This window comes from Nonomuraea sp. NPDC050451 (assembly GCF_044458585.1).
Genome location: NZ_JBITHZ010000009.1, coordinates 338,051 through 391,875, shown reverse-complemented (window position 1 = coordinate 391,875; position 53,825 = coordinate 338,051). Strand labels below are relative to the sequence as shown.

Genomic DNA, 53,825 nt, shown 5'->3' with positions numbered 1-53,825 from the left:
TCCAAGCAATTTCCGTCAATAATGACGGGGATATGCATGTATCTCATGCACTGGCTTTTAACACACTGTTGAGTTCTCAAGAAACGGACGCGTACTTCCTTACTCGAGACCGTTCCGGTCTTTCGCTCGGAGGCGTTCATTTCGTTGTGTCTTTATTCTTTCAGCCGTTCAAGTCCCTGTCAAATTGACCCGACTTGCTCGACTTGCGGAAATTAAGACCTGCCCCGTTTCCGGGACAACCCCTCTAACTTACCAGCCCATCCGAACCGATGCGAATCCGCCGGAGGACGACCCTCGAAGTAAGTGGGATTTGCCGGGCATCTCCGGGAGTCTCTGTGACCCCCTCGGCCGCCCTGCGAGAAGCAACTCTAGCAGCCCGACGCACCCACTTCGCGCCACTCAGGTAATCACGTGGTTGTTCCCTCACCACGCAACGCCCAAACCTCACCAAGGACACCCAGGTCGGCACCCCAGCCGTCAAGCCGACGGCAAGTCATCCGCAATCGCTGCCAGGTACGAAGTACCTACGAGCAGACTGCGCTCTCGGAGGTGTCCGCTATGACCCGCTCGGAGTTCGACGACATCCGTGCCTTCCTCGCCGACGAGGCGACCCATGCCGGAGACCTGCTGAGAATCGCCAGGACCCTGATCGACGATCTCGAACACGCGCGAATGCGCGAGGCCGTGCTCCGTACCCACTACCTGCGTCTGCTCACGGCGGCGCGGGCGACGGTGGCGGCCGACATCGCGGACGCGCCGGACCCCATGGCGTTCCTCAAGCACGAGCTGTCCGAGCGTGGCCAGATGCCGGAGGACGGCGAGGCCGTCCAGCGCATCCTGGCGGACGCCCGTACGGCGGCTCTGCTGCTCGCCTGTCTGGAGGAGTCCGTGCCCCAGCGCCCGCGCGGGATGCGCCTGCGCCGGTGCGTCGGCATGAGGCGCACCCTGCCGCGTTAGCCGCTGACCCGATGAGCACTTGGCCCATACCCGGCCTTGGCTGACCGGCTGTAAGACTTCGCATATGTGGCAGCGGGGCTTGAACTGGGCAGCAGTCGCACTAGTTGGGATATTTGGCCTGATGTGGGTTGGCGTCGTGATCTATGCGGATCAGAGCTCTTCCCCCTGGATGCGGGTCGTGCAGGTGGCCTTCGGGATCCTGCTCCTCGGCTGGGCCGTGCAGAGAGCGGTCGTGCTGCTCGTCAAGCCGTCAGGCCACTGTTACTCGGAGGAAGCCGACGGCTGGAACCGGTAGCCCATCCCCGACTCGGTCAGCAGATGCACCGGACGGGCGGGATCCCGTTCGAGCTTGCGCCGGAGCTGGGCCATGTACTGGCGCAGGTAGTGCGTCTCCTTTAGGTAGGAGTCTCCCCATACCTCCCGCAGCAGCTGGCGCTGGCTGATCAGCTTGCCGGGGTTCCGCAGCAGGATCTCCAGGAAGTGCCACTCCGTGGGCGTCAGCCGTACCCCTCCCGAGATCGTCTTGCTGGAGAGGTCGATCACGTGATCGCCCAGCCGCACCGTGGCGGCCTCCTCCTCGTGCTGGCCCGTGCGGCGGGTCACCGCGCGGACGCGGGCGAGCAGCTCGTCGATGCTGAATGGCTTCGTCACGTAGTCGTCGGCGCCCGCGTCGAGCGCATCCACCTTGTCGGTGCTGTCCGCGCGCCCCGAGAGGACGATGATCGGCACGGCGGTCCAGCCGCGCAGGCCCTCGATGACCTCAACGCCGTCCAGATCGGGCAGCCCAAGATCGAGGATGACCAGGTCGGGGTGCCACTCGGCCGCCTGGCGCAGCGCCGAGCCGCCGTCGGCCGCGACCGCCACCTCGTACTGCCGGGCGGCCAGGTTGACGCGCAGAGCACGCAGGATCTGCGGCTCGTCGTCCACCACCAGCACGCGGGTCACGTGTGCCTCCGCAGCGAGACGGTCATGGTCAGTCCCCCTCCAGGCGTGTCCTCCAGCACGAGCGTGCCGCCCATCGCCTCGGTGAGGCCGCGCGAGAGCGCCAGGCCGAGCCCCACGCCCGTGTGGCTGTCGCGGTCGCCGAGCCGCTGGAACGGCATGAACACCCTTTCATGCGCTTCCGGCGGAATTCCGGGGCCCCGGTCGATGATGCGGATCTCCACGTTCTCGCCGTGCCAGCTGGCGTTGACGAGCACGGGTTCGCCGTCGGGGCTGTAGCGGACGGCGTTCGACATGAGGTTGACGAGCACGCGCTCCAGCAGGGCGGGGTCGGCCATGATCTCGGGGACGATGGGCGGGAGGTCGCTGCGGATCTGGTCGCTCAGCGGGCCGAGGTCGTCGATGGCGTGTGGCAGCACGTCCTCGATCGCCACAGGCTCCAGGTTCACGCCCAGCACGCCTGCCTGGAGGCGGCTCATGTCGAGGAGGTTCGCGACGAGCCGGTCCAGCTTGATCAGCGACTCGTCGGCAGTAGCCAAAAGCTCGCCGCGGTCCTCCTCCGACCAGGTCACATCGGTGCTGCGCAGACTCTCGACCGCCGCCTTGGCCGAGGCGAGCGGCGTACGCAGGTCGTGGCTGACGGCGGCCAGCAGAGCGGTGCGCATCCTGTCGGCCTCGGCCAGCGGCTCGGCCTGCTCGGCCGCCTCGCGCAGCCGCTGCTCGCGCAGGGCGACCGCCGCCTCCGCCGCGAACGCCTCCAGGACCCGCCGGTCGCTCGCGTCCAGCAGCCGCCCCCGGGCGGCGAGCACGAGCCGCTCGTCGATCACGACGTCGGTGTCGGCCGTGCCCGGGCTCGTGCACGGCACGCCGCCCGAGGTGGCGACGATGTGCCAGTCGTCCGTACGCTCCAGCAGGGTCACCGAGCTGAGCCCGAACGTCTCCCGCGTCCTGGCCAGCAGCGACGGCAGCGCCGCATCGCCTCTCAGCACGTGACCCGCCAGCGTGGACAGCACCTCGGCGTCCGCCCGCGAGCGCGCCGCTTCCCTGCTGCGCCTGGCCGCCAGGTCGACGACCGTGCTGACCATGACCGCCACCAGCACGAACGTGGTCAGCGCGAGCACGTTCTGCGGCTCGGCGATCGTCAACGTGTGCAGCGGCGGCGTGAAGAACCAGTTGAGCAGCCCGAACCCGAGCACCGCCGCCGTCAACGCCGGCCACATGCCGCCCACCAGGGCCACCCCGACGACCAGCAGCAGGAAGAGCGGGATCTCACTGGGCAGCGACAGGCCCAGCGGCCGGAGCCCGGCCGTGAGCAGCGGCGGCGAGAGCAGCGCCAGCCCCCAGCCGGACAGTCGCCGCCTGCGGGTCAGCGCGGCGCTCGACCGCGCCCGCTCGCGACCCGTCCTGGTCGCCTCGTGCGTCACCATGTGCACGTCGATCGACCCGGACAGCGCCGTCGTCGTCACACCCACGCCCCGCGTGACGATCTGCGCGAGCCGTCCCCTTCGCGACGCGCCGAGTACGAGCTGGGTGGCGTTCACGCCACGGGCGAACTCCAGCAGCGCATGCGGAATGTCGTCGCCGACCACCTGGTGGTAGGACCCGCCGAGGGCCTCGACGAGAGCCCGCTGGCGCACCAGGTTCGCGGGATCTCCGCCGGAGGTCAGCCCGTCGGCGCTCGTGACGTGCACGGCCAGCAGATCGGCCCCCTTGCTCCTGGCCGCGATGCGCGCGGCCCGGCGGATGAGCGTGTCCCCTTCCGGGCCCCCGGTGAGGGCGACCACCACGCGCTCGCGGGCCTCCCAGGTGCCCGCTATGGCATGGTCGGCGCGGTACTGGTCGAGTTGCTCGTCCACCTTGTCCGCCAGCCAGATCAGGGCGAGCTCCCGCAAGGCGGTCAGGTTGCCGACGCGGAAGTAGTTGGCCAGCGCGGCGTCGACCCGGTCGGGCGGGTAGACGTTCCCGTGCGCCATCCGCCGGCGCAGCGCCTCGGGTGACATGTCGACGAGCTCGATCTGGTCAGCGCGCCGCACCACCTCGTCGGGCACGGTCTCCCGCTGCGACACGCCGGTGATCTGCTCGACCACGTCGTTCAGGGATTCGAGGTGCTGGATGTTGAGGGTGGAGACGACGTCGATGCCGGCGTCGAGCACCTCGTCGATGTCCTGCCAGCGCTTGACGTTGCGGGAGCCGGGAACGTTCGTGTGAGCGAGCTCGTCGATCAGCGCCACGGTGGGGGCTCTGGCGATGACGGCATCCACGTCCAGCTCGGTGAACGTCGCGCCCCGGTAGGTCATCGTCCGCCTCGGCAGGACCTCCAGTCCGTCGAGCAGGTGGGCGGTCCTGGCGCGGCCGTGGGTCTCCACGAAGCCCACGACCACGTCCTTGCCACGTTCGCGGGCGCGGTGCGCCTCGCTCAGCATGTCGTACGTCTTGCCCACACCGGGAGCCGCACCCAGGTGAACGCGCAGCCTCCCGCGGGACGTGCTCCCCATTCCTCCAGGTTACGGCTGGTACGGCGGCGCGACCCCCCAACCCCAGTGGGGCACGGGAGCCTCGAGCGGTGGCGTGGCGTCGGGCTGGGAGTTGTGCCTGGCCAGTCTGGTGCCCCATTCGACGTAGCCGGCGAACGCCGCCCTGAACTCGGGGTCGTCAGGCAGTCCCACTTCGTCGGCCGCGTCCATGAGGAGATTCACCCATCTGCGGCGCTGGGGCTCGGTGATGGCCTTGCCGAGGTGGTGGCGGAGCATGTTCGGGTAGCCGCCGCGCTCCTTGGTGTACCGGTCGGGGCCGCCGAAGACCTCGCTGAGCCACATCGCCACGTATTTGGGGTGGTCGGGGTCCATGTGCGCGAACAGCGGGCCGATCAGGTCGTCCTTGACGACCGTGCGGTAGAACGCCTCGGTCAGACGCTCGAACGCCTCGGTGCCGCCGGCCCAGTCGTACAGCGAAGGTACTGATTCTTCACTCATGTAATGATGTAATCATCGGCGGGGTGGGGCGGGCAAGGCCGGGAAAACGACAGAGTCCCTGGTCTCCGGATCTCTCCGGTGACCAGGGACTCTGGCTTTTGTAGCGGGGACAGGATTTGAACCTGCGACCTCTGGGTTATGAGCCCAGCGAGCTACCGAACTGCTCCACCCCGCGTCGGTGTGTCTGCAATAACTATACAGGGCCCGCGGAGTGCATTGACCACGCCGACCCCCAAGCGCCCGCCGCGGGTGGTGACGGCCCCTTGGGGAAGGGGGCGCGGGGCCCGCGGAGTGCATTGACCACGCCGACCCCGAAGCGCCCGCCGCGGGTGGTGACGGCCCCTTGGGGAAGGGGGCGCGGGGCCGGCGGAAAGGCCGCCCGTCCATAGGCGTGCCCGCCCCTTGACCACCCATCCCACCGCCGCCACCCGGCATTGCGGCCCTCCGACGAAGCATTGCGGCTCTGCGACGAAGACGACGGCCAGACGACCCGCGCAGCACCGCCCTAAGCAACCGTCGCCCGAGCGCGGCCGTCCCCTGGGGCGCCGCTGAAACCGCATCACCGACCGGCGTGACGGCCCTCCGACGCCACGACGGCCGGACAGCCCGCACGCCGCCGCCCGACGCAACTATCCCCCGGCCAGACAACCCGGGCGGCCGCCTCCCGGAGGCACTGCTGAGACGGCCGGCACCGCCGATGGGAGTGGGAACGCCTCGGGCGACGGCCGGAGGCCCGGCGCGCCACCGCCCGGCGCGACCATCCCACCGCACCGCCGACGGAGTGGCGCCAGCGTGCCCGGAGCCGCGCCGCCGCGTCATTCAGCGCCGAGGCCGCCAGGCCCCCGGCTCGCGCTGGACTCCCCGCAATCGCCGGCGGCGGCTCTGGGGTCCCGGCGCGAACGTCGGGCGGCCCGCTGGCGCGGGTGGCGTGCGCGCGGCGGAGGTACGCGCAGCGCCGGGCCGCCGTCGAACGCGCAGTGCGCCGATCACGCGCCCGCACCACGCGGCCGTGCGAGAACGCATCGGCAGTCGATTCGGACGTGCCTCTCCCCCAGAAAACCATCGCCGACGGGAGTGGCGGCGTCTCGGGCTACGGCCGGATGGCCCCGCACCGCGGACGGAATGGCGGCGGCAGGGTGGGGAGCGCGTCGCCGGCCGATCCGCCGCACCCCTACCCGCTGAGGCCGTCGCCGTCGGAATAGCAAAAGCCCGGACTCCGTAAGGAGTCCGGGCTTTTGGATTGGTAGCGGGGGCAGGATTTGAACCTGCGACCTCTGGGTTATGAGCCCAGCGAGCTACCGAACTGCTCCACCCCGCGTCGCGTTGTTGTCTAAAGACTAGTGGGCGGCGAGGGGTGGGCGCAAACTGATTGAGCTAGGACGTGCCCGCCGCTTGCGATCCCGTGGGGGATGGCGAGACGGAAGGCGTGGCCGACGGCGAGACCGATGGGGTGGCCGACGGGGTCGCCGAGGGCTTGGGTTGCTGGGCGTTGGCCCCTTCCAGCGCCTTCAGCGCCTCCTCCAGCCTCTTCTGGGCCTCACCGTAGGCGTCCCAGTTGGGCGGGCTGGACTGCAGGGCCTTCTGCGCGTCCTCGTACGCCTTCTTGGCGTTGGCGATCGCCGAGTTGAGCGCCGTGTTGGCCTGGTTGGGGACGTTCTGCTCGGTGGGGGTGTTCGGCTGCTGTTGCTGGCCGCCGAAGACCTCCGCGAGCGCTTTCTCCAGGTCCGGCCCGACGCCGATCTTGTTGCCGTACGACACCAGGACCCGCTGCAGGATCGGGTACGGCTCCTGGCCTCCGCCCGCGGCCACCTGGACGTACACCGGCTCCACGTAGAGCAGGCCGCCCGCGTACGGCAGCGTCAGCAGGTTGCCGTACCGGAGTGACGAGCTACCCACGCCCATCACGTTGAGCTGGCCGGCGAGGCGGCTCTGGAAGGCGTTCTGCACCTGCCCTGGGCCCGGGATGGGCGTGTTGGACGGCATGCGCAGGATGCGCAGCCGGCCGTAGGCGGAGTCGGCCGACGAGTCGACCGCCATGAACGCCGACAGGTTGGCGCTCCCCTGCCGCGGCACGAACGTCGTCGTCAGCGAGAACGTCGGCTTGCCGCCCGGCATCGTGGTGGTCAGGTAGTAGGGCGGCTGCTTGATGTTCTTGTCGTTCTGCGTGGGGTCGCCCGGGACGTTCCAGAAGTCCTGGCCGCTGTAGAAGGCGGCGGGGTTGGTGATGTGGTAGCGCGACAGCGTGTAGCGCTGCACCTTGAACAGGTCTTCGGGGTAGCGGACGTGGTTGCGCAGGTCGGGGCTCATCTCCGAGGCCGGGCGGATGACCCCCGGGAACGCCTTGCTCCAGGTCCTCAGCAGCGGGTCGTTGGTGTCCCAGCCGTAGAGCGTGACCGTGCCGTCGTAGGCGTCGACCGTGGCCTTGACGGAGTTGCGGATGTAGTTGATCTTGTCGCTCGGCTGCTGGGCGATCACGCGGCGGTCCGTGGACGCGTCACGCGTCATGTCGCCGAGGCTCTCGCTCTGCGAGTACGGGTAGTCGTTGGACGTCGTGTAGCCGTCGATGATCCAGGTGATGCGCCCGTTGACGATCGCCGGGTAGGGGTTGCCGTCCAGCGCGAGGAAGGGCGCGACCTTCTGGACCCTTTCGCGCGGGTTGCGCACGTACAGGATCTGGGAGTTGTCGTTGATGTCGCCCGACAGCAGGATGTTCGCCTCGCCGTACTTGGCGGCGTAGACGAGCCTGTTGAGGAACGAGCCGACGCGGACGCCGCCCTTGCCGTCATAGATGTTGTCCGCCTGGCCCGTGCCGCCCGTCTGCGGGTAGTCGAGCTCCTTCGTCTTCGGGTTGCCGCCCGCGATGACGTACTCCTCGGCGGCCGGCTCCTCACCGAAGTAGATGCGCGGCTGGCGCAGCCCGGTGGTGGTCGCCAGGGGGCCGGTGACCGGCATGTCCTTGGCGTCGTAGTTGGGCAGGCCGCCGCCGTCGACCTGGTTGCCCGGCGCGGCGACGAAACCGTAGCCGTGGGTGTAGACCAGGGCCCGGTTGATCCAGTTGTTCTGGCCCTCGGGCGGGCCGGTCATCTCGCGGACGCCGACGACGTGGTCGACCAGCTTGCCGGTGCTGTCGGGGTAGCGGTCGACGTCGAGCGTGTCGCCGAAGTTGTAGAAACCGCGGATGCGCTGCGTCTGCTCGTACGTCGAGGACAAAAGCGCCGGGTCGAGCAGCCGGACGCCGGTGACGGAGGCGTCGCCGCCCTTCTGGACCTTGGACGGGTCGGACTCGGCGTTGTAGTTTTCGACCTCGGTCTTGTCGACGTTGTACGCCTCGCGCGTGGCGTTGATGTTGCGCTGGATGTAGTCCGCTTCCTTGCCCTGCTGGTTGGGCTTGACCTGGAACTGCTCGACCAGCGCCGGGTAGACGCCGCCGATCAGGATGGCCGAGAGCACGAGCAGGCCCGCAGAGACGCCGGGAAGCATGCCGCCGGGCCGGAAGATGCCGGCGAAGAACAGGGCGGCGCAGATCAGGGCGATGATCGCGAGGATGGTCTTGGCCGGCAGGACGGCGTTGACGTCGGTGTAGGAGGCGCCGTGGACGAACCCGCGGTCGGAGAAGACTAGGCCGTAGCGGTCGACCCAGTAGGCGACGGCCTTCAGCAGGACGAAGACGCCGAGCAGCACCGACAGGTGGACGCGGGCCGCCCTGGAGGCGTGCACGCCCGGCGACTGCAGCCGGAACCCGCCGTACAGGTAGTGCGTGATCGCCGCCAGCACGATCGAGATGATCACGGCGGTGAACAGGAAGTTCAGCACCATCCGGATGAACGGGTAGTCGAACATGTAGAACGAGATGTCCAGTCCGAACAGCGAGTCCTTCTTGCCGAACGACTCGCCGTTGACGAACTTCAGCCACGTCTCCCACTGGCCGGCGAACGAGGAGCCGGAGAAGAGGGCGAGCAGGCCCATGCCGACGATGAAGATCAGCTTGCGGTGGGGGTCGAGCGCCATGCGGTAGCGGTCGGCGCCGCTGCCCCCGCCGAACATCGCCGGCCCGAACATCGGCCGCGTCCGGAACGCCAGCAGCATGTTGCCGCCCGCGATGCCGACCATCAACAGCGCCCCGACCAGGAACAGCACGATCTCGGTCAGCATGACGCCGGTGAAGATCGACGTGTACTTGGCCGCGTCAAACCATAGATAGTCGGTATAAATACCGGAAAATAGGAAAAACAGCGCCACGATCGCCACCAGAGCGATCGCCACAGGCAGAAGCAGTCTCGGACGGCGGGGCAAGCGCATCGCCCTACCGGCTCCTGGGGTCCGGAAGCTCAAGGCCAACCCCTCGTCGTGATGAAGAAACGGTCCGTGTCTGGCAACCTACACCGCTGTGCCAGCCCTACGGCTAACGCACGGCGAGCTCCAGAAGTTTCATCCGGCCTCGCACGCGGGCACGTTTCCCTTGCCCGTGCGCAGCGCGTCGAGCGCCAGCACCGCGTCGTGCAGCGTGTCGGCCCTGACCAGCCGGAGCCCGTCGGGCACGGCTTTCATGGCCTCGGCGCAGTTGTCGGCGGGCGTCAGGAAGACCGTCGCGCCGGAGTCTTTCGCGCCCACCATCTTCTGGGCGATGCCGCCGATCGCGCCGACCTCGCCCGACGGCTGGATCGTGCCGGTGCCGGCGATCCGCTTGCCGCCGGTGATCTCACCGGGCGTCAGCTTGTCGACTATGCCGAGCGAGAACATCAGCCCCGCGCTCGGCCCGCCGACGTCGCCGACGTTGATGGCGACGTCGAACGGGAACTTGTATTTCGCCTGCATGACCACGCCCACGAGGGTCTGCCCCTTGGGGCCGGCCACGGTGGACACGGTGACGTCGAGCTTCTGGCTTCCCCTGGTGACGGAGAAGACCACGTTCTCGCCCGGCTTGTGCGCCTTGACCGCCTCGCCCACGACGTCGACGTCCTTCGCGGGCTTGCCGTCCACGGCGTTGATCTCGTCGCCCTTCAGCAGCTTGCCGTCGGCGGGCCGGCCCTTTTCCGTGGAGACCACGGTCACGACCATGTTGAAGGGGATCTTGAGCTCGTTGAGGGCGGCGGCCCTGGCGGAGTCTTGGGAGTTGGTCATCTCGACCGTGTTCTCCTCCTCGACCTCCTTGGGGTCGCGGTTGGGAGCGAAGATGGTCTCCTGGGGGACCACCGCCACGGTCGGGTCGATCCAGCCGCGCAACGCCGTCAGCAGGTCGATCTGGGCGGCCGGGCCGCCCTGGTAGGCCACCGTGACCAGGCTGAGCGCGCCGCTGGTCGGGTACGTCTCCCGCCCCTTGACCGAGATCACGGGCTTCTTGTCGACCTCGCCGATCGTGTTCTCCGTCGGGCCGGGACTCAGCACGACGTACGGGACCGGCCTGAACGCGCCCACCACGCCGAGCGCGAGCACAAGGAATCCCGCGAGCAGAAGGGTCAGGGCGCGTCGTGACATGTCGATGAGCTTATTCGCCGGCGCCGACCCATTCGGTCTCGCCGTCGGCGAACATCTGGTGTTTCCAGATGGGGACGTTTGCCTTCAGGTCGTCGATCAGCCGTCTCGAAGCCTTGAACGCCTCGTCCCTGTGGGGCGCGGCCACCGCGACGATGACGGCCGCCTCGCCCAGCTTTAGGTCGCCCACGCGGTGGACGGCGGCCAGCGCCGTCACGGGGAAGTCGGCGGCCACCTTCTCGGCGACCTGCCGCAGCTCGGCCTCCGCCGAGGGGTGGGCCGAGTAGGAGAGCCTGGTCACCGGCTTTCCGTGGTCCTGCTCGCGCACGGTGCCCACGAAGACGGCGGTGCCGCCGGCGGCGTGGTCGCCCACGGCGGCCAGCACCTCGTCGACGGAGAGCGGGGTATCACGAATGCCGAGCAACCGGATGACGTCCACGCAAAGAGCCTACCAACAAGAAATCCGCCCGCTGGACTGCCGAAACGCCGTCGTACCTGGTCAAAGCCGGGTTGACGGTGGATTTCTCAGGCGCGCCGCTTCTTGCGCACCTGGCGGACGATCGCGGCGGTGCCGATGACGGCCACGGTGGCGCCGGCCGCGGTGAGCGTGGCCTCCTTGACGGGCAGGCGCCGGCCGACCACGGTCGTCCTGTTCTCGCGCAGCTCCAGGAGCTCCTCGAACGCGGCCTCGTTCGTCCACGAGGGCTTCCAGCCCGCCTCGCGCAGCGCCGTGCAGTCGACGACCCACGGGTAGACGACGTAGTGCAGGTCGGTCGCCGGGGCCGGGGTGATGCCGAGCCGGTGGAGGCGCTGGGCCGTGCTGAACGTCAGCCCCGCGGGCAGCTCGAACCTGCGGATGCTCGACAGCTCCTCGACCTGCTCCTGCTCCATCCATCCGTCGGAGCCGACCGCGACCACGCCCGTGACGGCGCCGCGGGCGGCCAGGTCGAGCGCCGAGACCAGGTCGTCGATGTGGCAGAACTGCCAGCGCGGGTTGCAGCCCTTGACGGTCAGGAGCCTGGGCGACTCGAAGTGACGGGTGATGACGGTGTCCACTCCCGGGCCGACGACCGCGGCCGGGCGCAGCACGGTGACCTCCAGGCCGGGGTGGCTGCGCAGCGACCGGCGCACCAGGGACTCGATCTCCAGGTAGTCACCCACGACGCCGGTGTCGGGCTCGGCCGCCACGGGGGCGTCCTCGGGCAGGGGCACCTCGTTGTCGGGCGCCGCGCCGTACACCATCGCGCTCGTGACCAGCACCACACGCCGCACGCGCGCCGCCGCGCAGGCCGTCAGCACCGTCTGGGCAGCTCGCAGGTTGTACGCGCGCCGCTCGGACGGGTCGGAGTCGACGGCGTAGTCACCGGCCAGATGGACCAGGACGTCGATGTCGGAGATCCGGTTCGCCAAGAGCGGATCCCGTACGTCGATCACTCTCCAGGTGGCTTCCGGAACATCGCCGCGCTCCTCGTCAATGGCCACCACCCTGCGGAAATCCGCGGAGGATACGAGCCTCGCGAGCAGCTCTCGGCCTATGCCGGAGGCCGCTCCGGTGACGGCTACTACGGGTTGGCTCGGGCGTTTCGAGGTAGGCACCAGGTCCTCACTTTGCACTGATCCGCCGTAGGACGACTAACGTGGCGGATGTGGACTCCTCCATCCTGCACGAGGTAGAGCGGTGACTGACCTGCCAGGTCGCGAAAACGACCCTAACGAGAACCCGTTCGCCATGTTCGGCAACCCTGAGCAGATGGCTCAGGCGATGCGCCAGTTCGCCGACATGCTGTCGGCACCTCAGGGTTCAGGCCCTGTCAACTGGGACATGGCCAAGAACATCGCCCGTCACGCCGTGGTCGCCCAAGGCGATCCGAGCGTCATGGAAGGCGAGCGTCGCCAGATCGTCGACGCGCTGAGCCTGGCCGACCTGTGGCTTAACGAGGCGACGACGCTGCCGAGCGGCGTGTCCAACCCGCGGGCCTGGAGCCGGTCCGAGTGGATCGAGAACACGATCCCGGTCTGGCGCAAGCTCTGTGAGCCGATCGCGGAGCGCATGGTCGAGACCATGGGCGGCGCGCTCGGCGGATCGGGGCTGCCTCCCGAGGCCCAGCAGATGGCCGGTCCGCTGCTCGGCATGCTCAAGCAGATGGGCGGCATGATGGTCGGCCAGCAGATCGGGCAGGCGCTCGGGTCGCTGGCCCGCGAGGTGGTCGGCACCACCGACATCGGCCTGCCGCTGTCCGACACGGCCGCGCTGCTGCCTGGGGGCATCGCCTCGTTCAGCGAGGGCCTGGAGATCCCGGCCGACGAGATCCGGCTCTATCTGGCGCTGCGCGAGGCCGCGCACCACCGGCTGTTCCAGCACGTCCCGTGGCTGCGCTCCCACCTGCTGGGCGCGGTCGAGGAATACGCCAAGGGCATCACGGTCGACACCTCGGCGCTCGAGGAGCAGATCCGCGGCCTCGACATCAACAACCCTGAGGCGATCCAGGAGGCGCTGAGCGGGGGCAACCTGCTCAAGCCCGAGGAGACCGAGCGGCAGAAGGCCGCCCTGGCGCGGCTGGAGACGATGCTCGCCCTGGTCGAGGGGTGGGTGGCCACCGTGGTCGACCGGGCTGCCGAGGGCAAGCTGCCCTCCGCCGTGGCACTCGCGGAGACCGTACGCCGGCGGCGCGCGACCGGTGGGCCCGCGGAGCTGACGTTCGGCACGCTGGTGGGGCTGGAGCTGCGGCCCCGGCGGCTGCGTGAGGCGGCGGCGCTGTGGCGCGCGCTGGAGAGCGAGCGCGGGCTCGAGGGGCGCGACGCGCTCTGGGGCCACCCCGATCTCATGCCGACGGCCGACGATCTCGACGATCCCGACGCGTTCGTACGCGGTGAGGCGGCCTGGGACATCTCCCAGCTGGAGGCGAAGCCGGACGACGAGGGCGACAAGGGCGACAAGAGTTGAGCCTGCACGGCGACGCGGTGGCGGTGCTGTCCGCGTGGAGCGCGCCCACGCCCGCGGAAGAGGCGTTGCGCCTTGCGTTCCTGGAGCATTTGGGCGCGCATGACGACGCGATGCTGCGGGAATGCGTACCGGGGCATCTGACGGCCACGACGGCGGTGCTGTCGCACGACGGCTCGCAGGTGCTGCTCACGCTGCATCCGAAGGCCAAGATGTGGCTCCCGATGGGTGGCCACTGCGAGATCACCGACATGTCGCTCGCGGACGTGGCGCTGCGGGAGGCGTGGGAGGAGTCGGGGATCTCCGGGCTGGAGCTGCTGCCCGGGCCGCTCGCGCTCGACAGGCACGAGGTGTGGTGCCACCCCCCGCGCAGCTGGCATCTGGACGTCGAGTACGCCGCCGTGGCCCCGCCCGGCGCCGAGGCCGTGATCAGCGACGAGTCGCTCGACCTGCGCTGGTTCCCCGTGGACGCGATCCCCGAGCTGTCCGACGAGGCGACGCGGCGGTTGGCCGCACGCGGACAGGCCGCGCTTAGCTCGGGCTCACGCGCGTTTGGCTAGAGTCTTTTGCGTCGTTCCAAATAGGGGGCTGCGTGGAGACTTCTGCCGTCGGCGGCACGATCGTGACACCCAAGCGCAAGCGCCGGAAGTTCCCTGGAACGGCGTTGACCTGGCTGGCCGTGACCCCGTTCGCGGCGTGGGCCGTGGTGCGGGTGGCCGGTCTGGAGCGGGGGTCGCTGCCCACGCAGATCATGACCGCCACCCCGTACGCCGCGGCCGGCTCGCTGGTCCCGCTCCTGATCGCCGCGGTCGGGCGTAAGCGGGCGGCGACCGCCGTCGCGCTGCTGGCCACGACCGCTCTCGGCTTCAGCGTGCTGCCCAGGGCGCTGGGCAGGGCCGAGGCCACCACGGGCAGGCCGCTGAAGGTCATGACGATCAACATGCTGTTCGGCCGGGCCGACACAGAGACGATCATGAAGCTGGTACGTGAGTTCCGGCCCGACGTGCTGAGCACGCAGGAGCTCACCCCTGGGGCGGTCGCCGACCTCGACGAGGCCGGGCTCAAGGAGCTGATGCCGTACCGCGTGCTGCAGGACGAGTGGAGCGCCGGCGGGAGCGGGCTCTACTCCAAGCACCCGGTGGAGCCGCTGTGGGACCTGATCCCGCCGGTCGGGCACCAGATGCCCGCCGCGCTGATCTCGCTGCCGGGCGGGAAGCCGATCGAGTTCATCGACGCGCATCCGTTCCCGCCGCTCGGGCCCCAGGTCGTCGAGTGGAACGAGGCCATGGCGGCCTTTCCCTCCACCTCCCCCGACCGGATCCGGATCATCGCGGGTGACTTCAACGCCTCGCTCGACCACGCCGCCCTGCGCGGGCTGCTGGCTCGTGGCTACAAGGACGCGGCCGACACCGTGGGGGCCGGGCTGATACCGACGTGGCCGGCGAACAAGCGGGTGCCGCCGATCATCACGATCGACCACGTGCTGGTGGACGAGCGGGTGGGGGTGAAGGAGGTCAGCGTGCACGACGTGCCGAAGACCGACCACCGGGCCGTGCTGGCCGAGCTCACCGTGCCCTGATCAGCGCCCTGGTGCTTTCCCAGCCTTCCAGGCCGGGGTCCAGGCGTTCGACGTCGTCGGGGGTGCGCAGGCGGTGCCAACCCGGGGTGGTGGCGACCTTGCGGGGGCCGGGGGCCTGGGCGCGCAGGGTGGTCACGATCCCCGCGTCGTCGAGGTCGGGATCCGCCCAGGTGGGCGGGGGGAGCGCGCAGGCCATGGCCACGGCGCCGCCGTTCTCCGCCGGGCAGATGGTGATCTCGGCCCTGCCGAGCTCCCTGAACAGCTTGCCGACGAGGAGGGGCGGCAGGTCGGGCGCGTCCGCGCTGATCACAGCGGCCTGGTCGGCTTTGAGGCGCTGAAGGATGATTTTTAGCGGTTCGTCGTCTTTTATCGTGATTACTTCGGTGCCCGGCCAGACGATCTCCTCCAGCTCGGGAACGCTGGTGATCAGGACCGGGGTGACGAGCTCCAGCCCCGCGACCATCTCGTAGGTGTCCTCCGCCACCGCCTCGAGGAACCGCGCGGGATCCACGCCCGGGGGCGCCGCCTGTGCCATGCGTTGTCGTACCAGGACCGCGGCGATGCGCGTCAACACTCCTCCGGTGCCGTCTGGGCCGCGGCCGAGAATCCCTCCAGAAACCCGCGCGCGCGTTCTGCCTTGGGATACTGTTCTACCAGCGCCCAGAACTTGGCCCCATGACTGGGCACCAGCAGATGCACCAACTCGTGGATGATCACGTAGTTGATGACCCATTCGGGCAGGCCCTTGAGCCTGGTCGAGATCCTGATCGTGCCGTTCTCGGGAGTGCACGAGCCCCATCGGTGCTGCTGGTTGTCGACCCAGCGCACGCTCGCCGGCTCCGCCTTGCCGTCGAGGAATTTGGCCGACAGTTCTTTGGCTCGTTCGAGCAGCGCCTCGTCGGTGGGCCTTCGTCGGCGTTCCTTCGCAGCCAGCCGATCCAGCATCCGGCTCACCCATTCATCTGCGTCTTCGCCACTCAGCCAGGCGGGCAGGAGCACGATCGTCTTGTCGCCGTCGCGGTAGGCGGAGACCGTACGCCGGCGACGAGAACTGCGACGAACCTCGACTGTCTCGGGGGGCACATATGCACGGTAGCCGACCCTGGCGAAATTCCACAGAGGGTGGACGTTGTTTCTGCTGGTCAGATGATTAAGAGCCGGTGAATTTGGGCACGCGGCGTTTCCCGATGGACGTCGAGCCCCTGATCACCCCTGCGGAGGCCGTGGTCACGGGCCGGACGGAAGATTCCCACCTCAGCACGGCCTCCTGGTCTTGATGGTCTTGGTTCTGGGGTAGTTTGCGGGGTCTTGTCGTGATGGGAGCGGTCTAAATGATCTTCATTCCGGCCCCTCAGGCTTCCGACATTCGGTCATTTTCCGGGAAAGATTGATTTACCAGAGCTTTATCTACCGATCGCCTCCCCGCCCTCCTTGGCTCCCTGCACTTGGGCCCTCGAGGCCGCCTTTTCGCGCCTCAAGGGTCACTCCCCTGACAGGGCTCGCCCTCCCTGACCGATTGGATCCGACCTTGCCCCTCATCGGCCGGATATGCCGCCCGTCAGCGCTCTGACCTGCTTGCCTGTCCCTCTTCTCCTCCACAGGCCCTCTCGGGGCCCGTAGTTATCCACAGTCACCGCCGAACCCACTCGGGATCTTGCTCGGGCGTGGAACCCTTCCCGCCATGAGGCCACGTGTGAAGCCCGCCCTCCGGCGCATCATCCGCGACAAGCACACTCTCCAGTACGGCGCGCACCCCCTCCGGGCCGTCATGTTGAGCGGCCTGACCGAAGCCGTCCGGCAATGGATAGAGGGCCTCGACGGCACCCGTGACCTGGAGTGCGTGGTGAGGGAGGCGGCCGCCGCGGGCCTGGACGAGATCCGCGCCCGGTCCCTGCTGGATCAGCTCGCCGCCCAAGGCGCTCTCCACGACGCCGCCACCAGCCCCGCGCCGATCGCCGACCTCTCCTTGGCCGAACGGGACCGCCTGCGACCAGACCTCGACGCCCTCGACCTCGCCACGACCGCCCCGGACGGCGCGATCGGCCTCATCGCCCGCCGACGTGAGCGGCGGGTGCGCGTCTATGGGGCGGGCCGGGTGGGCGCCCAGGTGGTCGCCCTGCTCGCCGCCTCCGGAGTCGGCAACATCCGGATCCTCGACCCAGGCACGGCCCGCCCGTGCGACATCACACCGGGCGGCCTGACATGGAGGGAGGTGGGCCTCCCCCGTGAGGTCGGCGCCGCGTTGATCGCCAGACGACTCACCTCCGGCGGCCCCACCCCCACGGCGCCACTGACCTCCGGCAGCCCGATTCCCGCAGCGCGACCAAACTCAGGGGGTCACACGCCGACGGCGCGACTCGCCTCCGGTGGCCCCACGCCCACGGCGCGGCGCAGTCCGGCTGCCGCCGCCAGCACCGCACCTCCCGTCCCCCTCCGCACCGACCCACCTCAGCCCGTCGCCACCGCCGGCACCGGTTCCACCCGCGCAAGCGACAACCCCCACACCACCGCAAACAACCGCCACATAGGAGGAGCCCCAACAGCCCAATCCCGAGGAACCTCGACAGCCCGACCCACACAACCCCGAGGAACCTCGACAACCCAACCCACCCAACCCCGAGGAATCCCAACAGCCCAACCCACCCAGTCCGCTCAGCCCCAACGCCCGCAAGCTGGGAAAAACCCTCGCACCACCCGAGCTACGCAAGGCACCCGCATGCCCCAGACCGGAGAAGACACCCGTGAGAGCATCCGCTCCGCTGGGACCGCGGAAGGCGCGCAGCCCACCGGCTCGGCACGGACCACAGCCCCCACGGAGGCGGGAAACCGTCGGGCCGGTCTGGAGCACGAGGCCGACGAGAGGGTGAGGCCGTCCGTCAACGCAGTGGCGGGAGGCCCGTATCTTGGAGACAAGTCGGATCGCCCCGACCTCGTCATACTCACGCCCGTAGACCCCCTCGACGGAGTGCTGGTCAACGAGTTGACCTCGCTCAGCATCCCGCACCTCCTGGCATCGGCGTTCGAAGGGCACGGGACCGTGGGCCCGCTGGTCATCCCGGGGAAGACGGCGTGCCTGCACTGTCTGGACCTGACGCGGCGGGATCGCGACCCGATGTGGCCGATCGTCACGGCCCGGTTGGGCGGGTATCCGCCGGGCGAGATCGCCTGCGACGTCACCCTGGCGGCGCTGGTCGCGGCGGCGGTGACGGGCCATGCGCTTGCTTATCTTGATGGCGGAGAGTCAGCTGTGACCAACGGCACAATGGACGTAACACCTGATTGGCGCTGGAAAAGACGGTCGTGGACCATACATCCGCAATGTCGTTGTATGCGAAACAATCCATATTCGCTAAGAATGGTCATGTCTCCTAACCGCGACTGACGTGCTCAGAGGACGACCATGAAGGGGGGAAGCGGTATCTCGTCGAGGTTCCGCGCATGAGGGTGAGCGATCTTCCGCGCCGTGCTGTCACGCGTTCCGCCAAGCTGGCCACCCTTCCGCTCGGTTTCGCCGGCCGCGCCGCTCTCGGGCTGGGCAAGCGGCTCGGCGGCAAGTCTGCGGAGATCGTGGCTCAGGAGGTTCAGCAGCGTACGGCCGAGCAGATCTTCAAGGTGCTCGGCGAGCTCAAGGGCGGCGCGATGAAGCTCGGGCAGGCGCTGTCCATCTTCGAGGCGGCGCTGCCGCCGGAGATCGTCGGTCCCTATCGCGCCACGCTGACCAAGCTTCAGGACGCCGCTCCCCCGCTGCCCGTGTCCACCGTTCACAAGGTGCTCACCGAGCAACTGGGTGACGACTGGCGGGAAAACTTCCTGTCGTTCGACGACCAGCCGACGGCTGCGGCGTCCATCGGCCAGGTGCACAGGGCCGTGTGGCACGACGGCAGGGAGGTGGCCGTCAAGATCCAGTACCCGGGGGCGGGCAAGGCTCTGCTCGGCGACTTCGCGCAGCTGGCGCGGCTGGGCAAGCTGTTCGGCGTGATACTTCCCGGCCTCGACGTGAAGGCCGTGCTGGCGGAGCTGCGCGAACGGATCGCGGAGGAGCTCGACTATCTCCGGGAGGCCGAGGCCCAGCACGCCTTCGCGCTCGAGTTCGACAACGATCCCGACTTCCACGTCCCCGATGTGGTCGCGGCCAACGAGCTGGTGCTGGTCAGCGAGTGGATGGACGGCACCCCGCTGTCCCGAATCATCACCGAGGGCACCAAGGAGCAGCGCGACCGGGCGGGCTTACTCTTCGTACGTTTCCTCTTCTGCTCCCCCGCGCGGGTCGGGATGCTCCACGCCGACCCGCACCCGGGCAACTTCCGCATGCTGGCCAACGGCAAGCTCGGCGTCCTCGACTTCGGCGCGGTCAACCGCCTGCCCGGGGGCTACCCCAAGGCGTTCGGGCAGCTGACGCGGATCTTCAACGAGGGCGACATGGAGACCGTCATGGCGGGTCTGCGCCGGGAGGGCTTCATCCGCAGCGACATCGAGATCGATCCGGACGCGCTGCGGGCCTTTCTCGCACCCTACGTGGAGCCGACTGCGGTGGAGGAGTTCACGTTCAGCCGGGAGTGGCTGCAGGCCCAGGCCGCGAGCGTGACGGATCTGCGGCCCACGAACGTGGTCCGGCAGCTCAACCTGCCTGTCTCGTACGTGCTCATCCACCGGGTCCACGCGGCGGGCATCGGCGTCCTCTGCCAGCTGGGCACCACGGCGCGCTTCCGCGACGAGGTGATCCGCTGGGTCCCCGGCTTCACCGACGACCCCGACGACGAGGCCCTGGCCATCGGTTGATCGCCCCGGCTCAGGGGCTGATCTGGCGGCTCGTTGGTGGGGCGCAGGGATTTTACTGAACATGAGGTTAACTTCTGACTCCGCTGTGTAATGATACGAGTGCAAGCCGTTACCCACGCGAAAGGATCCACATGCGTCGATCCGTGCGCCTGCTCACCACCTCCGCGGACCCACTTGCTCCCCCACCCCCCATGGCGCGGGTAGCGCGAACGCGGTCAGGCCGGCATGAGCTCGCGCACGGTTCGGCGTCGTGATGCCTGAGGTGAGTGCGGCGCCCTGATGTCCGCGACCGATCCGGCTTCCCGCACGGCCCGTCCGGGTTCGTGACCCCGGCCGGCTCGGTCCACGAGGCCCGCGCATGCGCTCGTACCATGCGCGGTGATCCCACCGGCGCTGATGGTCAGCACACCCCCTCCAGGGTGCTGAGCCGGCGCCGGTGGGTGAGCACCACGCCGCGTCTTCCGCCGGTGGGGAGCCGACGCCCTACCCGAGCGCGCGGTCCGAGCCGAGCTTCAGGGCCTGTCCCCGTCCCTCCGCGCCGACATGATCATCCGCGGGGGTGAGCCGGGCGCGGCGCTCGCGCCCCGAGAAGGGCGGCGTCAAGGGTCACTTGGACGGACAGCAGCAGGGCCGTGTTACACCTCCGGGTGGTCAGGGAGTTGGCGAGGCCTGGCGGGTGGTGGTCAGCAGCCAAAGGCTGGTGCGTTGACACGTGCCCAGCCGTCGAAGGCTGGTCCGTTGACACGTGCCCAGTCGGCGAAGGCTGGTCCGTTGACACGTGCCCAGTCGGCGAAGGCTGGTCCGTTGGCGCGAGCTCAGCTATCGAAGGCTGGTCCGTTGGCGCGAGCTCAGCTATCGAAGGCTGGTGCGTTGGCGCGTGCCCAGTCGGCGAAGGTGAGTGCGGGCCGGCCCAGTAGGTCTTCCACAGTGCTGGTGGTGGGGCCTGGGCGGTTGGCGTAGTCGGACAGGGAGCCGAGCAGGCGGGCGGGGACCTCCTCGGGCAACCCCTGTGCGAGCATGCCCTGCCGTACCTGCTCCGGTGGGAGTTCCTGGAAGGACAGCGTCCGGCCGATGGCGGCGCCGATGAGCCGTACCTTCTCGAACTGGTCCAGTGACTGCGGCCCGGTCAGCGTGTGGATCGACCCCGTGTGCGCGCTGCTTCGGAGGGCTTGTACGGCGACGGCCGCGATGTCGGTTTCGTGGATCGGAGAGGTGGCTGCCTGGCCGTAGGCGCCGCGCACCACGTCACCGGCCTTGATCTGGGGCGCCCAGGCCAGTGCGTTGGCGGCGAAATCGGCCAGGCGCAGGACCGTCCAGTCCAGGCCGGAACTTGTGACGAGGTCCTCGGCGAGCTTGAACTGGGCGGCGAAGCGGGGTTCTCCCGCTGGATGCTCCACGGTGGTGGCCGACAGCAGCACCGCGCGCCGCACTCCTTGCTTGACGGCGAGCTTCAGCAGTTCGCCGAGGCCGGGGCCGGTGGCACGCGGGCTGATCTGTATGGCTTCCACTCCTTCCAGCGCCGCCTCAATCCATTGGGGACGAAACAGGTCACCGCTGACGGCTCTCACGCCGACAGGAAGCCGGGCCTCGCCGGGACCGCGAGTGACCGCGGCGACGGCCTCGCCCTCCTGCAGCAGCAGGTTCATCACCTGACGTCCCACGACGCCGTTGGCTCCGGAGATCAGGATCATGATGGTGTTCCTTTGCTCGTTGTACGGGTTGCAGCGAGCCGCCCCGGTCGAGCAGGCGCCCTGGAGATCAGGTGTCCACCGGACCGGGGAGACGTTCAGTCACCAGGCGACGGGGCCAAGGCGATCGATGAAGATCCCGGTCGGCCCGTCGGCGTCGATCATCGCGAGCTTGACGATCGGGTCGGTGCCCTCGGTGACCGTCAGCTGGCCGGTGTGATTGTTCATGTCGGTGGCGGTGAACTTGCGGTTGGCGACTTCTCCAGGGGTGATCAGGTTGAACTTGATCTGCGGGAGCGCCTGGGCGTACCGGACGGTGATCATGTTCAGCGCCGCCTTCGACGAGCTGTAGGCGAGCTCGTGCATTTTCGAGGCGGTCTGCTCAGGATCGGTCACGACCGCGAAGGAACCGACGGCGCTGGACACCATCACCACCCGCGGGTTGTCCGCCGCCTGCAGCAAGGGAAGGAACGCGTGCGTGACCCTGATCGGTCCGTACACGTTGGTGTCGTAGACGGAGTGGATCTCGTCAGCCGTCGCGTCCGCAGGGGCGACGATCCTTCCCGGCGCGCCGGCGTTGTTGATCAACACATCCAGTCGGTCGGTGTGCTCGCGCACGAGCCGTACCGCGTCCTTCACTGACTCGTCCGAGGTCACGTCCAGCGGGACCATGACCACGTTCGCGCCGCCGTCGGTCAGCTTGGCGGCGGCCGCCCGTCCTCGCCCTTCGTCGCGCGAGCCGAGGAAGATCGTCCACCCCTGCTCCCCGAGCCGCCGGGCCGCCTCAAAACCGAGCCCCTTGTTGCCTCCGGTGATCAGCACCGAGGTCTGTTCCGAGTTCGTCATGCCCTCTGAGACGAAACACCCCCGCTGAGCTGTGACACGGTGTGAGCGTCCTCACAGTCGGGAGCTTGACGTGAGGAGATGTCACTGGCGGAGGTTGCTGTCTCGTCTAGGGGGTGCAGGCAATCCTCTGTCAAGGAGTGGACGATGAACCTCGCGTTGTGGATCGCTGCCGGACTGCTGGCCGCGGTAGCGGTGAGCGGCGGGATCAGCAAGACGTTCGTGCCGAAGGAGAAGCTGGCCGCGGTCGCTAGCGGGGGATGGACAGCAGACGTCAGTGCCGGCTTCGTCAGAACGCTGGGTGTCCTTGAGCTCCTGGCCGCGGTGGGCTTGATCCTGCCCGCCGCGCTCGACATCGCGCCGGTTCTGGTGCCGGTGACCGCGGTCTGCTGGGTTCTGCTGATGGTCGGCGCGATGATCACACATGGCCGACGTGGTGAATCCGCGTTCGTGGTGCTGAATCTGATCTATCTCGCGGTTGCGGCGTTCATCGCGTGGGGCCGCTTCGGCGCCGGGCCCTTCACCGGCTGACCGGCGGCGACACAGGGATGATCACGCGAATGTTCGTGGCAGGCGTGAGCCGGGTTCCGGGGCGGCGGCGAGTGCCTCGGTCCTGGCGGTGGATGTTCAATGTCGTGGCCCCCGTCCGCGAATGGCTGCCGCATCTCATGAGGGCGGAGCGGGTGCCTGAATGGCCGGCCCCGCTGTCGGGCCGACAGGTGGCGGTGACCATGATGAGCGAGGGGCGCGGGTTCTCCGACGCCGGTGCCAAGTTGGAGCTCGGCCGGAAGCCGCGCTACTCGGAGGAGGAGCTGGTATGAGCAGGGCCGAGGAGTTTCAGGAGCTGCGGCCGCTGTTGTTCTCGATCGCCTACCGGATTCTGGGCAGCGTGAGCGAGGCCGAGGACGCGGTCCAGGAGACCTGGCTGCGCTTCGAGGCAGCCCCGACCGAGCCCAGGTCGACCAAGGCGTTCCTGTCGGCCACGGTGACCCGGCTCTCCATCGACGTGCTGCGCTCGGCCCGCGTCAGGCGGGAGGAGTACGTCGGACCATGGCTCCCCGAGCCGCTGCTCGCCGACCCTTACCAGGACCCGGAACGGTCGGCGGAGCTGGCCGACTCGTTGTCGATGGCGGCCCTGGTGCTGCTGGAGCGGTTGTCCCCGCTTGAGCGGGCGGTTTTCGTACTGCGGGAGGTGTTCGACTTCGACTTTCCCGAGGTCGCGTCGGCCGTGGGGCGCTCGGAGGCGGCGTGCCGCCAGCTGGCGGTACGGGCGCGGCGCCATATGGCCGCAGGCCGGCCCCGCTTCGAGGCGAACCGCAAAGAGCGAGAAGAACTGGCGTCGCGGTTCTTCGACGCCCTCCGCGAAGGCGACGTCGCCGGCCTGCAGACCCTGCTGGCTGCCGACGTATCGATGGTCGGCGACGGCGGCGGGAAGGCCCCGCAGCTGGCCAAGGCCGTCATGGGCGCCCAGAACGTGGCCCGGCTGCTCGCCTCCGTTTTCCCCAGGATGGCCGTGATCGGCGTGACGGTCGAGCCGCACGAGGTCAACGGCCAGCCGGGCGCGATCTTCCGCGACCGGGACGGCAAGGTGCTCCACACCCTGACGCTCGATGTGGTCGACGGGCAGGTCCAGACGATCCGTACGGTGATCAACCCCGACAAGCTCGGACACTTGGGCTCAGTGGCGGACGCCTGGGCAATCGACCGCGAAGTAAGACGGGCACGCCGGCCCACGGAGTAGCCGCGACTACCGAAGTGGGGTTGTCAGGCTGCTGGGGATTTCTCGGCTGTGGCGGTCTGGGTCTTGGCCGGCCGGTAGGAGTCGGTGCTGGTCTCTTCGGCAAGCAGCCGGGCGCTGCTTCCGGGGTTGTTCAGGTGAGGCCCGCGAGGAGGGCGTGGACGCCGTCGGTGAGTACGCGTTCGCCTTCCTCGCGCGAGTTCAGGAACCAGCCCGGGAGCGGGCTGCGGAGTGAGCAGGTCAGCTCGATGCTGACGATGCCGTGGATCGTGGTCCACACCAGGTACGCCGCGCGTACCGGGTCGTTCGACTGGATGAGCCCGGCCTGGGCCGCGGCCGAGGTGGCTTCGGTGAGGAGGTCGAAGGTGAGGCCGAGGGCGTCGTTCCGGCGTTGGGGTGAGGGGTCGAAGTCGGGAAGCGGGCGCTCGAACATCAGCGCATAGAGAGCGGGATCCGCCAGCGCGAACTCCCGGTAGCCGCGCGCCACCGCCATGATGCGGGCGAGCGGGTCGGCGTGGCCGTTCAGTGACGTGGTCATGGCGTCGTGAAGGATGCTGAAGCCGTACTCGTAGATCGCTTCCAAGAGGCCGGCGCGGCCGCCGAAGCAGGTGTAGATGCCCATGGTGGAGGTGCCCGCCACGTCCGCGACGCGGCGGAGGGTGAGGTGGAGGGCGCCCTGCTCGCGGAGGACGCGCATGGCCGCGTCGAGCAGGCCCTGGCGCAGCGCGCCGAGTTCTTTCGGGGTGCTTACGTCTCTCGGCACCCTCTCACCATATCTGGCGATAACGCGCATCATAACGAGCGTTATCGCTTGATATCACCGAGAGAAAGGGCTCCAAAGATGGGTGTCCATCGGGTCACGGCGGCGGCGGGGTTCGTGTGCGCCGTCCTGCTCGTGGTGAACTCGGCCCGACGCGCCGGGTTGCTGCCGGAGACGGCGTTCACGCACGCCATCGCGCCGTTCGGGGCGCTGACGGGTCTCCTCGCGATCACCGGCATCTACCTGGTCATTCGGGGTACGGCCGGCGGTCTCGGACTCATCGGGTACGTGCTCAACTCGGCCGGGCTGGCCGGGGCGTTCGCCATCGAGTACATCCTGCACTTCGTCTTCCCCTACCTCGGCGGGGGCACGGTCAGCGAACTGCTGGCCGGGGGCACGGGGCGGGCGTTCCTCGTCACGTCGGCCGTGCTGTTGGCGGGGGTGCTGACCTTCAGCGTGGCGGCGATCAGGAGCGGGGCCATGCCTGCGGTCGGCGTGGTGCTCTATGCGGTGGGGATGGTTCCGGGGTCGTTGCGGAACGTGGTGCCGGTGCCGGTGTATTTGGCCGGGCTGGTGATGGCGGCGGTCGGGGTCGCCTGGATGGCGGCTCGGCTGTGGCGGGCGGAGGAGGGGTTCGTCGCGCATCCGCCACGGGCGACGGGCGGCGTACGGCCGACGGCCTGAGCGATCACCGGCGGCGGCTGCGGAGATGCGACTCCCGAAGGCGATGGCGCACTGCGGGCTGCGCACTGCGTGGCGGCCTTCGAACTGCGGGGCGGCCTTCGAGCTGCGGGCTGCGGGCACTGGACTACGAGCCGCGGGCGCCGGGTCCGGGGTCCGCAGTCCGGGCTGCGAGGTTCGGGGTGCAGGTTCAAGGGGGCCGGGACCGGGTCGAGGCCGGGTCGGGTCGAGGCCGGGTCGGGGCCGGTGTCGGAAGGCGGGGCCAGCGATCCGGGGGACTGCGAGTTGCGCGCTCCGGGCTACGGCCTGCGGGGTTCGGGCTCTGGGCTGCGGGCCGAGGCATGGGACTTCGGGGGCGGGCTGCGGGATCCGAGGTGCGGTGCTGCGGGCTGCGGGATCCGAGGTGCGGTGCTGCGGGCTGCGGATCCGAGTGCGGGGCTGCGCACTGCGGGATCCAGGCGGCGAGGATCGGGAGGCGGGGTCCAGGCGGTGGGGGTCCGGAGGCGGGGTTTGGGGGTGGGGGTGTGTGGACGCGGAGAGAGCCGGGCGCCCGAAGCGCCCGGCTCTCTTGGGGGATCTGGAGGGAGATCCTGCGCCGGCGGCAGGACCTCCCGGGTCAGATCTGGCGGCTCAGGGCCTCGCGGAGGCGGTCGTTCGCCCGCTGGACCCTGCGCCGCGCACGCTGCACGCGCGTGACCCGCGCGATGAGGCGCTGCTCCTCCGCCTCGCGGTGGAGGGTTTGTATTCGGTCATTCACCAGGTCATGGATGAGATCCGGCACTGCTCGGCTCCTTGTGATCTGAGCGTTCATTGGTCTTGTTCGCTTTCTGGTTGAAGGTGCGGTGTTCAGGCAGCGACCGGGTGCTTGCGGGGACGCCCGCGCGGACGCTTACGGGGAACGACGGCTCCCCTGAGGATGAGTTCGCCGCCCCAGACGCCCCACGGCTCCTCGCGCTCGAGCGCGCGGGCCAGGCAGGCCTGCTGGATCGGGCAGCCGCCACAAAGAGCCTTGGCGAACTCGACGTCCTCCGGCGACTCGGCGAACCACAGGTCAGGGTCGGTACGGCAGGGGATCTTGGCTTCGTCGATCAGGTCCATGATCGTCTTCGCCCCCATCTGCTTTCTCCTTTTGTCAGATCTTTTTGATCTTGGTCGGGCACCTCGTAGGTGGTCGGGAATCACGGACAAATAAGTAAGGCCGCGGATCCGTCTGGGGATCCGCGGCCTGGTGGGCTGTACGCCGGTCAGGTTATGACCGGTGTATCCCTCCAGGGTTGCGGACCCCACAGTCCACCCTTGGTGAGCTGGTAGGCCGGCAGTTCGATACGTGCGTTGTAGACAGGAGCAGCTGGCGTGGCAGCGCCGACGTGGGCGCGCGCACTGTAGGCGGCGGCCTGGCTACGGGCAGACTTCTCCTGCCGCAGCTTGGCGGGGCCATCGACGAGCCTCACCGAGACACGGCATGCGGAAGCGAGCCACTGCGTAGCTGACATCTGAATGCTGATCACCGGTGACTCACCTCCACTCTCGAGACCGTCGGAACAGTAGTGTCCGACTCGCTTGACCATGACCCTAAACCGGGAACCCGGGAACGGGCAACATATTTTCTACCTGCGATTTTGTTACATTGACCGCGCCTGGCGGCCTATTGCACGCGGCGTGTCGCCACTATTTCGTCAGGCGGATCATGGCCTCTTGAACGACCGAGACCACGAGCTCACCCGACGCAGTGAACATCTCCCCGCGAGCAAGTCCCCGAGCTCCCCCCGACCAGGGGGACTCCTGAGCATAGAGCAACCAGTCGTCGGCCCTGAAGGGGCGGTGGAACCACATGGCGTGGTCCAGCGAGGCGCCGGAGACGTTGGAGGCACCCCAGGCCATGCCGTGGGCCAGCAGGATCGTGTCGACCAGCGTGAAGTCGGACGCGTACGCGGCCAGCACGACGTGCAGGAGCGGGTCGTCGGGCAGGTCGGCGTGGTAGCGGAACCACACGTTGGTCTGGGCGCTGCGCAGGTCGGGGTTCTTGAACGCCTCCCAGGTGAGCGGCGAGACGTATCTGGCGTCCACCGGGCGGGGGCGCGAGAACCACTCGCGGAGCTCCGGGTGGTCGCCGACCGCGTCGAACATCCGGTCCCGGAACGTGGGGAGCGTCTCGGGGTCGGGCACCTGCGGCATCACGGACGCCTGATGCGTCACGCCCTCCTCGGGGATGTGGAACGACGCCGACATCGTGAAGATCGCCTTGCCGTGCTGGACGGCGACGATCCTGCGGGTGGTGAACGAACGGCCGTCGCGGAGGCGGTCGACGTTGTAGACGATCGGGACGGCGGGGTCGCCCGGGCGGATGAAGTAGGCGTGGAGAGAGTGGACGTGACGGTCCTTCGGCACCGTACGGCCGGCCGCCACGAGGGCCTGGGCCGCCACCTGGCCACCGAAGACGCGCTGGATGCGTTCCTCCGGGCTCCGTCCCCGGAAGATGTCGAGCTCGATCTGCTCCAGGTCGAGCAGATCCAGCAGCTCCTTCAGCGCCTCGTTCACGTGTCCGTCCCCCTTGGGCTCTCGGGTGTTGGGGACAAGTCTGACGTGCCCCTTATATGGGACTAAAGGGGGGCTGTCAGTCGGCACGGCAGAGGGACAAGACAGCCTCGCCGTACCGGTCCACCTTGATCTTGCCGATGCCCGCTATCGACAGCAGCTCCTGCTCCGTGGAAGGCGCGCGTTCAGCAATCGCCTGGAGGGTCACGTCCGTGAAGACGACGTACGGCGGGATCTTGGCCTCCTTGGCGGTGGCGGTGCGCCAGGCCTTCAGGCGTTCGAGGAGGGCCTCGTCGTAGTCCGCCGGGCACGTGGAGCAGCGCCCCAGCTTCTGTTCGGCGGCCGCCACCAGCGTCTTCGCGCACACCCGGCAGCTCACCGGCGCCGCCACCGCGCGCCGTTCGCGAGGTGCGGTCGAGACTCGGGGCGGGGACGAGGAGGTGCGGGGGGCCAGGCCGTCGAGGAAACGGGAGGGGCGGCGGGTCCTGCGGGCGCCGGGGGCACGGGCGCCGGCCCAGGAGAGGGAGAGGTGTTCGCGGGCGCGGGTGACGCCCACGTAGAGGAGGCGGCGTTCCTCCTCGATCTGCTCGGCGGTCTCGGCGTAGATGATGGGGAGCATGCCGTCGGTCAGGCCGACCAGGAAGACGGCGTCCCACTCCAGGCCCTTGGCGGCGTGGAGCGAGGCCAGGGTGACGCCCTCCACTGGCGGGGCGTGCTGCTCGGAGGCCCGGCGCTCCAGCTCGGCCACGTACGCGGGCAGATCGGCGCCCTCGGCCGCCATGTCCTCCGCCAGGTCCGCCAGCGCCTTCAGGGACTCCCATTTCTCCCTGGCCTTGCCGCCGCCCGGGGGGGAAGGCGTCAGGCCGACGCCGGCCAGGATGTGGTGGACCTCGGCGGCCAGGGGCTCCCCGGAGTAGGCACGGGCGGCGCCGCGCAGGAGGACGACCGCCTGGCGGACCTCCGGGCGGTCGAAGAAGCGCTCGGCGCCCCGCAGCATGTACGGGATCTCGGCCTTGGACAGGGCCTCCTCGTAAGCCTCCGACTGCGAGTTGACGCGGAACAGGATCGCGATCTCCCGCGAGGGCACGCCCTTGTCCAGCAGTTTCCTGATCGCGCGGGCCGCCCCCGCGGCCTCGGCGGGCTCGTCGTCGTAGTCGGAGAACGACGGCTTGGGGCCGTCGGGGCGCTGGGCCACCAGGTCGAGCCGGTGCGGAGACCTGACGATCAGCCGGTTGGCCAGGTCGACCACCTGAGGGGTCGAGCGGTAGTCGCGCACCAGCTTGATGACGGCGGCGTCGGGGTGCTCGACCGCGAAGCCCGTCAGGTAGCGCGGGGTGGCGCCGGTGAAGGAGTAGATCGTCTGGTTGGGGTCGCCGACCACGCAGAGGTCGTCGCGGCCCCCGAGCCAGGTGTCGAGCAGGAGCTTCTGCAGCGGGTTGACGTCCTGGTACTCGTCCACGACGAAATAGCGGTACTGCTGGCGGACCTGCGCCGCGACCTCCTGGTGCTCGGTCATCACGGCGGCGGTCAGCTCGAGGATGGTCTCGAAGTCGACCAGGTGGCGTTCGCGCCTGATCTGCTCGTACGCCTCATAAAGGCGAGCGACCTCCTCCGGCGGGACCGGGGGCGTGCGGTGGTATTTCGCCGCGGCCGCCATGTAGTCCTCCGGCCCGATCTGGGTGACCTTGGCCCACTCGAGCTCGGCCGCGATGTCCCGCAACTCGGACCGATCCGGATTTTTACGGATCAGGCGGCAGGCCTCCACCAGCACCGGCAGCTTGGACTCGATCACCGAGGGCGCCTCACCGCCGATGACCCTCGGCCAGAAGTAGGTGAGCTGCCGCAGCGCCGCCGCGTGGAACGTGCGGGCCTGCACGCCGGGCGCCCCGAGCGCGCGCAGCCGCTGGCGCAGCTCCCCCGCCGCGCGAGTGGTGAACGTCACAGCGAGCACGCTCTGCGCGTCGACCACCCCGCTGCGAACCGCGTGCGCGATGCGATGGGTGATCGCCCTGGTCTTGCCGGTGCCCGCGCCGGCCAGCACGCACACCGGACCGCGCACCGCCTCGGCCACTGCGCGCTGCTCGGGATCGAGACCGGCCAGGACGTCATCCATGTTGTTCACCCGTACATAGTCGCAGGTGTAGCGGACAGCCTCTTTATTCTGGCAACATGCGGGCCGACGTATGTTCATAGCCACCAGATGCAAAGAACCGGTCTCTTCCCTCACAATGGGTCCGACCATCTGCATGGGGGAAAGGAAGGCCGTGCGAACTGCGGTTTTCGCGGGCGTGCTCGCGCTCGCTGCCGTCGTGCTCACACCTGTGGCCGCCAGCGCCAACAAGGAGCCGACGCCCGGCCCCACTGACGTCGTCGACCAGTACGGGCTCGGCGAGTTCGCCTACGAGACCATCTCGTACGGCCCCCAGGCACGTCAGGCCATGGACGTCTGGTGGACGCCCGACGGTCAGCAGCGCCCCGGTGTCTTCCTGATCCACGGCGGCTGGTGGTCGGGCGGCGACAAGCGCTACATGAAGGAGATCGTCCGCCAGTACGCCGAGCTGGGCTACACGGTCTTCAACCTCAACTACCGGCTCTCCAGCGACGCGGCGTGGCCCGCGCAGCGCTCGGACGCGCTGGCCGCCATCGCGCTGGCCCGCAAGCACGCCGACCGGTGGGCGTTCGACGCGAGCAACTACGTGGTGGTGGGCTTCTCCGCCGGCGGCCACATCGCGGCGGCCGTGGGCACGTACGGCGACGGCATCTCCGGCCTCAAGGGCGTCGTGGGCCTGTCGCCGATCATCTCGCCCCTGCGCGCCTACTCCGACGGCGAAAAGTCTGATGACCCCAACAAGCGCAAGCTCCGTACGGCCGCCATCCGCCTGGCCGGTGGCTGCGCGCCCAAGGGCAAGTGCTCGCGGGTCTGGGCCAGCATGGAGGTGGCGTGGCACGCCAGCCGCAAGGACGCGCCGATGCTGACCGTGCACTCCAAGGACGAGTTCGTGCCGCCGGTGCAGAGCCAGCTGCTCAAGACGATGCTGGGGCAGGTGGGCGTGCCCGTGACGGTGATCACCCAGCCGGGCATCAACCACAGCAACCCGCTCTATCGCGAGCCCGGGGTGGCCGAGCAGGTGCAGGCCTGGATCGCCGAGCGCATCGGCTGAGCGCCCGAGGCGGGACACCCCCGCCTCAGGAATGAACTTGCACAGTCCGGTTGTTGCATGGAGCGCCTATTTTCCTGACCTCCGGAGGGATCTCCCGACATGGCGCTCACGGTCTACAGCACCACGTGGTGCGGCCCCTGCAAGCGGCTCAAGTCCCAGCTCACCCGCGAGGGCATCAGCTTCAAGGACATCGACATCGAGCGTGACCCGTCGGCGGCAGAGTTCGTGATGAGCGTCAACAACGGCAACCAGGTGGTGCCGACCGTGGTGATCGACACCCCCGACGGCCGCGTCGTGCGCACGAACCCCTCGGCTCGCGAGGTCAAGGCCCTGCTCGGGGCCTCCTGATCACCAGTCGCCGGTCAGCTCGCCGCCGTACCAGGTCTCGATCAGGCGGCGGGCGATCGACACCGGCGGGGGCAGGCGCAGCTCGCCGGACTCCAGCGCCCGCGTCAGCTCCTCGCGCGAGTACCAGCGGGCCTCGGCGATCTCCTCGGCGTCCGGCGTGAGCTCGGTCGAGGTGGCCTCGGCGAAGAAGCCGAGCATGAGGCTGCGCGGGAACGGCCAGGGCTGGCTGCCGAGATAGCGCGGGCGGACGACGGTGACGCCGACCTCCTCCGCCACCTCACGGGCGACGGCGTGCTCCAGCGACTCCCCCGGCTCCACGAACCCCGCCAGGATCGACAGCCGCCCCTCCGGCCACTGCGGGCCGCGGGCGAGCAGGCAGCGGTCGTCCTCGTCGCGGACCAGCATGATCACCGCAGGGTCGACGCGCGGGAAGTGCTGGCTGCCGTCCTGCGGGCAGACGCGGATGTGCCCTCCGGCCTGCACGTCGGTGCGGCTGCCGCAGCGCGGGCAGTATTCGTGGGTCGTGTGCCAGGCCTCCAGCGCCACGGCGTAGACCAGCAGGCCGGCGTCGCGGTCACCGAGCAGGCCCCCCACCTGGCGCAGCCCGGCCGCCACCGGCTCGCCCTCGGGCGTGTCGCGCAGGCTCATCGGGACCGTCACGCGCCCGTTGACGTCACCCCCGGGGACGCCGGGCAGCGGCGCGGCCACCGCGAAGTAGGCGACACCGCCTTCCACGCCGAGCAGGTAGCGCTCGCCCGGCGGCGCGTCACCCGGCGGGTAGAGCACCGCCTGCACCTCGTCGCCCGACCGCCGCACCAGCGTGTGACCGTCGTCGATCACCAGCACCCTGGTCGACGGATCGGACCACGCCCGCTCCAGCCACTGCTCGTTGGCCCGCAGCGCCGAGGATCTGTCGATGGTGCCGCGTGCCAGAAGCAGAGGCCCGATGAGTTGCTCTTCCGCGGTCGTCTCCACAGGCCGTCCCCTCCCGAAATCCCCTGTCATCCTATGACCTCGCAGTTAGCCGGCGATTACGGTATCCGGGCCCCGGGGTGATCTCTCTCGGGCTAAGATCGACGAGTTAGGTTAGCCTTACCTGATCCTTCGGGGGTGCCTTCGCGTTGCGGCTCTACCTGACCGCGCTCAAAACAACCGATTCCGTGACGGACGGCTTCCTGCCCGCGACCGAGGCGCTGGGGCTGGAGGTCACGGTCCTGACGGATCGGCCGGAGCGGCATCCGTACGCCGTGGCGTGCGACGTACGCGACCCGCGGGCCCTCATCGACGCCGTCGAGAGCCTCGGCAGGCCGGACGCGATCTTCACCAACTCGGACCACCTGCAGGCGGAGACGGCGCTCGCGGCGGCCTACTTCGGGCTGCCCGGGAAGGACTGGCGGGCCTGCGTGACCGCCAAGAACAAGTTCCTGATGCGTCGCAGGCTCCTCGAGGCCGGGGTCGAGCAGGTGTGGTCGATCCGGCTCGCCCCCGGCGATCCGGTGCCCGAGCGCCTGCCGTACCCGGTCGTGCTGAAACCGCGCGAGGGTGTGGCCAGCGAGGACGTCATGCTCGTCGAACGCGACCTGGCCGGCGCCGTGGCCCTGGTCAGGAAGCGGCGGCCGGGCGAGACGCTGGTCGTCGAGGAGTACCTGGAGGGGCCGCTGCGGACGCTGGAGACGCTGGGGGACGCGTCCGGGACGCGGGTGCTCGGCGGGTTCGAGACGACGCTGGGGGCGCTGCCGTACTTCATCGAGGAACGGCTCGACTGGGCGCCGCGGGACGGGACGCACGAGCACGTGCTGGCGGCGCTGGAGGCGCTGGGGGTCGGGTTCGGGGCCTGTCACACCGAGTACGTGGTCACTCCGCAAGGACCCCGGATCGTCGAGGTGAACTATCGGGTGATCGGCGACAATTGCGATTTCCTGCTCGGTGATGTGCTCGGGGTGCCGCTGTTCGAGTGGATCCTGCGGGTGCATCTTGGGGAGGCCGTGCCCGACATTCCGGAAATTTCGTCGTACGGGAGTGCGGTCAGCCTGGTCGCCGACCGGGCCGGGACCGTCAAGGACGCCCCCGGGACCGAGACCCTCGTCGACGGGGACGTCCGGCTGTGGCACCGGCCGCTGCGGGCCGTCGGGGACGTCGTTTCGCTGACGCACACGAACCGGGACTACCTGGGCGTCGTACGTGCCGTCGGTCCCTCCCGGGCCGCCGTGGACGCCACCGTCGAGGCCTACCGGGCCGCGCGGCCGTGGGTAGTCGAATGAGCGATCGGGAGGCCTATCTGGCCGCCCGGGTCCTGAACGCGTTGCTGCGCGAGGACTACGGCGGGCTGTCCTCCCGGATCAGCCGGACCAAGGACGGTGTGGGGCTGCCGCTGGCGGACGGCCGGTGGGTGCGCCTGGAGCCGGGCGCGCTGTTCCAGGACTTCGTGGTGGCCCCGGCGGAGCGGCTCGGGCTGGAGCAGGTGCTGGAGACGCTGGTGGAGGTGGCGGACCCGGCGGACTCGGAGGGCGTCGCGGCCTTCTTCGAGGAGTGCCTGGCGGCGCTGACCGCTCTGGAGCTGCACGACTCGCGCGCCGGCGAGGTGCTCGGGCGAGGGCCCTCCTATGAGGCGCTGGCCGCCTTCGTGGACCATCCCGTCTATCCGACCTCCCGGGCCCGGGTGGGGCTGTCGGAGCAGGAGCTGCTGGCCTACGCGCCGGAGTTCGCGCCCTCGTTCGAGCTGCGGTGGGCGGTGGTGCCCCGCCGGGCGCTCGCGCCGGGCTCCGCCACGCGCTTCCCCGCCGACGCGGGCGGGTGGGAGGTGGGGCCGGACGAGGTGCTGTTCCCCGTGCACCCGCTGACGGTCGGCGAGGTGCGGAAGATCGACGGGGTACGGGTGCTCGACGAGGCGCGGGTGACCGTGCGGCCCACCCTGTCCATGCGGACCGTCGAGATCGACCCCCGTACCCATCTCAAGCTGCCCCTCCCCATCAGCACCCTGGGCGCCCGGAACAGACGGTCGATCAAGCCGGGCACGCTGGGCGACGGGGCCAAGGCCGAGCTGCTGCTCCGGGAGCTGGCCGGCCCCGACGTGGTGCCGGCCGACGAGCAGGCCTATGCGCACGCCGGGCACGAATACCTGGCCTGGATGGTCAGGCGGCTGCCCGAGGGGAAGATCGTGCCGGTGGCCGCGCTGGGCGCGCCAGGGGTGCTGGACGAGGTCGGCGACGTCGTCCCCGCCTATCTGCGGCTGCTGCTGCGCTGGAACGTACGGCTCTTCGTGCGCTACGGCGTCGCCCTCGAAGCCCACCAGCAGAACCTCGCCCTGGTCTTCCACGAGGACCGGATGCGGCTGCTCGTCAAGGACAACGACGGGCTGCTGGCCTCGCCCGCGAGGCTGCGGGCGGCCGGGATCGAGGTGCCCGAGTTCGCCGACGGGCGGATGCTGAACGACGATCCGCACGCGCTGGCCGACGTGTTCGTGACCATCACGCTGCATCTCGCCGCCGCCGCCGTGGCGTTCGGGGCGATGCCGCACGCCGGGGCGGCGGCACTGCTGCGCGACACGCTGGCCGAGGCCCTCGACGAGTACGGCGAGGATCCCATGGCCAAGATCCTGCGCGCCAGGACCCTGGACGCGGCCAGGCTCACCGGCAAGTCCATGATCACCGCTGGGACGCTCGTCGCGAAGGAACGCTCCGGCGCCCGCGACGTCAACAAGTTCTACGGCACCAGCGGGCCCAACTACCTGAGGAGAGCTTGAATGCACGCTCCGGCCATCGACGCGCCCTCCGCCCTGGCCGAGGAGGCGACGCTGGCGGCCCTGCTGCGCTGCTGCGTGCGGGAGGTGGCCGGGCCGCGCGGCCTGGTCTGGCCCGCGCCGCCGTACCTGCTGCTGCGGGTGGCGGGCACGCTGCTGCGGGTCCGCACCCACGGCGGCGCCGCGCTGCGCTTCGACGGCCGGCCTGAGCGCCTGGAGGAAGGCGCCTGGCAGCCGCTGACGACCGACGAGCTGGTACGGCTGGCCGAGTCCGACCTCCACGGGACGAACGGCGAGTTCGCCGAGCAGGTGGCGGCCAGCCGCGAGGCGGTGGCCATGATCCTGCGCGCGAGGGAGGACGCCGTCCCGCCCGCCGATCCGTGGCTGGCCTCGGAGCAGTCGCTGGTGTACGGCCATCCCTTCCACCCCAGCCCCAAGGCGCGCGGCGGGGACGGCTGGCTGCGCTACGCGCCCGAGGCGCACGCCGAGTTCCCCGTCCGGCTGCTCGGCGTGCGCGAGGACGTGCTGGCCGAGGGCGGCGACGCGTCGGTGCTCGACACGATGGGCGAGGCGCCGCGCGGCTACCGGCTGCTTCCGGCGCACCCGTGGCAGCTGGAGCTTCTGAGGCCGGCGTTCGGGGCCGAGCTGATCGACCTGGGGCCGGGCCCGGCGGTGCTGCCGACCTCGTCCGTGCGGACCGTGTACGCGCCCGGGGCGGAGGCGTGCCTGAAGTTCTCCCTGGACGTGCGGATCACGAACTGCGTGCGCAAGAACGCCTGGTACGAGCTGGCCGGCGCCGTGGAGCTCACCTCCCGCCTGGGCCCGATCTTCAAGGAGGTCGCCAACAGGCACCCCGCCACCCGCTGGCTCCCCGAGCCCGGCTACCGCACGGCTGCCCTCGGCACCCGCCTCCACGAGGGCCTGGGCGTGATCGTCAGGCAGAGCCCCTGGACCGCCTGCTCCCCCGGCGTGACCCCGGTGCTGGCCGCCGCGCTCGCCCTCGGCGCGCCGGTCAAGGACCCGCTCGCCTGGTGGCGGGCGTACGTGTCGGCGGTCGCGCTGCCCGTCCTGGAGCTGTATTTCGCGTACGGCGTCGTTCTGGAGCCCCACCTCCAGAACGTCCTGGTCGGCCTGGACGCGGACGGGCTCCCCGCGGAGGCCGTCTTCCGTGACCTGGAGGGCACCAAGCTCGTCGCCGGCCGCCACGACCTCGGCGGCCTGCACCCCGAGGTGGCCGCGGCCCTCACCTACGACGCCGAGCGTGGCTGGGCCCGCGTGGTGTACTGCCTGCTCGTCAACCACCTCACCGAGATCGCCGCCGCGGTCGCGGGAGCGGACGACGGGCTGCTGCGCGAGCTGTGGCGGATCGCCCGCGACCTGCTCGCCGGCCAGGCGGGCGAGCTCGGCCGGCCGCTGCCCCTGTCGGACCTGCTGGCCGGCGCGCCGCTGCCCGCCAAGGCGAACCTGGGCGTCCGCTGGGCGCGAGCGGCCGACCGCGCCGCCGGTTACGTCCCGATCGCGAACCCGCTCGCATGATCACCGACCGCGTCCAGGACGCCGCGCTGCGCCTCGATGAGGCCCCCGCCTACCTGTACGACCTGCCCGCGCTGGACGAGCACGCCGCCTCCGTACGGCGGGCGCTCGGCGGGGTCGAGCTGTACTACGCCGTCAAGGCCAACCCGGACGCCGAGCTGCTGCGTGTGCTGGCCGGGCACGTGGACGGGTTCGAGGCGTCGTCGGCGGGCGAGCACGCGCACGTCACGACCCTGTTCCCGGGCAAGCCGGTCGCGCTGGGGGGCCCCGGCAAGACCGACGCCGAGCTGCGCCTGCCGCACCACCGCATCCACGTCGAGTCCCCGAACGAGCTGCGCCGCCTTCTCGCCACCGGCCTGGAGGCCGACGTGCTGCTCAGGCTCAACCCCGACCTGCCGGTCGAGGGCGCCGCGCTCACGATGAGCGGGCCGTTCGGCATGGACGAGCAGGGCGTGTCGGAGTGCCTGCCGCTGTTCACCGAGCGGGTACGCCTGCGGGGCCTGCACACCCACCTGGCCAGCGGTCTGGACGCCCCTCAGCTCCTGACCCTCGCCAAGGCGCTGCTGGACAACGAGCACGAGGAGGTCAACCTGGGCGGCGGCATGGCGGTGTCCTACACGGCACCGGAGTCCAGGTTCGACTGGGCGGCGTACGGGGCGGGCCTCGCGGCCGTCCAGGCCGGGAAACGCCTGCGGATCGAACCCGGCCGGGCGCTGACCGCGTACTGCGGCTACTACGTGACCAGGGTCGTGGACGTGAAGCGGGTGCGGGGCGAGGCGTACGCGATCCTGCTGGGCGGCACCCACCACCTGCGGACCCCGGCGACCAAGGGCCACGACCAGCCGTTCACGATCCTGCCCACGGGCAAGGGCCCGGGCGTGGCGGACGAGCCGATCACGTTCGTCGGCCAGCTATGCACCCCAAAGGACGTTTTTTCCCGAAAAATCGTGACCTCGGCCCGCGTCGGGGACACCGTGGTCTTCGAGCTGGCCGGCGCCTACGCCTGGAACATCTCCCACCACGACTTCCTCATGCACCCGAAGCCGGCGTTCCACCATCTACGAGCTTGACCCCCTCGACGAGCGCGACCAGGCCGTCGGCGTCGAGCAGGTTGACCGGGCGTACGGTGCGGTTGGCGCGTACGTAGTGGAAGGCCGCCCGCACCTTCTCCAGCGGCACCCCCGCCAGGTGCGACCAGGCCAGCCGGTACGCGGCCAGCTGCACCGACGCCACCCTGGTGGCCTTCTTCCCCTTGGGCGGCTCGCCGGTCTTCCAGTCGACGACCTCGTAGCCGCCGTCCGGCAGCTCGAAGACCGCGTCCATCCGCCCGCGCACGAGCCGATCGGCGATCATGGTCTCGAACGGCACCTCCAGATCGACCGGCCGACGATCGGCCCACTCGCTCTGCTCGAACCGCTCCTGCAGCTCGGCGAGGCGCACATCGGCCTCTTCGAGCTCCTCGTCGTACAGCTCCAGGTCGTCGATCAGCCGCTGCTGGTCCCACCGCGTCTCCAGCCACTTGTGGAACGACGTGCCCCGGCGCGCCAGCGGCGCGGGCTTGACCGGGACCGGGCGGCGGATCTTGCGCGCCAGCTCGCGCGGGTCGCCGGCCAGCGTGACCAGCGACGACACGGTCAGCTTGGCGGGCAGCTCGACGATCGTGGCGGGGCGGCGCCGGTGCAGCTCCCGCTCGCGCAGCAGCAGGTCGGTGTCGCGCTCCCAGGCCCGCAGCCGCTCCTCCTCGAACGCGCGCAGCGGCTCGTCCTCCTCCTCGGCGAGCGCCCCGGCCAGGGCGTCCTCGACCAGGCGGGCGCCGTCGAGCACGGACTCGTAGCGCAGGCCCTCGGGCGTGACCGGCCAGGTGGCCTCGGCGGGCTCGGCGAGCAGCGGGTTGGTGGCGCCGTCGGCCAGGTCGCCGGCCCAGAACGAGACGCGGTCGGCGGTGTCGCGGATCTCCAGCAGGAAGTCGGACGGCTCCAGCGGCTTGGTGGCGCTCCCCCAGCGGTAGCCGGAGGCGATCAGGTGGTAGTGGGCGCGCGTCACGGCCACGTACGCCAGCCTGCGCTCCTCCATCAGGTCGCGCTCGCGGCAGTACTCGTCGAACGCGCCCAGCTCCTCCTTGCTCAGCCCGCTCAACCGCGGCAGGTCGGCGGCGTCGCCGCGGAGCGGGTAGGGGAGCTTGCGCGGGTTTTCGGTCCAGCGGCTGTTCATGACCGGCGTGGCGGGGAAGATGCTGCCCGTCGCGATCGTCCCCTTCGAGCTGACGAGCTGCGACAGGCCCGGCACGACCACGATCGGCCACTCCAGCCCCTTGGAGGCGTGCACGGTCATGAGCTTGACGCTGTTGCTGTCGCCGACCCGGCCTGCCTCCAGCCCGAACTCCTCGCTCTCCGCCGCCTGCAGGTAGGCCAGGAACGCGCCCAGTGTCGGGTCCTCCGCGTCGCCCGCGAACCTGGACGCGGCGTCGAGGAACGCGTCGAGATCGGCCCGCGCCGCGAACGTGCTCGACGTGCCGCTGCGCGCGGCCACCTCGACGTCGAGGCCGAGCGTGCGCTCGACCTCGCTGATCAGGTCGGGGAGCGGCTGCGCGGTGTGCGCCCTGAGCCGGCGCAGCTCCTGGGCGAGCGCCACGAGCCTGGTGCGGGCCAGCGGCGAGAACGTCTCCAGCCACTCCTCCCGGTCGGGCAGCTCGTCCAGCGCGTCGACCAGGCTGCCGCGCTCCTCGGCCAGGTCGGCCACCACCTGGTCGAGCGGGTCCTCCTCCCGGCCGCTCTCGCTCAGCTCGCGGGCCAGCTGCCTGGCGTGCTCCCCCAGCACCCGCAGGTCGGCGGGCCCGATCCGCCAGCGGGGCCCGGCCAGCAGTCTGGCCAGCGCGTCGCCGGCCGTCGCGTCGTACAGGACGCGCAGGGTGGCCACGATGTCGGTCACCTCGGGCACGGTCAGCAGGCCGCCGAGGCCGACCACCTCGACCGGGATGTCGCGCTCCTCCAGCGCCCGGCGCAGCGCGGGGAACTGCGAGCGCTTGCGCGCCAGGATCGCGACGTCCTGGGGCTGCACGGCGAGCGTCTTCTTGCGCTCCTTCTCGCCCCAGGGCAGGCCGTCGGGCGCCGTCTCCGTGCCGAGGATCCTGGCGATGCCGTCGGCGACCCACTTCGCCTCGTCCTCGGCCGTCTCGTGGAAGGCGCAGGTGACCCGGCCGCGGTCGACCCGGTTGGGGCCGGGGACCAGGACCGGCACCTCGCGGGCCTCCATGCGGAGCGGGAGCTGGACTCGGGCGGCGACGTCGAGCACCCGGTCGCCGTTGCGGAAGCTGACGCTGAGCTGGCGGACCTCGGCGGGGTCGCCGGTGCTGTTGCGGAAGTCCTGGGGGAAGCGGCGAAGGTTGCCGGCGGAGGCGCCGCGCCAGCCGTAGATGGACTGGCAGGGGTCGCCCACGGCGGTGACCGGGTGGCCGCCGCCGTAAAGGGAGCGCAGCAGGACGAGCTGGGCGTGGCTGGTGTCCTGGTATTCGTCGAGCAGGACCACGGAGTAGCGGGCGCGCTCGATCTCGCCGACCTCCTTGTGGTTGGCGGCGATCCTGGCGGCCAGCGACATCTGGTCGCCGTAGTCGATGACCTCCCGGCCGCGCTTGAGCCGTTCGTACGCCTCCACCATCGGCAGCAGCTGCTCCCTGGCGGCCTGGACGCTCAGCGGCTTGCGCTGGGCCACGGTCGTCCTGCCGGGCAGCAGGTCGAGCCTGCCCCGCAGCCACTCCCCCACCCGCCGCACGTCGCCGGCCGACCGCAGGTGCTCCGACAGCTCGCCGGCCAGCTCCAGCACGGCGGCGGTGACTGACGGCGGGCCCAGCTCGATCCGGTCCATCGGCCCGTCGTACATCGCCACCACCCGCGACGCGAGCTGCCACGACACCGCCGGCGTGACCAGGCGCATGGTGGGCTCCAGCCCTTCGCGCAGGGCGTGGTCGGTGACCAGGCGGGCGGCGTAGGCGTGGTAGGTGGACACGGTCGGCTCGTTGTCCAGCGCGCCCGGCTCCACGAGGCCCGCCTCGGCCAGGCCGTTGAGCCGCTCCCTGACCCGGGTGGCCAGCTCGGCGGCGGCCTTGCGGGTGAAGGTCAGGCCCAGCACGTTTTCCGGTTTGACCAGGCCGTTGGCGACCAGCCAGACCACGCGCCCGGCCATGGTCTCGCTCTTGCCCGAGCCCGCGCCGGCCATGACGACCATGGGCTCCAGCGGGGACTCGATGACCGTGGCCTGCTCACGGGTGGGGGGCAGGATGCCGAGCTTGCCGGCGAGTTCGGCGGGGGTCAGCACACCTGGCCCCCGTTGTCGTTGACCGGGCAGCTGGCCCTGGCCGCGCACGTGCGGCAGCCGTCGTTGACCTTGGCCTGGAAGAACGGGCCCGACATGCCGGTCGCCACCGTGTCGACCAGGTCCTTCGCCCAGCCCGGGTCCTTGTCGTCGGCCAGCGGTTGCTGCGTCTGCTCCAGCGCGTCATGTTTGCCCGCCGCCTTGCCGACCTGGACCAGCGCGGCGCCGCCCGGCTCGGTCATGCCGTGGCGCGCGAAGGCCCCGAGAAGTGCGGCGAGCTGGTAGACGCCCAGCTGGGGATGGCGGTCGAGGTCGCCGGCCTTGGGCTTGGAGCCGCCGGTCTTGAGGTCGATGATCACGGCGCGGTTGTCGCCGTCGCGCTCGACCCGGTCGACGCGCCCCTTGATCTGGACGCCCTCGGTGACCATCGCCGTGAACGCCTCCTCCAGGGCCACCAGCTCGCGCGGGTTTTCCTTGTGCCAGCGCAGGAACTTGCCGATCATCTGCTCGGCCACCTGGCGTTGCTTGCGGTTGTACCAGACGCCGCCGAAGTCGAGGTCGTTCCAGACCTGGTTGAGGCGGTCGCCCAGGAGGTCCTCGCTGGGCAGGTCGGTGGCCGCCAGGACGGCCAGGGCGTGGATGATGTTGCCCAGGCCCTGGGCGGTGCTGGTGCCCGCGGCGCCGACGGCCGTCTCCAGCAGCCAGCGCAGGCCGCACTTGGTGAAGCTCTCGACCGCCGAGGGCGAGATGCTGACGACGTCGTCGGGCCAGCTCAGCGGGCGATCGTCGGAGATGGGCGTGAGGGCGTACCAGTCGTTGGGGTGGGCCCCCTGGACGCCCGCGGCGGCAAGGCGGGCGAGCTGCCTGGCCGCCTTCTGCCGCATCTTCGCGGGCTTGGTGGGGTCGGTCACCGCGCTGCGGAGGTCGGCCACCAGGGCGGACATGTTCAGCCAGCGGGCCCGGTCGTCCACCGTGGCCGACTCCACCGCTCCCGGCATCAGCTCCGACAGGAACCTGGACGGGCGCTCGTCGGTGTCCTCGCCGCCCACCGCGGTCACCACCAGCCTGCGCCTGGCCCTGGTGGCGGCCACGTAGAACAGCCTGCGCTCCTCGGCCAGCAGCTTGGAGACCAGCGAGGCGGCGTTCGGCTTGGTGCCCTCGACCACCTCGACGAGGTCTTCCACGCCGAGCAGCGACCCGCGCAGCCGCAGGTCCGGCCAGACGCCCTCCTGCACGCCCGCGACGACCACGACGTCCCATTCGAGGCCCTTGGAGCGGTGGGCGGTCAGCACGCGTACGGCGTCGCCGTCGGGGGCCCGGTCGGCCAGCGTGTCGCCGGGGATCTCCTGGGCGGCCAGGTCGTCGATGAACACCTCGGGGCCCGCCTTGGGCATCCGGTCCACGAACCGGGCCGCGTGGTCGAACAGGGCCACCACGGCGTCGAGGTCGCGGTCGGCCTGCGCGCCCCTGGGGCCACCGTGCAGGCTCAGCTCGGTCCAGCGCCCGGCCAGGCCGCTGGCGTCCCACACGGCCCACAGGAGGTCTTCCGCCGTCCCCTCCTGCCGCGCGGCCTCGCGGGCGGCGGCCAGGAGCTTGGCCACGCGCTCGGCGGGCACGGCGACGTGGTCTTCGACGCGGATGAGCTCCCTGACGTCCTGCACGGCCGCGACCAGCAGCTCGCCGGACGACCGCGTGCCCTCCGCCTCGTTCTCGGCGATCTTGAGGGCGCGGCGCAGGCGGCGTACGCCGATCATGTCCGTGCCGCCGAGCGGCCCCGTCAGCAGCTCCTCGGCCACGCCCTCGTCGAGCTGGGCGGGGTCCATGGCCACGCGGAGCATGGTGAGCAGCGGCCGCACGCCGGGCTCCTGCGCGATCGGCACCTCGTCGCCCGCGATCATCGTCGGCACGCCCGCGTTGACCAGCGCCCGGCGCAGCAGCGGCACCTGGCGCTTGGCCGAGCGCACCAGCACCGCCATCCGGTGCCACGGCACCCCGTCGATCAGGTGCGCGCGCCGCAGCGTGTCGGCCACGATCGCCGCCTCCTGGCTGGTGCTGTCGGCCAGCAGCACCCGCACGTCGCCGGGGTCCGCATCGGGCAGCGCCGCGAGGTCGCGGTGGTCGTGCTCGTGCCCGTACGCGTGGTCGGGCATGGGCGCCACCGGCAGCCGGGCCGCCACCCGGCGGGAGGCCTCCAGCAGGTCGGCCCCGCTCCTGCGGCACACCCGCAGCGCCAGCACCGGCGCCTCGCGGCCGTCCAAGGTCTTGAACCGCTCGGGGAACTTCATGATGCCCTGCACGTCGGCACCCCTGAAGCCGTAGATCGACTGGTCGGGGTCGCCGACGGCGACCAGGTCGGCCCCGTCGCCCGCGAGCTGGGCCAGCAGGAACTCCTGCGCCGGGTCGGTGTCCTGGTATTCGTCCACGAACACCACGTCGTGCGCCGCCCGCTCCCGCTCGCGCACCTCCGGCCGGGCCAGTAACGCGGAGGCGGCCCCGATCAGCTCGGCGTAGTCGTAGGTCTCCTCCGGGTCGAGGTCGAACCTGTCCTGGTAGCGCTTGGCGAACCTGCCCGCCGCCGCCCAGTCGCCCCTGCCGTGCAGCCTGCCGAGGGCGATCAGCCGCTCGGGGTCGAGCCCGCGCTCGTTGGCCCTGGACAGGAAGTCGCGCAGCTCCTCGGCGAAGCCCCGCGTCTTGAGCGGCTCGCGCAGCGACACCGGCCAGTCGAGCGCGCCGCTCTCCAGCTCGCCGTGGAGCAGCCGGCGGATCTCCAGGAGCTGCTCGGGGCCGGTCAGCAGGCGCGGCGGGGCCTTGCCCTCGAGCACGGCCTCGCGGCGCAGGAGCGCGTACGCGTAGGAGTGGAAGGTGAGGGCCAGCGGGGTGCGGGTGGTGCGGCGCAGGCGGGCGGTGACCCGCTGGCGCAGCTCCTCGGCGGCCTTGCGGCTGAAGGTGAGGATGAGCACCCGCTCGGGGTCGACGCCGCGGCGCTCGATCCGGTCGACGACGCTCTCGACTATCGTGGTGGTCTTGCCGGTGCCCGGACCTGCGAGAACGAGCAGCGGGCCGCTCTGGTGGGCGACCACGGCACGCTGGTGCTCATCGAGCACAGGGGGCACAACAGGGCTACCGTTGCCGCGCCGCACCAAGCGCCAGGTCTGACCACTCACAACACTAGATTCCACCAGACCACAGGGACAGATCGTGCCGACTTGCCCGGTCTCCCCACGCGATCCGCCTACCGTACCGGGGCAAATCTCCACTTTCTCGCGCGACACGCCGCCCTCATGTTCGCCGACGGCGTTGCCGCGATATGAACAGGTCGAACGGGTGCGCGAGCTGGCCGGTCCCGGCAGCGAGGTCCTGGAGGCGGCCCCCGGCCCCGACACATCGAACTCCGGAAGTGATCGACAACCTCGCCCACGGAGCGTTCCGCCTTGTAACGTAGGGTCAACGTTTCGCCTCGGTGTGGGGGTTGATCGCATGCGGTGGCAGGTCCACTCCGAGAGGTCGCTGTACGCGGACCCGTGGCTGGACATCCGGGTCGCGGATGTGGAGCTGCCCGACGGGCGCCGCCTCGACCACCGGCTCGTACGCACCGCACCCGGCGCGGGGGCGGTCGTCACCGACGACCAGGACCGGGTGCTGCTGATCTGGCGGCATCGCTTCATCACCGACAGCTGGGGCTGGGAGATCCCGCTGGGCCAGGTGGACGAGGGCGAGATGCCTCAGGCGGCGGCGGCGCGCGAGGTCGAGGAGGAGACGGGCTGGCGTCCCGGCCCCCTGCGCCCGCTGCTGTCGATCCAGCCGACCAACGGCTTCACCGACAGCCTGCACCACATCTACCGCGCCGACTCGGCCACCCGCATCGGCCCGCCGTCGGACCCGTGCGAGGCGGAGCGGGTTGAGTGGGTGCACGCCTCACGCCTGCGCAAGCTCATCGAGAACGGCGAGATCGTCTGCGGCACCACCATGTCGTCCCTTCTCTACCTCCTGGTGGAGCACCTCCCGAACGGCGGATTCCACCGCGCCGAAGACCTCGCCTTCGACTACGACCCCGACCGCCGCTTCCTCCTCCCGGACCTCCCCAACCTCTTCTGACGACACCGCTCGAAGAACCCGCGCCGACGGGACCGGCCCCTCGGGCGGGCGCCCAGGGACGGGGCCGCGCGCTGGGCGATCGCCCCGGCGGCGGGCGACGCGGCGCGGCGGGTGGGTGGGTGGTGCGTCTTTGAACCACGGAGCCGGTCAAGGATGCGCGTCGTCACGGCGAGCAGCCCGTGAGCCTTCACGACCGGCCATGACAGACGGCCACCGACGTCGGTGCGCGCGGCCCACCGTGCGCAGCCGTAAAGGATGAAGGCCTTGATGGGCGGGCAGCTATGAAAAGCGGCCCGCCACAGCGACTACGAGAAGAGCTGGTCCACGACGCGGGCGGTGGCTTTGCCGTCGTCGCGGGGGGCGAAGGTGGCGCGGAAGGCTTCGTAGCGGTCGGCGTGGGCCGCCGCCACCGAGTCGATGTTGCGCAGGGCGTCGATCACATCAGCCGACGTCGACAGCACCGGCCCCGGCGCCTGCTCGGCCAGGTCCAGGTAGAGCCCCCGCTTGGTCGAGTATTTGGCCAGGTCGTAGCCGTAGAACACGATCGGCCGGCCGGTGCATACGAAGTCGAACATGACCGACGAGTAGTCCGTCACGAGCACATCGGTCACCAGCAGCAAGTCGGCGATATCGGGATAAGTGGTGACGTCGTGGGCGATGTCCGGGACGGCCGGCACCGCCTGCATCGGGTGCGCCCGCACCAGGATCTCGTGATCGGCCCCGAGGGCCTCGCGCGTCTTGGCGAGGTCGAGCTTGACCATGGCGTTCTTGCGGTCGTAATCCCGCCACGTGGGCGCGTACAGGATCACCCGCTTGCCCTCCACGAGCCCCAGCCGCTCCCGCACGGCGGCGGCCAGCGCCTCGCGGTCGGGCGAGTTGAGGACGTCGTTGCGCGGCAGCCCGCTCTCCAGGATCTCGCCCTTGTAGCCGAACGCCTTGCGCAGCACCGGCGTGGCCCACGGCGACTGCGACAGCAGCAGGTCCCAGCCGCGCACCTCCGCCGCCTGGCGGTGCCAGATCGGCGGCTTGGGGTCGCGGGCCATGTGGGACTGGTCGTTGCCGATGCGCTTGGCCGGGGTGCCGTGCCAGGTCTGCAGCACGACCTGGTCCTCGCGGGCCCTGAACCAGACCGGCAGGAACGAGTTGGTCACGATGTGGCGGGACCTGGCCAGCGCGGCGTGGTGCTCGCGGCTGCCCGCGCGGACGACGGTCGCGCCGCCGGGCGGCACGAAGGCGCCGTCCTTGACGATCCAGATGTGCTCGCGGTCGTCGCCCCGTCGCAGCCGCTCCTCGTAGATGGCGCGGACGCTGTCGGCGTAGAGGCGGCCGTCGTTGACGACGTAGACGGTCGCGTCGTTGAGCGGCTCGGTGCGCTGGGCCGGGTAGAACACGCGGCGCAGCACGTGGGTGCCGGCCACGCCCCGCTCGTCGGCGGGCCGGGCCTCCTCGACCGTCACGACCGGCACGTCGAAACGGGTGGAGATCATCCGGTACGTGCGCCCGTCGAGCGTGCGCGGGTCCTCGTCGAGCCCCGGCAGGGCCGCGTGGTCCATGCGCAACGGCACGATCTCGCCCGACGGGTGGCGGATCGACATGTTCCAGGTGCCGGAGCCGAGCGGCACGGGCTCGCCGAAGCGGTCCATGGCCGAGGGCTCGACGCGTACGGAGAACTCCTCGCCGGAGCGCTCCATAGGAAGCAGGTAGGACAGCCCGGACCGGTGCCGCAGCGTCAGCGTGCGGGGGCCCGGGGCGTCGGGGTAGTGGCCGCGCAGGAGGAGCGCGGAGCCCTCCCAGACGGCCGAGGTGATCATCGGGCGGATGCGGTGGGCGGAGACGATCACGCGGTCGCGGCGGTCGCCGAGCACGGTGATCTCGCGGTCGCCCACCGGCGTGCGGGTCTCCACGAGGTCGGCGAGCATGACGGACGCCGCCGGGTCGCCCTTGGGCTCGACCCAGAGCCGCCGCCCGTCCTTCTCCTGCAGCAGGGTGGGCACGGCCAGCGCCACCGTGACCTCCGTGCCGTCACCGGCCGGGGTGAAGTCGGCGGCGATGCGGTGGCCGCCCAGGCGGGCGTGGCCCTTGGTCACCGTGCGGCCCGGCAGGGAGATCTTCAGCTCCAGGCGCTCGCCCTCCACGGACACGCCCGTCAGCTCGGCCCGGTTGGGCTGGAGCACGACCTGCAGCGCCCGGTCGGACGTCCACACCGGCCTGATCCACCAGCCCGGCCTCAGCTTGAGCCCGGCGGGGCGCTCGGGCCGGCCGACCGAGGAGCCGCGCAGCAGGCCCGTGGCCCGCGCGCCCCGGCTCCAGAACACGATCTCGGCCCGCCAGGTGGTCGTGTCGGGCACGGACGGGCGGTGGCGCATCCGCCGCCGCACGGCTGACACCACACCGCGTACGGCGCCGCGCCAGCGCAGCGGCCACGGGCTCAGCTCGGCGCTGAACCCGGACCAGTCGTAGTTGCAGCCGGGCTCGCGCGCGCCATGGGTGGCCTCGGGCGCGAGCACGCGCCGCGTGCGCATGCGGATGGGCGGCAGCCAGCGCGGACCGCGCAGCACCACGGTCGCCCAGTTGAACCTGCGGCTGCGGACGGAGAGCCCCGCCAGGTACGCGAACCCGGTGACGCGCAGCTTGCCGTCGACCCAGACGATGTCGTCGATGTGGGTCACCGGCACCAGGTCGGCGCGCCGCAAGCGGTAGAGATCAGGCGAGAGCTCGTCGCGGAAAGGCAGGTCCGCGTACCAGCGCAGGCCCTTGCGGATGCGCTTGGACGGTTCGGCGGCGGCCGTCACGACCTTGGTGAGCGTCTCGCCCTCGACGAGCTCCTCGTCGGGCCGGTGCTCGATCAGGTGACATATGACACGCCGCGCGACCGGCAGGTCGTGCTTGACGCGCGCGTCCACGGCCGCGAGATAGGGCCGGACGAGGTCGAGCATCTCGCGCCGCCGTGCCGCGCCGCGCTTGACCGCGAGGTCCATGCGTGCCCCGAGTGGGCCGCTCAGCACCTCGGTGTCGAACGCCGCGTCGCGACCGCCGGGGCCGACGGCTCGCATGACCGCTTCGAGGGGCTCTCCACGATCGCAAAGATCCTGGACAGCCTTGAGGCGGTCGGCGAGCGAATCGCCGCCCTGGCTCTGGGCTGTGACGCCGGTTGCCATTGGGGTGGCACCGCCTTTCGGGCCGCCATTCAGTGTTCTGCCCATGGTAATGCGAGTCACATGTCACGAATTCGCCGGTTCGGTGAAACGGCTGGTCATGCCCCTTACTGAAAATCCGCTGAACGCCCGTCCCAGCGAGCCTCGCGCATGTCCACCCGTTCGCCCCGCAACGGAGTGCCTTCCTCGCGCCAGTGGGCCAGGCAGCGTTGCACGTGGTCAGGGGCCGCGCCGGAGCCGTCGGCATGGACGACGCGCCACCACGGAACGCCGCCGCCCAACGTCGACATCACCTTGCCGACCTGGCGGGGGCCGCCCTCGCCCAGGTATTCGGCGATGTCGCCGTAGGCCATGACCTTGCCGGGCGGGATGCGCTCGACGAGGTCGAGCACCCGCTCGGCGAAGGGGTTCAGGGGGTCCATGCCGCCGGGCCCGCTTCGATGATCTCTTCGAACTTGCCGATCTCCATCGCGCTGCCGCCCGTCATGACCTCGATGACGCCGTCGCGCACCGCGTAGACCTCGCCGTCCTCGCCCACGAGCCGGGCGCCGAGCGCGGCCGAGAGCCGGACGAGTTGCGCGACCTGCCAGTCGGAGCCCGGTTCGCCGACCAGCTGACCCCGCCAGCGCGCCACCGCGTACGTGCCGCCTCTGTGCGCGGCCACGATCTCGTCATCTCCGCGCAGCCCGAAACCGGCCGGTGCGATGGCCTTCGCGAGCTCCGCGAAGGCGAGTGGCGACTCGCGCACCACCCGCAGCTCGTATCCCATGACGCGGGACCATAGCGGATCTTTACTGTTCCTTGCGCTGATTGAGCACGATGATCGCGCCGCAGAACATGACCAGCGCGACCAGCACTCCTCCCCCGTACAGCCACAGCCGCAGCGGATCGGGCCCCGGCCTGGTCGGCACGGGCGAGTCCTCGCCCTGCCCGAAGTGCTCCTGACCTGACAGGACGCTGCGCTGCTCCCCAGTCAGCCGCTCGGCGGCGTTGAGCGCGGCGGCCGCGTCGACCACCCCGAACCCGGTCCGGTCGTCGTATCCCGGGGCGGGCCGGCCCCGCGCGCTGGAGGCCAGCGCCTGGGCGACCTGCTCGGGCGGCAGGTCCGGATAGCGCGACTTGATGAGCGCGGCCACGCCCGCCACGAGCGCGGCGGCCGAGCTGGTGCCCTCGGACAGCTCGTAGCCGCTCTTGCGCTTGACCACGGGTACGCCCACGCCGGGCGCGGCGACCAGTACGGAGAGGTTGTCGCTGCTGAACCCGGCCCGTTTGCCCTGCTTGTCGGTGGCCGCCACGCCGATGACCCCCGGGTAGCCGGCCGGGAAGCTCCAGTAGGAGGTGCCGTTCTCCTTGGCGTAGTTGGTCAGGCCGTCGTTGCCCACGGCGGCGACCAGGACGACGCCCTTGCTGAGCGCGTACGAGACGGCCTCGCGCTCGGACCTGACCGGGCCGTAGGAGCCGATGGACATGCTGATGACCTGGGCGCCGTGGTTGGCCGCGTACCGCAGGGCCCGCGCGAGGGGGCTCTCCGAGGCCTGCTCCTCGTCCTCCAGCGGCGGGACGCTCAGCCCGGGGTTGTCGTCGGTGACCATGGGCAGCGACAGGATGCGGGCCTCGGGGGCGACGCCGATCAGCCCGTCGTCCGCACCCGACGCCGCGATCAGCCCGGCCATGGCGGTGCCGTGCCTGCCCGGCGCCGACTCCGTGACCACCGCGCCCGCGGCCATGTCGGGGCCCGCCGTGACCCGGCCTTTCAGCTCCTTGACCTTGTCGTCCACGCCGCTGTCCACGACGGCCACGGTGACGCCCTGGCCCTTGGTGACGGTCCAGGCCTGTTCGACGTTGAGGGCGTCGAGCACCCACTGCTGCTGCTCCCGCACGGGGTCGGCGGTGGGTCCCGCCAGTACGAGGAGCGCCGCGGTGAGCGCGCGTACGGTCGCTAGCACACGTTCCCCTGGGTGCAGGGCGGCACCTTGGGCGGGTCCGCGAGAAAGTAGGCGATCTGGTTGCCGACGGACTTGGCGGCCGGCCACAGCTCGGAGTGCAGGATCTCCTCCGGCGCGATCGCGGCCCTGGTCCGGCCGTCGGCATAGCCGGCCGTGGAGAACACGATGTACGGCCCGGCGCCCACCCAGCCGGTGCGCTGGCGCTGGTCGGGGCCGAAGCGTTCGGTCACCGTGCCGGGGAAGGCGACGGGCAGCACGCCCACGCGGTCGTCCTGGGTGAGCTCCTCGCTCGCCGAGACCCTGGACGCCTCGTCCTTCAGCACGGCCACCCCGACCGTGATCACGAACGAGGCCGTCTGGTCGACGTACGTGGCCCGCAGCATCGTGACGCAACCGTGGTTCTCCAGGACCCCGGCCACGGAGGCGTCGACGCCCTTGCCGCACTCGGTCTCGGGGGCGATGCCGACGCGCCGGGCGTACTGCTGGGCCCGGTCGAGCCCCAAGTACTTCACCTCTTCGGGGAAGACGCCCGTCGCCGGCCACGCCTGCCAGCGCCTGGCGATCTCCTCCTGCTTGTACTGGTTCTGCTCGGAGGGGGTCAGCGGGCGCGAGCGGGTCTCGGCGAACAGCCCGACCGTGCCGAGCAGCACGACCACGGACGACACGACCACGATGACGCTCAGCAGCATCACGAAGATGCGCCGGTACCGGACGCCCTGCTGCAGCGCCTCCCGCTCGGCGCGGTCCTTGGCGGCCGTACGCACGCGGGAACCCGCCCCCGGCCACGTACGCACACGTGACCGCCGGCCAGTGGTGGCGCCGAGCGGATTCCTCCGTTCCGGCGTGGCCCCGCCCTCGGCGCGCGGTAGCCCTGAAGTCGACCTACGAGCCCTCACCACCGCCTCATCCTCGCCGTCTCGACGCTCCCTCGCGTGTCTATTTCGTCCCCCTTAGTAGGCGGATCATGCGTCTTGTGAGCTGTACGCCCGACGTACGCGCCTGACCAGGATGAATATGACGCCCAAGGAAGCGAACGCGCCGACGGCGGCCGCGGCGGCGATGGCCGCGTAGACCGTGACGCGCTTCTCGTCCCTGACGATGACCTCGATGGGGGCCGTCCGCCCGCCGGCCAGCGGCTCGGCCGGGTCCTGGGCCTGGTCGCCCGCGGCGGTCTCGGTGTAGCCGGCCAGCTTGCGGGCCTCGGACAGGGCTTTGGCCGCGTTCACGACGCCGAAGCCGGTGCCGGTGTCGTAACCGCCCGGGGGCCTGTCGGTGGCGCTGGCAGTCAGGGCGCGAGCCACCAGCGGCGGCGACATGCCCGGATATTTGGCCTTGATGAGGGCGGCGATGCCGGAGACCAGCGCGGTCGCCTGCGAGGTGCCCCTGCCGACCCAGTACTCGTCGCCCGGGCCCGCGCCCATGATGTCCACGCCCGGCGCGGCCACCAGCACGGAGGAGTTCCAGTTGGAGAACGTGGCCCGCCGCAGCAGCCCGTCCGTCGCGCCCACCGAGACCACCCCGGGGAACGCGGCCGGATAGGAGTAGGGGGCGAAGTCGCTGTCGATCTTCCGGTCGCCGTCGTTGCCCGCGGCGGCCACGAGCACGACGCCCTTGGAGATGGCGTAGCGGATGGCCGCCCGCTCCTCCCTGGTCGCCAGCTCCTTGGAGATCGACATGTTGATCACGTCCGCACCCTCGTCCACCGCGTAGCGAATGCCTTGGGCCACCACGTCCTCGAAGCGCTCCGCCGAGTTGAACTCCCGGAAACCCGGCTCCTCGTCCTCAAGGATGACCCTTACTGACAGTACGTCCGCTTCGGGCGCGACGCCGATGATCCCCAGATTTCCCCCATTGCCGTGGCCGTGCCCGGCGATCAGAGAGGCCATGTACGTGCCGTGCAGGCGGCTCGGGACGATCCCCGGCGGGTTCGCGCCGTCGGTGAAGTCCTTGCCCACCCGCACCGAGCCGACCAGGTCGCGATGGTGCGGATCGACGCCGGAGTCGAGCACCGCCACCGTCACCCCGTCGCCCTTGCTGGTGCGCCACGCCTGGGTCAGCTCCAGCGTCTTGATGACCGGCCGTTGCCCGCCGCGTACGTCGTCCGCCCATGCCGGCGCGGTCGCGCACAGCAGCATCCCGACCGCCACGGCCGCCGTTCCCCGCCTGAGCATGACCCCCGTACTGCCCCGGCTCAGCACCGCCACTCCTCGGCCGCGCAGTCGGGCATCCGCGGCGTGCTCAGGTCGGTCAGCACCCGCTCGGAGATCTCGGTCGCGAAGGCGAAGATGGCGGGCCGCTGCTCGTCCGCCGCGTCCGCGGGCCGGCCGTCCACCTGGCCCGCCGTGGTCAGCACCAGGTACGGCCCCGCCTGCCGTACCGAACCGGCCTGGCGCACGTCGGGGGTGAACCGGTCGGCGACCGTGCCGCGGAAGGCCAGCGGATACAGGCCCGGCACGGGTTTGCCGCTGTCGGAGAAGGCGGCTTTCGCGCGTACGGCGTCCGGCTCGTCGCGCAGCGCGACCACGCCGATCGTGACGAGCACGCCGCGCAGGGCGTCGATGTAGGTGGCCCGCAGCAGGCCCTTGCAGCCCGCCTTGCGCAGGGCCTTGACCGCCTTGGGGTCGACCGGGTCGCAGGCGGTCGTGGGCGAGATGCCGATCCGGCTGGCACGTTCCCGGCCGCCCTGCTCGGCGGAGTACGGCAATGTGGCGGGGAAGATACGTCCGCTGGGCCAGGTGCGCCAGCGCTCGGCGACCTCGCGTCTGGCCGCCGTCTGGAGCTCGGCCGCGCTGGGGCCCCGGGTGAGCTCCGTGCCCGCCGCGCTGCCCGACACTCCGGCGGCCACCGCGCAGACCAGGGTCAGCGCGGAGGCCACCACGAGCGTCGGCCACGGACGGGCAGAGTTCACGCCATCGACCTTAACGAGGGTTTCCGGGGAACACCCCCAGAAACCATCAGTAGGAGGGCAGGCTCGGGTCGACGGTCTTGACCCAGCTCAGAACGCCGCCACCGACGTGGACGGCGTCGGAGAACCCGGCGTTCTTGACGATCGCCAGCGCCTCGGCCGAGCGCGCCCCGGACTTGCAGTGGAGCACGATGCGCTTGTCCTGCGGCAGCTTCTCCAGGGCCGAGCCGTTGAGGAACTCACCCTTGGGGATCAGCGTGGCGCCGGGGATCGAGACGATCTCGTACTCGTTCGGCTCGCGGACGTCGACGAGGAAGATGCTCTCGCCGCGGTCCTGCATGCCCTTGAGCTCCAGCGCGGTGATCGTGGAACCGCTGGCGGCCTCGGCGGCCTCGTCCGAGATCGCGCCGCAGAAGGCCTCGTAGTCGTCGAGGAGCTGCGTGACCGTCGGGTTCTTGCCGCACAGGACGCACTCGGGGTCCTTGCGGACCTTGACGTCGCGGTACTTCATCTCCAGGGCGTCGTAGATCATCAGCCGCCCGACCAGCGGGTCGCCGATGCCCGTCAGCAGCTTGATGGCCTCGTTGACCTGGATGGAGCCGATCGACGCGCACAGCACGCCGAGCACGCCGCCCTCGGCGCACGACGGCACCATGCCGGGAGGCGGGGGCTCCGGGTAGAGGCAGCGGTAGCAGGGCCCGTGCTCGGCCCAGAACACGCTGGCCTGGCCGTCGAACCGGTAGATCGA

46 protein-coding genes and 2 tRNA genes (1 of these 48 cut by a window edge) are annotated in these 53,825 nt (G+C 70.5%); 19 read left to right on the top strand and 29 right to left on the bottom strand.

Annotation, left to right across the window (positions count from 1 at the left end):
* The 3 genes from ACIBI9_RS28655 to ACIBI9_RS28645 form a co-directional block, all read left to right on the top strand.
* Window positions 1–188 (top strand): hypothetical protein (locus tag ACIBI9_RS28655; RefSeq protein ID WP_397226059.1); only part of this gene is annotated, 188 nt, incomplete at its 5' end.
* 370 nt (window positions 189–558) lie between these two features.
* Window positions 559–957 carry a hypothetical protein gene (locus tag ACIBI9_RS28650; protein ID WP_397226057.1) on the top strand — a complete coding sequence of 133 codons (399 nt, stop codon included), beginning with the start codon at window positions 559–561 and terminating at the stop codon, window positions 955–957.
* A gap of 121 nt (window positions 958–1,078) precedes the next feature.
* Window positions 1,079–1,252, top strand: a complete 174-nt coding sequence (locus ACIBI9_RS28645) for a hypothetical protein (RefSeq protein ID WP_397226055.1) — start codon at window positions 1,079–1,081, stop codon at window positions 1,250–1,252.
* Here the strand turns inward: ACIBI9_RS28645 and ACIBI9_RS28640 are convergent.
* From ACIBI9_RS28640 to ACIBI9_RS28600, 9 genes are all read right to left on the bottom strand, one after another.
* The gene (locus tag ACIBI9_RS28640; RefSeq protein ID WP_364241849.1) at window positions 1,219–1,902 is read right to left on the bottom strand and encodes a response regulator; all 684 of its coding nucleotides are present in this window, start codon (window positions 1,900–1,902) and stop codon (window positions 1,219–1,221) included. The genes ACIBI9_RS28645 and ACIBI9_RS28640 overlap by 34 nt on opposite strands.
* Complete coding sequence (locus ACIBI9_RS28635; RefSeq protein ID WP_397226053.1) at window positions 1,899–4,394, bottom strand: DUF4118 domain-containing protein; 2,496 nt, start codon at window positions 4,392–4,394, stop codon at window positions 1,899–1,901. Before ACIBI9_RS28635 ends, ACIBI9_RS28640 begins: the two co-directional genes overlap by 4 nt.
* 9 nt (window positions 4,395–4,403) lie before the next feature.
* A complete protein-coding gene (locus ACIBI9_RS28630) occupies window positions 4,404–4,871 on the bottom strand; it encodes a group II truncated hemoglobin (protein WP_397226051.1) in 468 nt (155 codons plus the stop codon).
* Between the two features lie 101 nt (window positions 4,872–4,972).
* Window positions 4,973–5,046 (bottom strand) — tRNA-Met (locus ACIBI9_RS28625).
* 1,066 nt (window positions 5,047–6,112) lie between these two features.
* Window positions 6,113–6,189, bottom strand: a tRNA-Met gene (locus ACIBI9_RS28620).
* Window positions 6,190–6,245: 56 nt separating this feature from the next.
* Entirely contained in the window at window positions 6,246–9,170 is a 2,925-nt protein-coding gene (locus ACIBI9_RS28615) for a UPF0182 family protein (RefSeq protein WP_397226049.1), read from the bottom strand.
* A gap of 129 nt (window positions 9,171–9,299) precedes the next feature.
* Window positions 9,300–10,346 (bottom strand): PDZ domain-containing protein, encoded by a 1,047-nt coding sequence (locus ACIBI9_RS28610; RefSeq protein WP_397226047.1) that lies wholly within the window; start codon window positions 10,344–10,346, stop codon window positions 9,300–9,302.
* Between the two features lie 10 nt (window positions 10,347–10,356).
* Complete coding sequence (locus ACIBI9_RS28605; RefSeq protein WP_397226045.1) at window positions 10,357–10,782, bottom strand: molybdenum cofactor biosynthesis protein MoaE; 426 nt, start codon at window positions 10,780–10,782, stop codon at window positions 10,357–10,359.
* Window positions 10,783–10,868: 86 nt separating this feature from the next.
* Entirely contained in the window at window positions 10,869–11,942 is a 1,074-nt protein-coding gene (locus ACIBI9_RS28600; RefSeq protein ID WP_397226081.1) for an NAD-dependent epimerase/dehydratase family protein, read from the bottom strand.
* Window positions 11,943–12,072: 130 nt separating this feature from the next.
* Between ACIBI9_RS28600 and ACIBI9_RS28595 the strand changes: the two genes are divergently transcribed.
* From ACIBI9_RS28595 to ACIBI9_RS28585, 3 genes are read left to right on the top strand one after another with little or no spacing between them, the layout of a single operon-like run.
* Entirely contained in the window at window positions 12,073–13,287 is a 1,215-nt protein-coding gene (locus ACIBI9_RS28595; RefSeq protein ID WP_397226079.1) for a zinc-dependent metalloprotease, read from the top strand.
* Window positions 13,284–13,844: an NUDIX hydrolase gene (locus ACIBI9_RS28590; protein ID WP_397226043.1), complete on the top strand. Its 561-nt coding sequence runs from the start codon at window positions 13,284–13,286 to the stop codon at window positions 13,842–13,844. The genes ACIBI9_RS28595 and ACIBI9_RS28590 overlap by 4 nt, the downstream gene beginning before the upstream one ends.
* 32 nt (window positions 13,845–13,876) lie before the next feature.
* A complete protein-coding gene (locus tag ACIBI9_RS28585; RefSeq protein ID WP_397226041.1) occupies window positions 13,877–14,863 on the top strand; it encodes an endonuclease/exonuclease/phosphatase family protein in 987 nt (328 codons plus the stop codon).
* Here ACIBI9_RS28585 and ACIBI9_RS28580 read toward each other — a convergent pair.
* Both ACIBI9_RS28580 and ACIBI9_RS28575 read right to left on the bottom strand, forming a co-directional pair.
* Complete coding sequence (locus ACIBI9_RS28580; protein WP_397226039.1) at window positions 14,850–15,434, bottom strand: hypothetical protein; 585 nt, start codon at window positions 15,432–15,434, stop codon at window positions 14,850–14,852. The two genes, ACIBI9_RS28585 and ACIBI9_RS28580, sit on opposite strands and share 14 nt — an antisense overlap.
* On the bottom strand, window positions 15,431–15,862 hold the full coding sequence (locus ACIBI9_RS28575; protein WP_397226037.1) for a M48 family metallopeptidase: 432 nt from the start codon (window positions 15,860–15,862) through the stop codon (window positions 15,431–15,433). The genes ACIBI9_RS28580 and ACIBI9_RS28575 overlap by 4 nt, the downstream gene beginning before the upstream one ends.
* A 1,966-nt stretch (window positions 15,863–17,828) precedes the next feature.
* On the opposite strand from ACIBI9_RS28575, the gene ACIBI9_RS28570 reads away from it, so the two are divergent.
* Window positions 17,829–18,245 (top strand): hypothetical protein, encoded by a 417-nt coding sequence (locus ACIBI9_RS28570; protein ID WP_397226035.1) that lies wholly within the window; start codon window positions 17,829–17,831, stop codon window positions 18,243–18,245.
* Between the two features lie 62 nt (window positions 18,246–18,307).
* Complete coding sequence (locus ACIBI9_RS28565; protein WP_397226077.1) at window positions 18,308–19,642, top strand: ABC1 kinase family protein; 1,335 nt, start codon at window positions 18,308–18,310, stop codon at window positions 19,640–19,642.
* Window positions 19,643–20,490: 848 nt separating this feature from the next.
* Here ACIBI9_RS28565 and ACIBI9_RS28560 read toward each other — a convergent pair.
* A complete protein-coding gene (locus tag ACIBI9_RS28560) occupies window positions 20,491–21,333 on the bottom strand; it encodes an NAD(P)H-binding protein (protein ID WP_397226033.1) in 843 nt (280 codons plus the stop codon).
* A gap of 99 nt (window positions 21,334–21,432) precedes the next feature.
* Complete coding sequence (locus tag ACIBI9_RS28555; protein WP_397226031.1) at window positions 21,433–22,176, bottom strand: SDR family NAD(P)-dependent oxidoreductase; 744 nt, start codon at window positions 22,174–22,176, stop codon at window positions 21,433–21,435.
* Window positions 22,177–22,320: 144 nt separating this feature from the next.
* Between ACIBI9_RS28555 and ACIBI9_RS28550 the strand changes: the two genes are divergently transcribed.
* From ACIBI9_RS28550 to ACIBI9_RS28540, 3 genes are all read left to right on the top strand, one after another.
* Window positions 22,321–22,704, top strand: coding sequence for a DoxX family protein (locus tag ACIBI9_RS28550; RefSeq protein ID WP_397226029.1), 384 nt, complete (start codon window positions 22,321–22,323; stop codon window positions 22,702–22,704).
* A 92-nt stretch (window positions 22,705–22,796) separates the two neighbouring features.
* Window positions 22,797–22,994: a hypothetical protein gene (locus ACIBI9_RS28545; RefSeq protein ID WP_397226027.1), complete on the top strand. Its 198-nt coding sequence runs from the start codon at window positions 22,797–22,799 to the stop codon at window positions 22,992–22,994.
* A complete protein-coding gene (locus ACIBI9_RS28540) occupies window positions 22,991–23,914 on the top strand; it encodes an RNA polymerase sigma-70 factor (RefSeq protein ID WP_397226025.1) in 924 nt (307 codons plus the stop codon). Before ACIBI9_RS28545 ends, ACIBI9_RS28540 begins: the two co-directional genes overlap by 4 nt.
* Before the next feature lie 130 nt (window positions 23,915–24,044).
* On the opposite strand, the gene ACIBI9_RS28535 is transcribed toward ACIBI9_RS28540, so the two are convergent.
* Window positions 24,045–24,674: a TetR/AcrR family transcriptional regulator gene (locus tag ACIBI9_RS28535; protein WP_397226023.1), complete on the bottom strand. Its 630-nt coding sequence runs from the start codon at window positions 24,672–24,674 to the stop codon at window positions 24,045–24,047.
* Between the two features lie 78 nt (window positions 24,675–24,752).
* Here ACIBI9_RS28535 and ACIBI9_RS28530 point away from each other — a divergent pair, with 78 nt between their 5' ends.
* Window positions 24,753–25,355, top strand: coding sequence for a hypothetical protein (locus ACIBI9_RS28530; protein WP_397226021.1), 603 nt, complete (start codon window positions 24,753–24,755; stop codon window positions 25,353–25,355).
* Between the two features lie 613 nt (window positions 25,356–25,968).
* Here ACIBI9_RS28530 and ACIBI9_RS28525 read toward each other — a convergent pair.
* The 4 genes from ACIBI9_RS28525 to ACIBI9_RS28510 all read right to left on the bottom strand — a co-directional run bounded on the left by ACIBI9_RS28525 (window position 25,969) and on the right by ACIBI9_RS28510 (window position 30,000).
* The gene (locus ACIBI9_RS28525) at window positions 25,969–26,133 is read right to left on the bottom strand and encodes a hypothetical protein (protein WP_397226019.1); all 165 of its coding nucleotides are present in this window, start codon (window positions 26,131–26,133) and stop codon (window positions 25,969–25,971) included.
* Window positions 26,134–26,198: 65 nt separating this feature from the next.
* Window positions 26,199–26,468, bottom strand: a complete 270-nt coding sequence (locus ACIBI9_RS28520; protein ID WP_397226017.1) for a WhiB family transcriptional regulator — start codon at window positions 26,466–26,468, stop codon at window positions 26,199–26,201.
* A 552-nt stretch (window positions 26,469–27,020) separates the two neighbouring features.
* The gene (gene tesB, locus ACIBI9_RS28515) at window positions 27,021–27,890 is read right to left on the bottom strand and encodes an acyl-CoA thioesterase II (RefSeq protein WP_397226015.1); all 870 of its coding nucleotides are present in this window, start codon (window positions 27,888–27,890) and stop codon (window positions 27,021–27,023) included.
* Window positions 27,891–27,966: 76 nt separating this feature from the next.
* On the bottom strand, window positions 27,967–30,000 hold the full coding sequence (locus ACIBI9_RS28510) for an ATP-dependent DNA helicase UvrD2 (RefSeq protein ID WP_397226075.1): 2,034 nt from the start codon (window positions 29,998–30,000) through the stop codon (window positions 27,967–27,969).
* Window positions 30,001–30,151: 151 nt separating this feature from the next.
* Here ACIBI9_RS28510 and ACIBI9_RS28505 point away from each other — a divergent pair, with 151 nt between their 5' ends.
* Both ACIBI9_RS28505 and ACIBI9_RS28500 read left to right on the top strand, forming a co-directional pair.
* On the top strand, window positions 30,152–31,048 hold the full coding sequence (locus ACIBI9_RS28505) for an alpha/beta hydrolase (RefSeq protein WP_397226013.1): 897 nt from the start codon (window positions 30,152–30,154) through the stop codon (window positions 31,046–31,048).
* 99 nt (window positions 31,049–31,147) lie between these two features.
* A complete protein-coding gene (locus tag ACIBI9_RS28500; protein WP_397226011.1) occupies window positions 31,148–31,396 on the top strand; it encodes a mycoredoxin in 249 nt (82 codons plus the stop codon).
* On the opposite strand, the gene nudC is transcribed toward ACIBI9_RS28500, so the two are convergent.
* On the bottom strand, window positions 31,397–32,371 hold the full coding sequence (nudC, locus tag ACIBI9_RS28495; protein WP_397226009.1) for an NAD(+) diphosphatase: 975 nt from the start codon (window positions 32,369–32,371) through the stop codon (window positions 31,397–31,399).
* A gap of 146 nt (window positions 32,372–32,517) precedes the next feature.
* Between nudC and ACIBI9_RS28490 the strand changes: the two genes are divergently transcribed.
* Genes ACIBI9_RS28490 through ACIBI9_RS28475 form a run of 4 tightly spaced genes read left to right on the top strand, consistent with a single transcriptional unit; the run spans window position 32,518 to window position 37,738 of the window.
* Window positions 32,518–33,657 (top strand): siderophore biosynthesis protein, encoded by a 1,140-nt coding sequence (locus ACIBI9_RS28490; protein WP_397226007.1) that lies wholly within the window; start codon window positions 32,518–32,520, stop codon window positions 33,655–33,657.
* The gene (locus ACIBI9_RS28485) at window positions 33,654–35,138 is read left to right on the top strand and encodes an IucA/IucC family protein (RefSeq protein WP_397226006.1); all 1,485 of its coding nucleotides are present in this window, start codon (window positions 33,654–33,656) and stop codon (window positions 35,136–35,138) included. Before ACIBI9_RS28490 ends, ACIBI9_RS28485 begins: the two co-directional genes overlap by 4 nt.
* A complete protein-coding gene (locus ACIBI9_RS28480) occupies window positions 35,139–36,671 on the top strand; it encodes an IucA/IucC family protein (RefSeq protein WP_397226004.1) in 1,533 nt (510 codons plus the stop codon). It begins immediately after the preceding gene.
* Entirely contained in the window at window positions 36,668–37,738 is a 1,071-nt protein-coding gene (locus ACIBI9_RS28475; protein WP_397226002.1) for a type III PLP-dependent enzyme, read from the top strand. The genes ACIBI9_RS28480 and ACIBI9_RS28475 overlap by 4 nt, the downstream gene beginning before the upstream one ends.
* Here the strand turns inward: ACIBI9_RS28475 and ACIBI9_RS28470 are convergent.
* Window positions 37,698–40,979: an ATP-dependent helicase gene (locus tag ACIBI9_RS28470; RefSeq protein WP_397226000.1), complete on the bottom strand. Its 3,282-nt coding sequence runs from the start codon at window positions 40,977–40,979 to the stop codon at window positions 37,698–37,700. The two genes, ACIBI9_RS28475 and ACIBI9_RS28470, sit on opposite strands and share 41 nt — an antisense overlap.
* Window positions 40,973–44,080, bottom strand: a complete 3,108-nt coding sequence (locus ACIBI9_RS28465) for an ATP-dependent helicase (RefSeq protein WP_397225998.1) — start codon at window positions 44,078–44,080, stop codon at window positions 40,973–40,975. Before ACIBI9_RS28465 ends, ACIBI9_RS28470 begins: the two co-directional genes overlap by 7 nt.
* Before the next feature lie 373 nt (window positions 44,081–44,453).
* Between ACIBI9_RS28465 and ACIBI9_RS28460 the strand changes: the two genes are divergently transcribed.
* Entirely contained in the window at window positions 44,454–45,071 is a 618-nt protein-coding gene (locus ACIBI9_RS28460; protein ID WP_397225996.1) for an NUDIX domain-containing protein, read from the top strand.
* Between the two features lie 305 nt (window positions 45,072–45,376).
* Here ACIBI9_RS28460 and ACIBI9_RS28455 read toward each other — a convergent pair whose 3' ends face one another.
* From ACIBI9_RS28455 to moeZ, 8 genes are all read right to left on the bottom strand, one after another.
* Complete coding sequence (locus ACIBI9_RS28455; protein ID WP_397225994.1) at window positions 45,377–48,124, bottom strand: CDP-glycerol glycerophosphotransferase family protein; 2,748 nt, start codon at window positions 48,122–48,124, stop codon at window positions 45,377–45,379.
* Between the two features lie 209 nt (window positions 48,125–48,333).
* Window positions 48,334–48,648 (bottom strand): MGMT family protein, encoded by a 315-nt coding sequence (locus tag ACIBI9_RS28450; protein WP_397225992.1) that lies wholly within the window; start codon window positions 48,646–48,648, stop codon window positions 48,334–48,336.
* Entirely contained in the window at window positions 48,636–48,995 is a 360-nt protein-coding gene (locus tag ACIBI9_RS28445) for a hypothetical protein (protein WP_397225990.1), read from the bottom strand. Before ACIBI9_RS28445 ends, ACIBI9_RS28450 begins: the two co-directional genes overlap by 13 nt.
* Window positions 48,996–49,017: 22 nt before the next feature.
* Window positions 49,018–50,172, bottom strand: a complete 1,155-nt coding sequence (locus ACIBI9_RS28440) for a S8 family serine peptidase (protein ID WP_397225988.1) — start codon at window positions 50,170–50,172, stop codon at window positions 49,018–49,020.
* The gene (locus ACIBI9_RS28435) at window positions 50,166–50,936 is read right to left on the bottom strand and encodes a hypothetical protein (protein ID WP_397225986.1); all 771 of its coding nucleotides are present in this window, start codon (window positions 50,934–50,936) and stop codon (window positions 50,166–50,168) included. Before ACIBI9_RS28435 ends, ACIBI9_RS28440 begins: the two co-directional genes overlap by 7 nt.
* Window positions 50,937–51,134: 198 nt before the next feature.
* Window positions 51,135–52,343 (bottom strand): S8 family serine peptidase, encoded by a 1,209-nt coding sequence (locus ACIBI9_RS28430; RefSeq protein ID WP_397225984.1) that lies wholly within the window; start codon window positions 52,341–52,343, stop codon window positions 51,135–51,137.
* A gap of 20 nt (window positions 52,344–52,363) precedes the next feature.
* Window positions 52,364–53,080 carry a hypothetical protein gene (locus ACIBI9_RS28425; RefSeq protein WP_397225982.1) on the bottom strand — a complete coding sequence of 239 codons (717 nt, stop codon included), beginning with the start codon at window positions 53,078–53,080 and terminating at the stop codon, window positions 52,364–52,366.
* A 46-nt stretch (window positions 53,081–53,126) separates the two neighbouring features.
* Window positions 53,127–53,825, bottom strand: partial view of an adenylyltransferase/sulfurtransferase MoeZ gene (gene moeZ / locus ACIBI9_RS28420; RefSeq protein ID WP_397225980.1) — the 3' portion only. 483 nt of this gene lie beyond the right edge of the window; 699 of the gene's 1,182 nt are visible here — the last part of the coding sequence; its start codon lies off the right edge, out of view; it ends in the stop codon at window positions 53,127–53,129.

What these genes read in the sequence shown, in the direction of transcription:
- ACIBI9_RS28500 (WP_397226011.1), top strand. Translation starts at nt 31,148, where the DNA reads ATGGCGCTCACGGTCTACAGCACCACGTGGTGCGGCCCCTGCAAGCGG.
- ACIBI9_RS28610 (WP_397226047.1), bottom strand. Translation starts at nt 10,346, where the DNA reads ATGTCACGACGCGCCCTGACCCTTCTGCTCGCGGGATTCCTTGTGCTC.
- ACIBI9_RS28520 (WP_397226017.1), bottom strand. Translation starts at nt 26,468, where the DNA reads ATGGGGGCGAAGACGATCATGGACCTGATCGACGAAGCCAAGATCCCC.
- ACIBI9_RS28650 (WP_397226057.1), top strand. Translation starts at nt 559, where the DNA reads ATGACCCGCTCGGAGTTCGACGACATCCGTGCCTTCCTCGCCGACGAG.
- ACIBI9_RS28635 (WP_397226053.1), bottom strand. Translation starts at nt 4,394, where the DNA reads ATGGGGAGCACGTCCCGCGGGAGGCTGCGCGTTCACCTGGGTGCGGCT.
- ACIBI9_RS28560 (WP_397226033.1), bottom strand. Translation starts at nt 21,333, where the DNA reads ATGATCCTGATCTCCGGAGCCAACGGCGTCGTGGGACGTCAGGTGATG.
- ACIBI9_RS28480 (WP_397226004.1), top strand. Translation starts at nt 35,139, where the DNA reads ATGCACGCTCCGGCCATCGACGCGCCCTCCGCCCTGGCCGAGGAGGCG.
- ACIBI9_RS28485 (WP_397226006.1), top strand. Translation starts at nt 33,654, where the DNA reads ATGAGCGATCGGGAGGCCTATCTGGCCGCCCGGGTCCTGAACGCGTTG.
- ACIBI9_RS28595 (WP_397226079.1), top strand. Translation starts at nt 12,073, where the DNA reads ATGTTCGGCAACCCTGAGCAGATGGCTCAGGCGATGCGCCAGTTCGCC.
- ACIBI9_RS28545 (WP_397226027.1), top strand. Translation starts at nt 22,797, where the DNA reads ATGTTCAATGTCGTGGCCCCCGTCCGCGAATGGCTGCCGCATCTCATG.
- ACIBI9_RS28475 (WP_397226002.1), top strand. Translation starts at nt 36,668, where the DNA reads ATGATCACCGACCGCGTCCAGGACGCCGCGCTGCGCCTCGATGAGGCC.
- ACIBI9_RS28530 (WP_397226021.1), top strand. Translation starts at nt 24,753, where the DNA reads ATGGGTGTCCATCGGGTCACGGCGGCGGCGGGGTTCGTGTGCGCCGTC.
- ACIBI9_RS28615 (WP_397226049.1), bottom strand. Translation starts at nt 9,170, where the DNA reads ATGCGCTTGCCCCGCCGTCCGAGACTGCTTCTGCCTGTGGCGATCGCT.
- ACIBI9_RS28550 (WP_397226029.1), top strand. Translation starts at nt 22,321, where the DNA reads ATGAACCTCGCGTTGTGGATCGCTGCCGGACTGCTGGCCGCGGTAGCG.
- ACIBI9_RS28455 (WP_397225994.1), bottom strand. Translation starts at nt 48,124, where the DNA reads ATGCGAGCCGTCGGCCCCGGCGGTCGCGACGCGGCGTTCGACACCGAG.
- ACIBI9_RS28430 (WP_397225984.1), bottom strand. Translation starts at nt 52,343, where the DNA reads ATGCTCAGGCGGGGAACGGCGGCCGTGGCGGTCGGGATGCTGCTGTGC.
- ACIBI9_RS28540 (WP_397226025.1), top strand. Translation starts at nt 22,991, where the DNA reads ATGAGCAGGGCCGAGGAGTTTCAGGAGCTGCGGCCGCTGTTGTTCTCG.
- ACIBI9_RS28510 (WP_397226075.1), bottom strand. Translation starts at nt 30,000, where the DNA reads ATGGATGACGTCCTGGCCGGTCTCGATCCCGAGCAGCGCGCAGTGGCC.
- ACIBI9_RS28630 (WP_397226051.1), bottom strand. Translation starts at nt 4,871, where the DNA reads ATGAGTGAAGAATCAGTACCTTCGCTGTACGACTGGGCCGGCGGCACC.
- ACIBI9_RS28555 (WP_397226031.1), bottom strand. Translation starts at nt 22,176, where the DNA reads ATGACGAACTCGGAACAGACCTCGGTGCTGATCACCGGAGGCAACAAG.
- ACIBI9_RS28460 (WP_397225996.1), top strand. Translation starts at nt 44,454, where the DNA reads ATGCGGTGGCAGGTCCACTCCGAGAGGTCGCTGTACGCGGACCCGTGG.
- ACIBI9_RS28645 (WP_397226055.1), top strand. Translation starts at nt 1,079, where the DNA reads ATGTGGGTTGGCGTCGTGATCTATGCGGATCAGAGCTCTTCCCCCTGG.
- ACIBI9_RS28445 (WP_397225990.1), bottom strand. Translation starts at nt 48,995, where the DNA reads ATGGGATACGAGCTGCGGGTGGTGCGCGAGTCGCCACTCGCCTTCGCG.
- ACIBI9_RS28450 (WP_397225992.1), bottom strand. Translation starts at nt 48,648, where the DNA reads ATGGACCCCCTGAACCCCTTCGCCGAGCGGGTGCTCGACCTCGTCGAG.